This is a genomic window from Streptacidiphilus carbonis, from assembly GCF_000787775.1.
Lineage (GTDB): Bacteria > Actinomycetota > Actinomycetes > Streptomycetales > Streptomycetaceae > Streptacidiphilus > Streptacidiphilus carbonis.
Genome location: NZ_BBPM01000012.1, coordinates 8277 through 62969 on the forward strand (window position 1 = coordinate 8277; position 54693 = coordinate 62969).

Sequence of the window (54693 nt, forward strand, 5' to 3'; positions counted from 1 at the left end):
CCGACGCCGGGATGCTCGCCGCCTCCGGCGGCACCGCGACGGCCGTGCTGGCGGGCACCCTCGGCGGGTTCTTCCTGCTGGTGCTGATCCTGCAGATCTTTCGGCCGAGCAACCCGGACGAGCGGTTCTACGCCCTGACCGTGAGCGCCTCGGCGACCGTGATGACGGTCCTCGCGGGCTGCCTGCTGGCGGCCGGCGGCATCAGCCACCACGGCTGGTCCGCCGGCGCGGTGGTCGTCGTCGGCGCGCTGTCCGCCGCCGTCGCCACCGTGGTCTCCGCGCTGCCGATGCTGCCCGTCAGAACGGCCTTCGGCTCCGGCGCGTTCGCCGGGCTGCTGGTCGGCGCGCTGCTGGGCGCCACCACCGGCCTCGGCGCGGTCGGGGGAGTGCTGCTCGGCCTGGCCGGGGGCGCGTGTGCCCTGGTCGGTCGCAGGGTCGCGGCGTACGACTTCCCGTCCCGCTTCGTGCACCTGACGGCGGGAGTCGCCGTGCCGTTGGCCTGCGCGGCCCCGGCGGTCTTCCTGGTGGGCCACCTGCTCGCGGGGTAGGCGCCGGTCGGGCGGCCCGCGCGGAACCGCGGGCCGCCCGACCGCTGTCTCCGTCAGCATCCGTCCGAGGGAGAAATTCATGCGCGCCGCGCGCCGACTGCTGATCGTCCTGATCGTCCTCGCCGCCCTGTTCGTCGCGGCCGACAGGATCACCCTGCACATAGCCGAGAGCCAGGCCGCGAGCAAGATCCAGACCGAACGGAAACTGCCCCAGAAGCCGAAGGTCAGCATCGAGGGCTTCCCCTTCCTGACCCAGCTCGCTTCCAAGAAGTTCGACGAGATCAAGCTGAGCGCCCCCGAGCTGACCGTGAACGACGGCAAGGGCGGCCCGGACATCCAGCTGCAGAACTTCCGCATCGACGCCAAGAACGTCAAGGTCACCGGCGACTACAGCGGGATCGTCGCAGGCAGTGGCACCGGCACCGCCCGGATCTCCTACGCGGACCTCTCCGCCGCCCTGCCCAACAAGGTCACCGTCGGCTACGGCGGCGCCCCGGGGAAGGTCAAGGTCTCCGGCACGTTCGACGTCCCGGTCCTGGGGGCGCAGCAGGTCTCCGGCACCGCCGACATCAGCGTGGTGGACGGCAACGGCATCAGCCTGAACAACATCAGCGGGATCAGCGGTGTGGACCCCACCGTCGCGTCCCTGGTCTCGTCCTTCCTCCAGCCCAAGCTGCAGCTGGCCGGCCTGCCCAGCGGACTCCGACTGGACACGGTGCAGCCGGGTCCCGACGGAATCGACGTCACGGTCTCCGGCACCGACGTCTCGCTCGGCAACTGAGCCCCGAGGGCATCCCGACCGCACCCCGCCCGCCACCCGGACCCCACCCCGGCGGCAGCCGCCGTCCCGATCCGCGAGACGCGCCGTCCATCACCGTCTCGCGGATCGGTAGGACACCCCTCCCGGCGCCCCCTCGGCCCCCGCCCGGAACCGGCCCACCGGGCCCCCGCAATCCCCAGTATCGCCATCCGGACCATTTCATCCCACTATTCAAGACACCGATGACAGGGCGCTCTCCGTTCCCTAGCATCGAACCCATGAAGCGACAGGCGGATCTCACGAAGCGGCGGGCGGTAGACCTGTGCCGCGTGGCCGCCTGCCTCTGTCGAATGCGCTGACAGGGCGCCACTCGTCCGTCCAGGACGGTTCCGCCCGCAGGCTGCGGGGCTCGCTGAGCCCCCATCGCGTACATCTCGCAGACCACTGCCGCGCCGTCCCACGATCCGGACTCCCCTTCGGACGCATGTTCGCGCGGCCTCGCTCTTCCGCAACTGCCCCGGATGGAGAATCCCCATGAGCCGCAGTGACGTCCTGGTAAGCGCCGACTGGGTCCAGGACCACCTGGACGACCCGAAGGTCGTCGTCGTCGAGGTCGACGAGGACACCGCCGCGTACGACAAGAACCACATCCGCAACGCCGTCCGGATCGACTGGAAGAAGGACCTCCAGGACCCGGTCCGCCGCGACTTCGTGGACCAGGCCGGCTTCGAGGCGCTGCTGTCCGCCAAGGGCATCGCCAACGACGACACCGTCGTCCTCTACGGCGGCAACAACAACTGGTTCGCCTCCTACGCCTTCTGGTACTTCAAGCTGTACGGCCACGGCGACGTCCGCCTGCTGGACGGCGGCCGCAAGAAGTGGGAGCTCGACTCCCGCGACCTGGTCGACGGCTCCGCGGTCCCCGAGCGCGCCGCCACCGAGTACAAGGCCCAGGCCCAGGACTCGTCGATCCGCGCCTTCCGTGACGACGTCGTCGCCGCGATCGGCGTCCAGAACCTGGTCGACGTCCGCTCGCCCGACGAGTTCTCCGGCCGCCTGCTCGCCCCCGCGCACCTTCCGCAGGAGCAGTCGCAGCGCCCCGGCCACGTCCCGAGCGCCCGCAACATCCCGTGGTCCAAGAACGCCAACGACGACGGCACCTTCAAGTCGGACGAGGAGCTGAAGGCCCTCTACGAGGCCGAGAACGTCGACCTCTCGAAGGACACCATCGCCTACTGCCGCATCGGCGAGCGCTCCGCGCTCACCTGGTTCGTGCTGCACCAGCTGCTCGGCCAGACCAACGTCAAGAACTACGACGGTTCCTGGACCGAGTACGGCAGCCTCGTCGGCGTGCCGATCGAGCTCGGCAACTGAGCAACAGCCCGGCAACCGAGCAGAAGGAGTAGAGACATGTGTGGAGCGAAGGCCGGCGGCCCCGATCTGGCAGGAGTTGACGTGGCGAGCGAGACCATCATCCAGGGTTCGGTGACCCGCGACGGCGAGCCCGTCAACGGCTACGTCCGCCTGCTCGACGAGGGCGGCGAGTTCACCGCGGAGGTCCCGACCTCCGCGACCGGGCAGTTCCGCTTCTTCGCCGCCCCCGGCACCTGGACGCTCCGCGCCCTCGTGCCCGGCGCGACCGTGGACCGCGTGGTCGCCGCCCAGCAGGGCGCGGTCGCCGAGGTGGCCATCGCCGTCTGACGGCACCCGTACGAACCCGAGGCCCCGCGCCCAGCGCGGGGCCTCGGCCTTGTTCTGTCCTCAGGGGCGCGGGGAACTGCCCGAAACGGACGCAGAGCCCTCGCTCAATACACCAGCGCCTGCACCTCGTCCCCCATCACCTCGCTCACGAACACCTGCGCGCCGGCGATCCGGACCCCCTCCAGCACGTCGGCGGAGCCGATCCCCCGCCGGGCCGCGCACTGCGTGCACAGGGTGACAGCCCCCCCGCCCAGCACCGCGTCCAGCAGCTCCGGCAGCGGCGCCGCATGGGGAAGCTCGAACTCCGCCGCCCGCCCCGGCAGCGCGAACCACGCGGACTCCCCGGTGAGCCACAGCGACACCTCCACCCCGCTCGCCACGGCGACCGCCGCAACCGTGAACGCCTGCGAGCACCGCTCCGGCGCGTCCGCTCCCGCGGTGACCTTGATGACCAGCTTCTTCGACATGACGCCACCCTATGAGGCGGGGCTCACCACGAGCCTCCGACGCCCGGCGACTAGAATCGGCGGGAGACCCTTCCCCTCCCCCGAGGAGCACGCGCGTGTCCAGCCTTGAGTACTTCTTCGACGGCCTGCTGATCGTCATCGCCCTCGCCGTCGTCTGGTTCACCGTGTTCTCGGTGAAGAAGCTCTACCAGGGCCAGCGCTGACATGGTCGCCAAGATCGAGGTCCCGTCCGGCCTGCACCAGGACGTCGTCTCCCTGGCCTTCCTGCTCGGCACCTGGGAGGGGGCCGGGGTGCACGACTTCCCCGGGGCGGAGAAGTGCAACTTCGGCCAGGAGGTCGTGTTCCGCCACGACGGCAGGGCGTTCCTGGAGTACCGCTCCCGCAGCTGGGTGCTGGACGCCGAGGGCAACAAGGTGCGTCCGCTGGAGAGCGAGACCGGTTTCTGGCGGGTCACCAGCAACCAGCACGGCACCAGCGGCGCCCGCGAGGTCCAGTTCTCCTCGGTCCGCGACGACGGCACCGTGGAGATCTGGTACGGCGAGCTGGCCGACGGCAAGCCGCAGATCGAGCTGGCCACCGACGCGGTCGCCCGGATCGAGGGCGCGGCCCCGTACAGCGGCGGCAAGCGGCTGTACGGCCTGGTCAACGGCGAGCTGATGTGGGTGGGCGAGAAGTCCGCCCCCGAGGTGCCGCTGCGTCCCTACATGTCGGGCCAGCTCAAGAAGGTGCTGAACCCGGCGCAGCTGGTCCAGGACGTCTCCGACCTCCCCGACGACGGGATCGCCTTCTTCCGCTGACCTGTCGGTTCCGACCGGACGGATCCGTCCGCCCTGCTCCCGCACCCCCATAGACTCGGGGGTGCGCGGGTTTACGGGTGTGCAGGTTCGGCGTGCAGAGGGGCGACGTGGTGAGCGGCATCGACTGGCAGGCGGATCTGAGAGCGCGCGGGTACCGGCTCACCCCGCAGCGCCAGCTGGTGCTGCAGGCCGTCGACAGCCTGGGCCACGCCACGCCCGACGACGTCCTCACCGAGGTCCGCCGCACCGCGACCGGCGTCAACATCTCCACGGTCTACCGCACGCTGGACCTGCTGGAGGAGCTCGGACTGGTCTCGCACGCCCACCTCGGCCACGGCGCGCCCACCTACCACCTCGCCGACCGGCACCAGCACATGCACCTGGTCTGCCGGGACTGCGAGAAGGTCACCGAGACCGAGGTGGCGATCGCGGCGCCGTTCGTGGAATCCCTGAGGGCCACGCACGGTTTTGAAACCGATATGAAGCACTTCGCCATCTTCGGCCGCTGCGCCGACTGCTGCCGCAAGACCGGCCCGACCGAGGACGCTGACCAGTGACGACCACGCAGACCACACCCGCCAGTCCGCTGCTGACCACCGTCCGTGGCGCCGTCGCCGGGGACGGCGTGGACGCGCCGGTCGCCGCACACTACGGGGAGCTGTCCCGGGAGCAGCGCGAACTGGTCGCGGGCCGGGGCTTCGTCGACCTCTCGCACCGGGGCGTGGTGACCGTCAGCGGTCCGGACCGGCTGAGCTGGCTGCACCTGCTGCTGACCCAGCACGTCAGCGAGCTGCCGCCGCAGCAGGCGACCGAGGCGCTGATCCTCTCCCCGCACGGGCACATCGAGCACGCGCTCTACCTGGTCGACGACGGCGCCACCACCTGGATGCACGTCGAGCCGGGGACCCAGGGCGAGCTGGTGGCCTACCTGGAGAAGATGAAGTTCTTCAACCAGGTCGAGATCACCGATGCCACCGCCGACTACGCCGTGGTCTTCCTCCCGGCCGGCTCCGCCCGCCCGTCGCCCACCACCACCCCTGACGGCGGCGCTTCGCGCCACACCTCTCTTGCCGCAGAGGGCGCCGCGGCCGTCCGTGAACTCCCGTACGGCCGCGACCTGTTCCTGCCGCGTGCCCAACTCCTGGCCCTGGCCGCGGGCTTCGGCTCGCCGTCCGGGCTGTGGGCCTACGAGGCGCTGCGGATCGAGGCGCACCGGCCGCGGCTGGGCTTCGAGACCGACCACCGCACCATCCCGCACGAGCTGGGCTGGCTGGAGACCGCCGTCCACCTGCAGAAGGGCTGCTACCGGGGCCAGGAGACGGTGGCGCGGGTGCACAACCTGGGCCGTCCGCCGCGCCGCCTGGTCTTCCTGCACCTGGACGGCAGCATGGAGGCGCTGCCGCCGCACGGCACCGAGGTCCGGTCGGCCGCGGACGGCGCCGAAGGCCGTCCGGTCGGCTTCGTCACCTCCTCGGCGCGGCACCACGAGCTCGGCCCGGTGGCGCTGGCGCTGGTGAAGCGCAACACCCCGGTGGACGCCCCGCTGCTGGCCGGCACCGTGCCGGCGACCCAGGAGGTCGTCGTCCCGCAGTAGCGGCGGTGGCTCAGAACTCCAGCAGCATCGTGAACGGGCCGTCGTTCACCAGCGAGACCTTCATGTCCGCCCCGAACCGGCCGGTCGCCACGGTCGCGCCCAGCGCCCGCAGCTGCGCCACCACCTCGTCCACCAGCGGCTCGGCGACCGGCCCGGGCGCGGCGGCGTTCCAGGTGGGGCGGCGGCCCTTGCGGGCGTCCCCGTAGAGGGTGAACTGACTGATCACCAGCAGCGGTGCGTCCAGGTCGGAGCAGGACTTCTCGCCCTCCAGCACCCGGATCGACCACAGCTTCCGGGCCAGCAGCGCCGCCTGCTCGGCGGTGTCCTCGTGGGTCACGCCGACCAGGACGCACAGCCCCGGGCCGAGGATGGAGCCCACCACCTCCCCGTCGACGGTCACCTTCGCTTCGGTCACGACCTGAGCCACAGCACGCATGGCCCCATTCTGGTGCAGTCGCCGGCTGCTCCGACCAGGGGGCTTGTGCGGGCAGTCCGCGCGCCCCCACCGAGCCGTCGGCAGGGGCGTTGCGCAGGGAATATGCACCGGTCGTATGAGCCACCTGAATTCGCCAGGGGGTCCGTTGCGGCCGATTGGGTGCAGCTCGCCTGCACTGGGCAGGTAGGGAGTGGGAGCATGCGGGCTGGACGTGCGGGCTGTGTGCGCGGGACGGACGATTTCGGGATGGCGAGTGTGGTGGGCGACAGGTACGACCAGGGGACGGATCGCATCCCGACGCGGGAGCGGGGGTTCGACTCGTTCGGGGGCCTCGGGTTGGAGGAGCTGCGGACACTGCGCCGGCAGGCCCAGGAGGACGAGGCCGACCTCTCCTACCTCCGCCGGCTGCTGCACGGCCGGGTGGACATCCTGCGCGCCGAACTGACCCGCCGCAGCGGGCGGACGGTGGCCGCGGACACCCTCCTGGAGCAACTGGCCGTGATCCTCACGGACCTGCCCTCCCAGGTCCGCAACTCGGCCCGGCACCTCACCCTGAACACCCCGCGCAGCGAGGAGTTCCAGGCGCTGGCCGACGAACTCATGGACGACGTGGCCCTCGCCGACCTGGAGTCGCAGTCGGACGCGGCGCTCCAGGCCGCCTGCATCAGGCTGACCGCCCATGAGCGGATGCTCTCCGGCCGCCGCCAGGGGCTGCAGCGCACGGTGGACGGTTGCAGTGCGGAGATCACCCGCAGGTACCGTGAGGGGGAAGCGCGCGTCGACGATCTGCTCTCCGGAGGCTGAACCACCATGACCACCCAGGCCACCCCGGTCGTACCGCAGTCCGCCGTCCCCGAACCGGCCGTGCTGGCCGAGGTGGTCCGCTCCGGCTTCACCGAGGGCCGGCACCGCGGCTCGCTGGTGGTGCTGGCCGCCGACGGCTCGGTCGACTTCGCCCTGGGCGTCCCGGAGCTGCCGGTCTTCCCGCGCTCCAGCAACAAGCCGATGCAGGCGGCGGCGATCCTGCGCACCGGTCTCCGGCTGGACGGCGAGCTGTTGGCGCTGACGGCCGCCAGCCACTCCGCGGAATCGTTTCACCTGGACGGTGTCCGCAAGATCCTGGCCGGTGCCGGGCTGACCGAGCAGGCGCTGCGGACCCCGCCCTCGCTGCCGCTGGACCCGGTCGAGTCGGAGGACTGGATCCGCTCCGGCGGCCACCCTGAGCCGATCCTGATGGACTGCTCCGGCAAGCACGCCGCGATGCTGGCCACCTGCGTGGCCAACGGCTGGGACACCGACTCCTACCTCGCCCTGGAGCACCCGGTCCAGCAGGAGGCGCTGGCCACCGTGCAGCAGCTCAGCGGCGAGCAGGTGACCGCGATAGGCACCGACGGCTGCGGCGCGCCGCTGATGGCGGTCAGCCTCACCGGCCTGGCCCGCGCCTTCCGCGCCATCGTCCTGGCCGACCCCGGCACACCCGAGCGCCGGGTAGCCGACGCGATGCGGGCCCACCCCGAGTACGTGGCGGGAACCCGCCGCATCGACACCTGGCTGATGCGCGGCATACCCGGGGCGATGGCCAAGATGGGCGCCGAGGCGGTCCAGGCGGTGGCCCTCGCCGACGGCCGGGCCCTGGCCTTCAAGATCGAGGACGGCGGGTACCGGGCGGTGGGCCCGGTCCTGGCCGCGGCGCTGCGGCGGATGGGCGTCACCGCCGCGGGGGACGCCCTCGGCCGCATCGCCTCAGCCCCGCTCTACGGTGGCGGCCACCCGGTCGGCGAGGTCCGTGCCGCGTTCTGACGGCCGTCGGCGGTCGGCGGTCGGCTGCGGACCGTAGGGGGCTGGGCGCGCAGTTCCCCGCGCCCCCTATGTAGGTGCAACCGGCTCAGTTGCAGACCCTCAGGGGGCGCGCGACAAAGCCGAGGATCAGGACTCGCCAGGACGGTCCGCCCCGGTCAGCCGACTGAAGGCGGCCAGGTTGCGGGTGGACTCCCCGCGGCTGGTGCGCCACTCCCACTCGCGCCGGATCGCGGAGGCGAACCCCAGCTCCAGCAGGGTGTTGAAGGGCTCGTCCGCGTGGGTCAGCACCGCGCCCAGCAGCCGGTCCACCTCCTCCCCGGTCACCGCGGCCAGCGGCAGCCGGCCGGCCAGGTAGACGTCGCCGAGCTTGTCGATCGCGTACGCGACCCCGTACAGCCGGGTGTTGCGCTCCAGCAGCCAGCGGTAGAAGGCCTCGTGGTTCTCGTCGGGGTGGCGGACCACGAAGGCGTTGACGCTCAGGGTGTGCTCGCCGATCCGCAGTGAGCAGGTGGTGGACAGCTTCCGGGTGCCCGGCAGCGTGGCCACGCAGGTGTAGGGGTCGCCGGAGGGCTGCTCCCAGGCCACTCCGGCGTCGTCCAGTGCCGTCCGCAGTACGTCCAGTGCCCGCGCGCGGGCACTGTCCTTGTCCGTGCCGTCGATGCCCTCGATGCCGCTCATGCCCCGACGTTACCGCGCGGTACCCATCGCCTCGCGGTAGACCTCGATCGTCTCGGCCGCGGCGCCGGTCCAGCCGAAGTTGGCGGCGTGGCAGGCGGCGGCCGCGCCCATCCGCAGGCCCAGCGCGGGGGCGTCGACCAGGTGCTGCAGCTTGTGGGCCCACTCGCGCGGGTCGTGGCCCTGGACCAGGAAGCCGGTCTCGCCGTCCCGCACGGCCACCGGCAGTCCGCCGACCGAGGCGGCGACCACCGGCGTGCCGCAGGCCTGGGCCTCCAGGGCGACCAGTCCGAAGGACTCGCTGTAGGAGGGCATCACCAGGGCGCTGGCGGCGCGGTACCAGTCGGCGAGCTCGGCCTGGCCGACCGGCGGCCGGAACCGGACCACGTCGGAGATGCCGAGCTGGGCGGCGAGCTTGTGCAGGCTCTCCGGGCGGGCCAGGCCGCTGCCGCTGGGGCCGCCGACCACCGGGACCACCAGCCGCTCGCGCAGCGAGGGGTCCCGCTCCAGCAGTTCGGCCACCGCCTTCAGCAGCACGTCGGGGGCCTTCAGCGGCTGGATCCGCCCGGCGAACAGCAGCACCGTGGCGTCCACCGGCAGACCCAGCCTGGCCCGGATCTCCGCCCGCGCGGCCGCTGTCGTACGGGGGTCGGCGTGGGCGTGCGATCCGGGGGCGGTGGCCGTGCAGGTATGGTCCAACGCGTCGCCGACCGTGCCCACGGGCGTCGCCGTGGCGGGCCGGAAGACCTCCAGGTTCACCCCGGGGTGCACCACCGAGAGCTGGTCCGAGCGGGCGCCGTAGTGCACGGCCAGCTCGTTGGCCTCCTCGGTGGTGTTGGCGATGAGGCGGTCGGCCGCTTCCACCACCTGGCTCTCGCCGATGATCCGGGCGGGCGGCTCGGGGGTGTCGCCGAGGGCGAGCGCGGCGTTCTTGACCTTGGCCATGGTGTGCATGGTGTGCACCAGCGGCACGCCCCAGCGCTCCGCGGCCAGCCAGCCCACCTGTCCGGAGAGCCAGTAGTGCGAGTGGACCAGGTCGTAGTAGCCGGGCCGGTAACCGGCCTCGGCACGGAGCACCCCGTGGGTGAAGGCGCAGAGCTGCGCCGGCAGGTCCTCCTTCACCAGCCCCTCGAACGGGCCGGCCGTGACATGCCGGACCAGCACGCCGGGTGCCAGTTCCACGGTGGGCGGCAGGTCGGAAGCGGTGGCCCGGGTGAATATCTCCACCTCGACGCCCAGATCGGCGAGCCGTTTGGAGAGCTCGACGATATAGACGTTCATCCCCCCTGCGTCGCCCGTTCCCGGCTGGTGCAGCGGGGAGGTGTGCACGCTCAGCATTGCCACGCGGGCAGGGCGCAGGGTCACCGCTCGTCCTTTCGCTCCGGCTCCGGCCGCAGCGCGACCCGTCAACAGTGGGGGAACAGAATCCGGGGCCCGCTGATTCCCAGCACCGGGCATCCGTGCAGAACAGGGCCGCGTACGCTGCCTGACATGCGTGTACGTACAGCGGGCGGCCGGACCGCACGTCCGGTGGGGGCGGTGACCCGGGGGACCACCAATCCCAACCGCCTACGCCGTATGGACCGCTGGATCGCGGCCGAGCTGGCCCCCGCCCTGCGCGGCGCGGACGCGCCCCCGGTCGCGGTCGACCTCGGCTACGGCGCCGCCCCCTGGACCGCGGTGGAGCTGCGCAGCAGGCTGGCGGCGGTACGGGCGGACGTCCGGGTGGTCGGCATCGAGATCGAACCGGACCGGGTCGCCGTTGCCCAGCGTTACGCGGACCCGCCGAAGCTCACCTTCCGGCGCGGCGGTTTCGAGGTCCCGCTGGACGGTCCAGCGGGATCGGGAGCCGGGGGAGCGCTGCTGATCCGGGCCGCGAACGTGCTGCGCCAGTACGACGAGGCCCAGGTGGCGGACGCCTGGGCGCTGCTGCGGGGCCGGCTGGCGCCGGGCGGGCTGCTGGTCGAGGGCACCTGCGACGAGATCGGCCGCCGCCACGTCTGGGTGGCCCTGGACCGCGAGGGCCCGCGCACGGTGACCTTCGCGGCCCGCCTCGGCGGCCTGGACCGGCCGTCCGACCTGGCCGAACGGCTGCCCAAGGCGCTGATCCACCGCAATGTTCCGGGCGAGCCGGTGCACGCCTTCCTCCGCGACCTCGACCGCGCGTGGGCCGCGGCCGCGCCCTACGCGGACTTCGGCGCGAGACAGCGCTGGATCGCCGCCGCCCGTGCGGTTTCGGCCGACTGGCCGGTGGTGGGGGGCGCTCGGCGCTGGCGGCTCGGGGAGTTGACGCTCCGCTGGGACGCGGTGGCGCCGAGGGAGCGGTAGGTCGTCCGGCTGCGGCGTGTGCCTGGTTTGTCGCGCACGCAGTAGATCAAGCAGAGCCCCGAGCCCCGGGCAGGTGCAACTGGCCCAGTTGCAGACCCCTGGGGGCGCGGGGAACTGCGCGCCAAACCCGCTACGGCCCGCACCCGAAAACTCAAGAGGACCCGATTGCCCCTACCGCTTTCCCGCGTCCCATGTCACGATCCAACAGTTCCTGACGAACCGTCAGATCCGGAGGCGCGCCATGCCGCGCAAGCGTCCCCTGCTGGTCCTCGCCGTCTGCGCCCTCACCGCCGCCTCCCCCGTGGCCCCGGCCGCCTTCGCCGCGCCCACGCGTCCCGCTCCCGTCACGGCAACCAAGGTCGCGGAGGTACAGCAGCAACTCTCGGCGCTCTACCGGAGGGCCGAATCCGCCACCGCCGCCTACGACACCGCCACCCAGGCGGTGCACACCGAGGCCCTGCAGGTCGCCGCCGTCGCCAGGGGCATCGAGACCACGCAGGGCCAGGTCACCGCCCTGACCTCGATGATCGACCAGGTCGCGGCCGCCTCCTACCGCGACGGCGGCCTCCCGCCGAGCGTGCGGCTGCTGCTGTCCGCGGACCCGGAGGGCTACCTCGCCTCGATCCCGCTCGCCGACCGGGCCGACGCGTCCGCCGCCGACCTGGTCGCCGCCCTGCGCACCTCCCAGTCGCAACTCACCGCCTACGGCAACGAAGCCGACACGTATCTGCGGCGCCTGGCCGCCGACCAGGCCGCGGCGGCAGCCGCCGTGCGGACCATCCGGTCCGAGCTGGCAGCCGCCACGACCCTGCTGGCCTCCCTCAGGGCCGCCCAACTCGCCCAGCTCCAGCAGGCGCAGGCCGCCACCGCCTTCGCCGCCCAGCGGAGCTGGCGCGCCACGCTGACCACGGCCGACCTGTCCCGCCCCGGCACCGCCCACAGCTATACGGCGATCGACTACGCCGCCGCGCAGATCGGCCACCCCTACGTCTGGGGCGGCACCGGGCCGGTCGGGTACGACTGCTCCGGGCTCACCATGAGGGCCTGGCAGGCGGCCGGCCGTTCGATTCCGCGGACCTCGCAGCAGCAGTGGGCCCAACTGCCCCATGTCCCGGTGGCCCAACTGCGCCCCGGTGATCTGATCATCTACTTCCCCGACGCCAGCCATGTGGCGCTCTATGTGGGCGACGGCGAGATCATCCAGGCCCCGCACCCGGGCGCGGACGTCGAGTTGTCGGCGGCCGGCTCGATGCCGATCCTGGGAGTGGTCAGGCCGGACTAGCGGCCCGGGCGTGACCTGCGTAGCAGGCTGCACGAACCACTTTCACTCGAACGAGTTATCGAATATTTATGGCGTGTTGACGTCCCCTCAGGCCACCATGGAGCCATGCCCCAAGCCCGGTCCCGTGCGTCACTGGCTCAACTCCCGGCGCACGGACTCGAACACCTCGAACGCCTCAGCCCCGAACAGCACGAACCGCACCTCGACCAGCCGGCTGGCCGGCTCCCCGGACTCCCGGGCCCGCGCGCCTTCCAGCACCGTCCGCAGCGCGATCCGCGCGGCGTCCCGGGTCGGCCAGCCGTACACCCCGGTGGAGACGGCGGGGAACGCCACCGTCCGTGCGCCCAACTCGTCCGCGACGCGCAGCGATTCGCGATAGCAGGAGGCCAGCAGGTCGGCCCGGCCCGGATCCTGCGCCGCATACACCGGGCCGACGGTGTGGATCACCCACTGCGCCGGCAGCCGTCCGGCCGTGGTCGCGACGGCCTGGCCGGTCGGCAGCCCCTTGCCGTAGTGCGACGCCCGCAGCTCCCGGCAGGCCGCCAGGATCTGCGGCCCGCCCTTCCGATGGATCGCCCCGTCGACTCCTCCGCCACCCAACAGCGACGAGTTGGCGGCGTTCACCACCGCGTCCACCGACTGCTCGGTGATATCACCCTGAACCGACGTGATCTCCATCACGCACCCCTCTCGATCGTCCGCACGCTATCGCCCCAAGCCCGGTGCGGGCTCCGGGATTTCCATCGTCCCAACAGCCCCGCCGCAGGCCACAGGCACCGTGCGGCACTCCGCCGACAGGCCGGTCCGGTGTGCGAAGGGCCTGTGGAGATCACGTTAGGGTCACGGGAACACAGCAGGTTCGTGGTGTCTTATGGGCACTGGATCCACCGTCCAACCGTTGCACAGCCAGGGAGAGGGAGGTATCGCTGATGCCCGCGATCGAACGCGCGCACGACCCGCAGTCGAGCACGGCCAGTCCGCGGCCGATACCGCGCCCGCGCCCTGCCACCGTGCCCGTCGCGACGCCGCCCGCGCCCGCCGCGACCCCCGCCGGCGGCGTCCTCTCCGTGCTGCTCATCGACGACAGTCCGGAGGACGCCGAGGCGTTCCACAACCTGCTCGCCGAAGTCGGCCCCGAGGTGGAGCTCCGCTGGGCCCGCACCCTGGACACCGGCACGGCCATGCTCAACGCCGACACCGCCTGCGTGCTGCTCGACCTCGAACTCCCGGACAGCGGCGGTCTGGACGGCCTGCGCCGGCTGCTCCGCCGAGCGCCGCGCACCGCGGTGCTCGCCGTCACCAGCACCGCCGATGTGCACCTGGGCGCCGCCGCAGTCGCGGCCGGCGCCCAGGACTTCCTGGTCAAGCAGGAGATCGACGGCCGGCTGCTGACCCGCGCGGTCCGCTACGCCGTCGAGCGCAAGCGGGCGGACGAGTCCCAGCGCCGACTGGTCGAGGCGGAGCTGCGCGGCCAGGAGAACGCCCGGCTGCAGCGGCATCTGCTGCCCACCCCGCTGCTGGAGGGCTCGGGCCTGGCCTTCCACGCCCGCTACCGCCCCGGTCGGCGCCGCGCGCTGCTCGGCGGCGACTTCTACGACGCGGTCCGCACCGCCGACGGCACGGTCCATGTGGTCATCGGCGACGTCTGCGGCCACGGCCCCGACGAGGCCGCGCTCGGAGTCGCGCTCAGGATCGCCTGGCGCACCCTGGTCTTCGCCGGGCTCCAGGGCGAGGCCCTGCTCGGCACGCTCCAGCGGGTGCTGGAGCACGAGCGCCGCAGCGAGGAGATCTTCGCGACGCTGTGCATGCTCGCCATCGAACCCGAGAGCGAGTACGCCGAGCTGCACCTCGCCGGGCACCCGGCGCCGCTGCTGCTGCGCGACGACCGCGACCCCGAGCTGCTCCCGTACGACTTCGGCGGCCCGGCCCTGGGCCTGCTGCCGATGCTCGGCGACACCGGCGAGGAGCAGTGGCCGCCGCGCAAGGTCAGGCTGGGCGCGGAGTGGGGGCTGATGCTCTACACCGACGGCCTGATCGAGGGCCGGATAGGTGCGGGGACGCGCCGACTCGGCCAGGAGGGGCTGATCGCGATGATCGGCGACCACCAGGAGAGCGGTCTGCGGGACGAACTGCTGATCGACACGGCCATGTCCGAGGTCGAGGACCTCAACGGCGGCGCGCTCGCCGACGACGTCGCCGTCCTGCTGCTCACCCGCGGCGGCAGCGCGCCCGTCACGTACGTGTAGCCGGAAACGTAACGGGATCCGGTGGCCGGCCCGGGGCGAAAGCCGCCGGGCCGGCCACCGGCCGTTCCCAGGCCGTTCTCACCAGGGCCCGTAAGGCCCCATGTTGCTCCGGTCGTCCTTGCGGCCGCCCAGACGCTTGCCGCCGCGCCGCTGCGGCGCGATCGCCTTGATCCGCGGGCGGACGTCCACCATGTAGACGATGGCCGCGACCAGGCCGATCAGGCTGAGCATCTGGCCCAGGCCGGGCACCGAGAAGATGCTCACCGCCACCGCCAGGCCCAGCACGATCAGCCAGAACGGCTTGGTCTGCTTGTCCACGGCCCGGTAGGCGTCCTCGCGCCGGAAGGCGGCGTCGATGAAGACGAACACCTTGAACGCGAGCAGGGCGAGCATCAGCCAGCCCAGCACATTGCTGAACCAGTCAACCAGGATGCCGCCAGCCAGTTCGACCATCACATCTCCTTAGCCCCCGCACAGTCCTGCCATCGTCCCACGGGGCTGCCCCCACTGGACTGAACGAGAGGGACACGCCGGGGGTGCCCGGCGCGTCCCTCTCGTTCACCACTGTCCTGACTGTCCTGCCCCGCCGTCCGGCTGTCCCGCGGTTGAGGCGGGGGGTCAGGCCTTGGGCGTGTTCTTCCGGGGCGTGGTCCGCTTGGCGGCCGGCTTGGCCGGGGCCTCGGGCTCCGGCTCCACCGCGGCGGCGACGTCCGTGGCCTTGTCGGCCGCGGTCCCGGCGACCTGGTCCACCTCGGCCGCGAAGGCGTCGGCCTTGGACTCCGCCTTGCCGGCGATGCCCACGAGCTCGTCCGCGGTCTCCTTGCGCTGGCGGTCCACGACGACCTTGCCGCGCTCGGCCAGCTCGTCGTACACCTCCCGCGCCTTGACGGCCAGCTCGGCGGCCCGGCCGACCGACTGCAGGGCCAGGTCCTGCGCCCGCTCCTGCAGCGACTTGAAGTCGCTGGGCAGGCCGGACACGGTCTCGCTGACCTTGGCCTGGGCCTCGGTCAGCCGCGTCTGGGCCTCCTTCAGCCGGGTCGCGGCCTGCTCCTGCACCACCTTGCGGTCGGTGGCGGCAAGGGTCGCCGCCTTCTCCGGAACCTCGCGCAGCTTCTCCACCGCGAGGTCGCCGGCGCCCGCGAGGGCGTAGAGCGGGGTCGGGTCCGAAAGCGTCTTGCGCAGATCGTCAGTGATGGGCATGGGAGTTCCTCCCCTGGTCGGGATCTTCCTGGGTCCTGCCGGCACGTGTCGCCGGCTCCGCCTCAGCGGCCTCGTCGGCACCGTCGGCCGATTCGGCCTCGCCCGCGTGGGCGTTCTCCTTGAGGAAGGAGTCGTAGACGGCGAGCAGCACCTGCTTCTGCCGCTCGTTGATCAGTGAGTCCGCGAAGATCGCGGCCCTGAGCTCCAGGCCGGCCTCCTCGCGCTCGTCGAGGATCCCCGCCTGCACGTACAGCGTCTCCGCCGAGATCCGCAGCGCCTTGGCGATCTGCTGCAGAATCTCGGCACTCGGCTTCCGCAACCCGCGCTCGATCTGACTGAGGTACGGGTTGGACACCCCGGCAGCGTCGGCCAGCTGACGCAGCGAATACTGCGCATGCCGCCGCTGCTCCCGGATGTACTCGCCGAGCGAGCCAACGTTCAGTGAGGCCATGTCTCCACCTTGCACCCCGCTGCTAACTATTGCAAGCACATCGCTTGCAACTGTGACCCGTGTCGCCCGGGGGCACCTGCGGCTGACTGTCGCCGACGTCGTTGATCGGAATCTCAGGACCCGCTTCGGCGCGCCGGAGCTCCGCCCGGACGTCGACGCGTCCGCCCGACAAATTCGCTACCCGGCGGTCGGAACGCCGTGATACACAACCGACGTGCAAAACATCTTGGAGTTCCCCGAGGTCCTGCGGCTGATCGAAGACCGCTCGGCCGCGTTCCGCGCCGCGATCGCGTCCGCCCCCGACCTTGACGTCCAGGTCCCGACCTGCTCGGACTGGACGCTGCGCGACCTGGCCCAGCACCTCGGCGACGGCCGCCGCCGCCAGGCCGCCATCGTCGCGGCGGGCCCGGGCGCCGAGCCCCCGGCGAGGACGGACCCGAAGGGCGCCCCGACCGCGCCCCGCGGCCGCGAAGCCCTGGACGCCTGGCTCGCCGAGTCGACCGAGCTCATGCTCGACGCGCTGCGCGAGGCCGGCCCGGACCGTGGCTGCTGGACCTGGTGGGGCCGCTCGCAGGCTCCGGAGACCAGCGGCGCCGTGGCCCGGCACCAGATCCAGGAGATCGCCGTCCACACCTACGACGCCCAGCTCACCCAGGGAGCCGCACAGCCGCTGCCGACGGACGTCGCGGTCGAGGGCGTCGACGAGTTCCTGACGACCGTCGCGGCGACGGCCGTCCCCTGGCCGTTCAAGCCGGCGACCATCGACCTGCACGCGGCCGAGGGCCGCTCCTGGCGCCTGACCCTCAACGCCGACGGCGTCCGCTCCGACGACCTCGCCGCCGAAGCGGAGCCGGGCGACATGGTGATGCGAGGCGCAGCGAGCGAACTGGTCCTCTACTTCTACGACCGCCTCCCGCTCGACGCCCTGGAGACCACCGGCGACACCGAGCCGATGGAGCAGCTCGCAGACTGGGACCCGAACGCGTAAAACGCGCACCTGTGACGCATCTGACGGTGGTGCGCGGGCTCCTGCGAGCGCCGCCGGGCCCCGGGGCTGCGGACATCGCGCGGCGGGTGCGGTTCTCGGCGTCCCGGCGTCACCCGCCCCCGAGACGTCCCGGCAAGCGCTCGCAGGTCCCGGTCCGGCGGAGACGGAGAAAGAAGTTGTCCTCCACGTCGTTTTCCATGGACGATCCGGGTGTGACCACGTTGTTTCTGACAGTCGGCCTGCCCGGGGCCGGAAAGACCACAAGAGCCCGACAACTGGCCACGGAGCACAGCGCACTCCGGCTGACGCCCGACGAGTGGATGATTCCGCTGTTCGGCGAGCCGATGGCAGACGGGAAGCGCGATGTCCTGGAAGGACGGCTGCTCTCGCTTGCCCTGGAGGCGCTGAGGCTCGGAACCAACGTGGTCCTGGATTTCGGCTGCTGGTCTCGTGACGAGAGGTCCTCGATCCGCTGGTTGGCGAAGTCTGTGGGCGCGTCCTGTCTCCTCGTCTACCTGCCGGTGGATCATGAGACCCAACGCGCCCGGATCGCCCATCGCCAAACGACCACTCCGGATCAGACCTTCCCGATGAGCGAGGCGGACCTCTTGCTCTGGAGGACGCTGTTCGAGGTGCCCGACGCTGCAGAACTCGAAGGCCGTCAGATTGACGGTCCGCCTCCTGGATGGTCGGGGTGGCTGCAATGGGCCACCGAGCGATGGCCATCGTTCGCGTGACGGTCCGGCTCGACCCCGGTGCGGTCACACCGCTCCAACTCGAATACTTGGACTCGGTGGTGTGACGAGTGGAGGCGGACCGTTGGGCCAGGCATTGTTCGTGAGGTTCCAGGGCACATCCGCGAATGCACGCGGTCACTTCCCCGGTGTCTTCGCGCTGGCCAACGGTCTTGGTCGAGCCGGCGTGCTGAGCGAGGAGGAACACCGGTTCTGGCGGTCCGGCAACGATTGGTACAACGCCAACTTCACCAACCCATCGACGGTGGATCCCACTGTCTTTGACCGTGACGTTCATCCCGGGGCGGCGTCCTGGTTCAAGAGCACGGCTGGGGAGGTCCTTGACCGGGTGGACGGTTATCTCGACATCCTGGCCGCGCACGGGGTGCCATGTGAGCGGGTGGAGTCCTCGGCCCCGGGACGGGTCATCTATGAGGACAGCGAACAGGTCGTCGTAGTGCCCTGGGAGACCGGCCGCAACGGAGCCTGAGCCGGAAAAGCGGCTTGGTTGCCCAGGGGCGGCCATGCCACAGTGCCGGACTGTGGACTTCCGTCGTCGACCGCGCGTCAGCCGAGTTGGTCGCGGCGGCGGGTCAGGTAGGCGGTCTCGGCCGTGTTGCCCGCCAGTTCGATGGCCTTGTCGTAGGCCGCGCGCGACTCCTGACTGCGGCCCGACCGGCACAGCAGGTCGGCGCGGGTCGCCTGGTAGGCGTGGTAGGCGGACAGGCTGTCGTCGAGACGGTCGACGGCCGCCAGCGCCACTTCGGGGCCGTCGATCTCGGCGACCGCGATGGCCCGGTTGAGGGCGACGATCGGCGAGGGGTCGAGACGGACCAGCTGGTCGTAGAGGGCGACCACCTGCGACCAGTCGGTGTCGCGCACGTCGCGGGCGGAGGTGTGCACGGCGTTGATCGCCGCCAGGATCTGGTACCGGCCCGGGGCCGCCCCGGCGGCCAACCGCTCGCGCACCAGCCGATGGCCTTCGGCGATCAGCGCCGTGTCCCAGGCCCCGCGGTCCTGTTCGGCCAGGGAGACCAGTTCGCCGCTGACCGAGACCCGGGCCGTACGGCGGGCCTCGGTCAGGAGCATCAGCGCCAGCAACCCGGCCGCCTCGCCGTCCTGCGGCAGCAGGGCGCGGATCAGCCGGGTGAGCCGGATCGCCTCGGCGGTCAGGTCGTGGCGTACGGGATCGGTGTCGGGGCCGGTCGCCAGGTAGCCCTCGTTGAAGACGAGGAACAGGACGGCGAGCACACCGGAGACCCGGGCCGGGAGATCCTGCTCCGACGGCACCCGGTAGGGGATGCGAGCCGCCTTGATCTTGGCCTTCGCCCGGGTGATCCGCTGCCCCATGGCGCTCTCGGCCACCAGGAAGGCGCGGGCGATCTCGGGCATGGTCAGACCGGCGACCATGCGCAGCGTCAGAGCCACGCGGGCTTCCATGGCCAGGGCCGGGTGACAGCAGGTGAAGACCAGCCGGAGCCGGTCGTCGTCGACGGCGCCCACAGGCTCGGGCGGGTCGTCGTGGTACGCCATCCGAGCCTCCTTGTGCTTGTCGTCGCGCTTGCTCTCGCGCCGGATCCGGTCGATGGCCTTGCGGGTGGCTGTGGTGGTCAGCCAGCCGCCCGGGTTGGGCGGGACACCGCCGGCCGGCCAGTGCTCGACGGCGGTCGCGAACGCCTCGGCCGTCGCCTCCTCGGCGATGTCGAGGTCGCCGAAGCGCCTGGCCAGGGCGGCGACCACGCGCGCCCACTCCTGGTGGTGGGCCCGCGTGACCGCCTCCCGGACGTCGACCGTGCTCACAGGAACGGCCGCACCTCGGTCTTCCGGTTGCAGGCCTTCGACCCCTCGGCGGCCAGCTTGAGCGCTACGTCGAGGTCGGCGGCCTCGATGATCCAGAATCCGGCGAGGAACTCCTTCGACTCCACGTACGGACCGTCGGTGAACATCGGCTCACCACCCCGGTTGTCGATCACGGTGGCGGTGTCGGGCGCTCCGAGGCCGCCGGCGAAGACCCAGTGGCCCTCGGCGACGAGCCGGGCGTTGAACACATCGATCGCGGCGTCCTCCTCCGGGGTGGCCAGGCCGGGCTGGTCGAAGATCACGGAAACCAGGTACTGCATCTCGGGTCATCTCCTGTGCTTCGGGGCACCCGTCGTGGGCGCCCGCTCACCCCTCCTACGAACGCTTCCGCCCCGATCCGACACCGCCTCCCGGATCTGGTCCGAGGAGTTTCCGGTACGCCCGATTGTCGGCGGTCCGACTCGCCGGAGCCATAGGTCACAGGGTGTCAGTTGCCGACCAGGGCTGGGGCCAGACCGTCGGCGGGACGCCCGTCCCAACAAGCGGCTCTTCCAGGTCACCACTGCCGGGTCGGCCGAGCTGGAACGGTTCGCGGCGGCTGCCGCCAAGCCCTCGTTCATCCGCGACGACCTGTCGGTCAAGGTGCAGACGGCGGACCATGTCGACACCGGGACGCTGATCGCCCAGCTCACCGAGCGGGCCGAGTTCGCCGAGGCCAAGATCGGGCTGTTCGAGGAGCTGTTGGCGAAGATGCGCGGCGACCGGGGCGAGGAGGAGTCCCTACGCCACAGTGAACGGATCGGCCCCTACCTCACCTGTCACCGCGGCCTCGCCTTCGAACAGGGCAACCGCGACTGGTGCCGCCGCGCCGTCACCGTCCTGCGCGAACGCCAGGAGGACCGTACCCGGCCCTGACCACCGCCGACTACTCGGGCGCGGCCCCGGGCGGGGCCCCGGGCGCGGCCCCGCCGTGCGAGAGCAGCCGGCGCCGGCGCGGCCGCTCGGTGACCAGAGTGGCGGCAGCGAGCAGACTGGTCAGCACCGCCGCCCAGACGGGCCAGGCCACCCACGACGACACCACGGCCGCCGCCAGCTGCAGCAGCACCAGCAGCACGGTGCCCCAACCCGGGACGGCGACGATCACCTTGGCCTTGTCGCCCGGTGTGGCGAGCACCGTGGGCAGCCCGATCAGCACCACCACCGAGAGTGCGGCAAGCAGCCAGGAGCGATCGGCCAGCGCCCAGGGGGTCGCCACCCAGGCGATCAGCTCCGTCGCGAAGCGCAGCACGGACGGAACCCGGTCGTCAGGCGCCGCCGAGGCGGAGTCTGCTGAAAGCGCGTCAGTCACGAGGCGACAGTCTCACGGCCGCCGCCGACCTCGCCAGGGGTCATTGCTGCGATGTATCGGCGCCGCTTGTCCTGGCTGCCATGCGTTGCTCCAGGCGTTTCTCCAGTCGCACCCGGCACTGCGGCCATTCCGGCGCGATGATCGAGAAGATGGCGGCGTCGCGGAGCAGGCCGTCCTCGCCGGGTGCCCAGGAGCGGCTCCAGCTCCGCAGCACTCCCTCGAACTGCGCGCCCACGGCGGCGATCGCGGCGCGGGAACGGCTGTTGCGGGCGTCGGTCTTCAGGTCGACCCGGGACACCTCCCAGACCTCGAAGGCATGGCGGAACAGCAGCAGCTTGGACTCCGTGTTCAGGCCGCCGCCCTGGGCCGAGTGCGCGAGCCAGGTGAAGCCGACCTCGACCGCGTACAGCTCGTCGGTGTCCGGTCGGCACCGCGGCTCCCAGTACGCCGTCGCCCCGACGGCCCGGCCCGAGGCGCGGTCCACCTGGGCGTACGGGGCGAGCCGGCCCGTCCCGGCGCGGGCGAGCTGGGCGTCGATGTACGGTCCGACCTCGGCCGCCGTCGGCACCCAGGTGAACCCGTAGGACGCCCGGTCCTCCTCGGCGGCTTCGGCCAGGTCCGGCGCATGGTGGTGCCCCAGCGGCTCCAGGCGTACCAGTGCGCCTTCGAGAACCGGTCCGTCGAGAATGAAACCCATCTGCCCGCGCCCCTCCGCCATCCGTCCGAGGTGCTGATCCTTTCGTTCCCCGAGCCCCGGGTACAACGGTTTTCCGGTGACCGCACCTCAGGTAACTGTTGACCGACGAAGCGCGCGAATGCCCGTACGGATCGCATACGGGCGATCTACCCTTGCGGCTGACAGGGGAGACGGGGAAGCACGGAGGGGGCGGGGGACCGTGGCGGAGGAGACGGAAAGAGAAGACAGAGCGCGGACGGACGGCGGACGGGAGCCGGAGCACGCGCAGGGCCATGCGCAGGGGCCCGCGCCGGACCACGTGCCGTCGGTCGATCTGAATATGGACATACCGCATCCTTCGCGGATGTACGACTACTACCTCGGTGGAAAGGACAACTTCCCGGCCGACCGGGAGGCCGCCGAGCAGGTGCTGAGCATCGTCCCGGAGATGCGGATGGCCGCCAGGATGAACCGGGCCTTCCTGGGCCGGGCGGTCCGCCATGCCGCGGCCGCCGGCATCGTCCAGTTCCTGGACATCGGCACCGGGATCCCGACGGCCGGCAACACCCACGAGGTCGCCCAGGAGGTCAACCCCCGGGTCCGGGTCGCCTATGTCGACAACGACCCGATCGTGCTCACCCACGCCCGCGCGCTGATGGCGGGACCCGGCCACGGCGAGACCCATGTGGTCCAGGCCGACCTGCGGGAACCGGGGCGGATCCTCTCCGACCCCACCGTGCGCCGGACCATCGACTTCGGCGAACCGGTCGCCCTCGTCCTCGCCGCGATCCTGCACTTCATCCCGGACGAGGACGGCCCGTACGGCATCGTCGAGCAGCTGCTGAAGCCGCTCCCGGCCGGCAGCATGCTGATCCTCAGCCACGGCTCCTGGGAGGCGGAGGGCGAGGACTTCTCCGACCGCGCCGAGCTGATCAAAGCCCCCTACCGCCGGGCCAGCGCCCAGTTGCACCTGCGCTCCCGCGCCGAGGTCGACCGGTTCTTCACCGGTGTGGACGTGGTCGAGCCCGGCGTGGTGCCGGTCTCCAACTGGCGGGCCAGGGCCACCCACGAGGAGTGGCTCGGCGCCCGCGGATTCTTCGGCGGCGTCGGCGTCAAGCCCTGACCGGGGTGAACCGGTCCCGTTGCCTTGTCACAACGGCTGCGTTTCAACGGTCAGAGCCACGACGAGACGTGACGGAGGAATGCGACCGATGGACGACAAGCCGATGGACGACAAGCCGACGGACGGCAAGCCGATGGACGAGAAGCACGCGAAGAGCGAGCGGAGCGAGAAGCACGAGAAGGAATTCCTGGCCCAGCGCTTCGAGGAGCACCGCGGCCATCTGCGCTCGGTGGCCTATCGGATGCTGGGCTCGCTCACCGAGGCCGACGACGCCGTCCAGGAGGCCTGGCTGCGGCTCAGCCGGACCGACGAGCGGGCGGACGCCGAGGAGATCGAGAACCTGGGCGGCTGGCTGACCACCGTCGTCGCCCGGGTCTCGCTGTCCATGCTGCGCTCGCGCCGGACCCGCAGGGAGGAGTCGCTGGACGCCCAGGTCTTCGTCCCCGACCCGATCATCGACCGTATCGAAGGACCGAACCCGGGCGGCAGCGCCGCGGTCGACCCGGAGCAGCAGGCGCTGCTCGCCGACTCGGTCGGCCTGGCCCTGCTGGTGGTCCTGCAGCAGCTGGCCCCCGCCGAACGGCTCGCCTTCGTGCTGCACGACATGTTCGCGGTGCCCTTCGAGGAGATCGCCCCGATCGTCGAGCGCACTCCGGCCGCCGCCCGCCAGCTCGCCAGTCGGGCCCGTCGCCGGGTGCAGGGCACGGCCCCGGTCCCCGACCCGGACATCGCCCGGCAGCGCGAGGTCGTGGACGCCTTCCTCGCCGCCGCCCGGGGCGGCGACTTCGAGGCGCTGGTCAGCGTTCTGGACCCGGACGTCGTGCTGCGCGCCGACGCCGGCGCCCTGACCGGTGCCGGGGTCGGACCGGGGCCCGGGGCCACCTCCCGGCTGGTGCGCGGTGCGCACGCAGTGGCCGCACAGGCGCTCTCGTTCCGCTCGCTGGCCCAGTTCGCCCGGCCGGTGCTGGTCAACGGCGGGTACGGGCTCGTTGCCGCCCCCGGCGGTGTGCCGGTCTCGGTGCTGGGCTTCACCGTGGCCAACGGCAGGATCGTGGAGATGAACCTGCTCGCCGACCCCGAGCGACTCAGCCGGCTGGACCTCACCGTCCTCGGCGCGTTCCCGGCGGCAGCGGAGGACGACGGCACCGGGACCGGCACCGGCACCGACTGACCGCCGTGCAGCACGGCGTCACGAGATGGCCCCGGCGGCGCCGTTCGACTCCTCGGGCGCCGGGGTCCGATAGGCGCGGTCCACCGTCGCACGGTCGAAGACCCGCCAGGTCGCGGCCGAGACCAGGATCGCGAGCACAAACCCCGCCCAGTAGGGCGCGGTGATCCCGAACCGCGCCGCGACCACCCCGCCGAGCAGCGCGCCGACGCAGTTCCCACCCGCCGCGATGAACAGGTTGGTGCTGCCGACGCGCCCCTGCATCCGAGGGGGCGTCAGCCGCTGCCGCAGCGAACTCGCCGCGATGCCCCACAGCGAACCGTGGACGCCGAAGGCGAACAGCGCGAAACCGATGAACCAGGCGCTGCGTGAGGTCGCCAGCGCCAGGTGCATCCCGGCCTCGATCAGCAGCCCGATCCTGATCGTCCAGGTAGCGGTGACCCAGCCGATGAGGCGGTCGCCGATCACCGACCCGAGCACCCCGCCGACCGCCATGCAGGTGAACAGCGCGCCGTAGCCGACGGAGCCGAGGTGCAGCCGCTCGCGGGCCAGCAGCACCAGCACCGCGGTCGCGGCGGTGAGGGTCAGGTTCAGCAGCCCGATCAGCACCGCCATGGTGCGCAGCAGCCGCTGCCGCATCAGCCAGCGGAAGCCCTCGCCGATGTCCTGCCGGACCGAACGGCGCTCCTCCCCGGCGGTGCCCTCGCGCCCGGCCGTGTTCGCGTCTTCGGCCGTGCCGCCGTCCCGGGGCGCGGCCCGGTACCTTCCGGCGACCGTGCCGATCAGCACGGCGCTCGCCGCGTACGTCCCCGCGTTGACGAAGAACGGGATGCTCGCCGCCAGCAGGAACAGGAAGCCGCCGAGCGGTCCCGCGACCATCTGCTGCATCAGCGTCACCCCGCCGATCAGCCAGCCGTTGGCCCGTTCCAACCGCTCCCGCGGCACCAGCGCGGGGACCAGCGCCTGGCTGGCCGAACGGAACACCACCTCACCGGTGTTGACCACGAACAGCACCGTGTAGAGCAGGCTGATGCTGGGGTGACCGGTCACGATCGCGGCGGCCAGCACGGCCATCGCGGCCACCCGCACCCAGTCGACCAGGATCATCAACCGCCGCCGGTCCACCCGGTCCACCAGCACCCCGCCGGGCAGGGCGAACAGCAGCCACGGCAGCCAGGCGACACCCGCCGCGGCGGACACGGTCAGCGGGTCGCTGGTACGGGAGGCGACCAGCAGCGGCGCCGCGATGGTGGACAGCCCGCTGCCCAGCGCGGACGTCGTGGCCGCCGCCCACATCCTGGCGAACCGCGGCCCGAGCGGCACCGGAACCGGACGCCGACCTGAACTTTCGGACGGCGTGGCCGGAGCGAACGGACCGGACGGGTCGGATGGACCGGACAGGTCGGACGGGTCGGACGAACCGGACGGATCGTCAGGCCCGGGCCGGCCGTTCGACTGTCCCGAGGTTATTCGATCGCGTCCCATGGCCAGCGAACCTACCAACGGCCCCGAGGGCCGCCCAACGCTTTTCGGGGCGCCCCCGCCCACCCCGCGCCCCCGCCGCCGTCGCCCGGGCCCCTCCCTCGCCCAGAGCCAGTTGAACATGTTCAAAAATCGGTCTACAGTCCTGATCGACGCAGAAACTGAACGCGTTCAAAAACCCCGGAAGGGGTCTTTCCAGCGAGGTGCAGCATGGACCGTACGGTCATCACCTATCTCATCTACCTGGTGCTCAGCATCGGGCTCACCGTCTGGGTGGCCCGCACGCTCAGCCACAGCGGCAAGGTCTTCCTCGCCGACGTCTTCCACGGGAGCGAGAAGCTCGCCGACGCGGTGAACCACCTGCTGGTGGTCGGCTTCTACCTGGTCAACCTGGGCTTCGTCGCGCTGTGGCTGCGTGGCGGCGACGGTGACGTCAAGGACGTCAAGGGCATCTTCACCGCGCTGTCCTACAAGGTCGGCACGGTGCTCCTGGTCCTCGGCGTGCTGCACCTGCTGAACGTCTACGTGCTCAACCGGATCCGCCGCCGCGGCCTGATCGACAGCGAGCAGCGCCCGCCGGTCCCGCCGCAGGGCTGGACCCCCGCCGCTCCGCTGCCGCAGGCCTGAGCCCGTGCCCGCGACGACGGCCGCGCCCGGGGACCGGGGCACCAGCGACGCCCCGGTCCTCCGGCTGACGGTCCTCTTCGACCCCGGCTGCATGCTCTGCCGACACGTCAAGGGCTGGCTGGAGAAGCAGCGCAAGCTCGTCCCGATGGAGTTCGTCCCGGCCGGATCCCGGCAGGCGCGGGACCGCTATCCGGCCCTGGACCACGACCGCACCCTGCGCGAGATCACCGTGATCGGCGATTCCGGGCAGGTGTACGAAGGGCCGGCGGCCTGGGTGGTCTGCCTCTGGGCGCTGCACGCCTACCGGGTCATGTCCCACCGCTTCAGCACCCCGGCCGGGGCGCCGCTCGCCAAGGGCATGGTCCTCGCCGCCGCCAAGTGGCGGGAACGGGCCGGATCCCAGTTCCGCTCCCCGTCCCCGGTTCCCGACCGACCGACTGCACAGGGGAGAGCCGGCCGGTCGGGAGCAGCAGCGGTCCCGATGGGGGAATGGGTCTGGACCGGCCGCTCCTGGCAGTCCGCCGCAGCGGTCCAGGCGGCCGAAGCGGACCGGGAAGCCGCGCCCGAGTGCGGCGACACCTGTGCCCCGCCGGGCGGCTAGCCTCAGGAGCGTGAAAGACGCCGTGCCGACCGACCCCCCCGCGCCCGAGCTCCCAGCACCCGAGCCGCCGACGGCGGAGAGCCCCGCCCCGGTCTCCGCCAAGGGCGAGCAGGCCCGGACGCTGATCAGTGTCGGGGAGCGTGGACGACGTGATGTCTGAGGCCGAGAACCCCTCCGTGGCAACTGGCCCGGAGGCGGTGGACGGTGAGGTGGGGCCTGCCAAGCCGAAGACGGCCAAGGGTGAGCAGACGCGGGCGTTGATCCTGGAGACTGCGATGCGGCTGTTCCGGGAGCGGGGCTACGACAAAACGACCATGCGGGCCATTGCGGCTGAAGCGGGTGTATCCGTCGGAAATGCCTATCATTACTACGAAGGTAAGGAATTCCTCATTCAGGGATTCTACGACCGGATGACCTACGAGCACGCGGCCGAGGCCCGGGCCCGAATGGCGGGGAAGACGGACTTCGCGGAGCGGTTGCAGGTCGCGCTGGACTCCTGGGTGGATTGCGCGGCGGACTACCACGAGTTCGCCGCGCAGTTCTTCCGTACGGCGGCCGATCCGAACAGTGCGCTGAGCCCGTTCTCCAACGAGTCCCACCCAGCCCGCGAGACCGCGGTGCAGATCTTCCGCGAGGTCATCGACGGTTCCGACCTCGGCCCCAAGCTCGACCCCGAGCTGGAGGAACTGCTGCCGGACCTGCTCTGGCTGCACCTGATGGTGATCGTCTTGTACTGGGTCTTCGACCGTACCGAGGACACGGAGCGGACGCGGGCGTTCGTGAAGCGCTGCGCTCCGTTCGTTGCCAAGATCGTCGCCCTGTCGCGGTACCGGGTCTTCCGCCCACTGGTCCGCGATGCCGTGGACATGATCCAGGAGTTCGTCCTGCCGACCATCGGCAGCAGCACCACGCTGGCGAAGCCCGCCGACACCACGGCCAAACGCAAACGGCGCAAGGACGGCTGACACGTCGTAGACCCTGCGCCGACAACGGCTCACGGGGACCCATGGAGCCGCCACACACCGTCAATTCACCTCGACAGCAGGTGAAGCCGGGCGACGTCACTGTCCGCGAGCTGCTACGGCTGGCACCGTGGGCGCTGCTTGTGATCGTTCTGGGCGCTGTGCTGTGCTCGCCCGCGCTGTACGCGCTGGTCCTGTACCTCCGGTTCCTGGACGCCTGGCTGCAGGCCCGGCCGGGCTTCTTGGTCCTGTCGTGGTGGCGTCCGCGTTGTTTGGGCTCTTGGTGATCGGCGTGTGTGACGATTGCCGCCTCCATCGGCCGCGGCCGCAACGCCAACACCGAACATCGCGTCAGCATCGAGTGGGCCTCACCGAAGAGAGCAGCATAGGAGCGCCTCGAAGATCGTTAGGGTGGGTGGCATATGGTGGGGGACGCAGCCGCGCTGGGCGCGGTGGGTGACGCCGGTGTACACGGTCGGATTCCTTGAGGGGTCCGGCTCGCACGCCTACGACGTGGTCACGGGCGGACTGCACGTACATCGTCACTGGCCCTTGCCGAGCCAAGTACTCTTCTACGCGCTGCTCGTGCTCGACCTGCTTGCGGCGGTGTGGGTTGCCCTCGCACGCCCGGCCGGACCGGTCCTCGCTGCCGCGATCATGGCGGCGGGACGAGATCGGCTACGTCATCCGCGAGACCGTCCGGATGGAGAAGCTACCTTGGCGGGAGCCATCAGGTAGCGGGCCGTCCGGAGCAGCAGCGCGAGTTCGCGGAGCAGCGACGGGGCCGCCAGGAATTCGGCGTCGAGCGCCACCCGGCGCGGCACCAGCACGTCGAGGTAGTACGCCTCCGGGTCGCGTTCTCCGTCGGGCGGCGCCGCGAGCTCCCGCGGGCCCAGCTGGACCGGTCCGGTGAGTCCCGGCCGGTAGGCCAGCACCCACCGGCACTCGGCGGGGTAGCGGCGGGCCAGCCCCACCGTCTCGGGGCGCGGCCCCACCAGCGTCATGTCACCGCGCACCAGGTTGAGCAGTTGCGGCAGCTCGTCCACCTTCGTCCGGCGGATCAGGCCGCCCAGCGGGGTCACCCGCGGGTCGGCCTCCGAGGTCACCTCGGGACCCTCCGACCTCCAGCGCATGGAACGGAACTTGTAGAGCGTGAACACGGTTCCGCCCTCGCCGACCCGCTGCTGCCGATACAGCGCGGGGCCCCGGCTGGTGACCCGGACCAGAAGCGCGACCGCGACGAGCAGGGGGGAGAGCGCGGCGAGGGCGAGGAGTCCGCAGCCGACGTCCATGGCGCGGCGGGCGGGGGAGGTTGGGGTCATACCGCCGAGGACGTCCATGGCTCTCCTTGCGGGCGCGGCAGCCGGCGCGGCAGCCAGCGCAGGTAGTCGCGGTATCCGGATGCGATGTCGGCGACTACTGCGACCACGCCGAAGAGCAGCGCAAGTGGGACGGTCAGAACGGCGTTGACCAGTGTCGCGAGCAGGAGTACCGGGTTTCGAGACCTGGACGGCCGATCGCCCAGTGACCCGCCACGGCCGATGAACAGCACCACGCCCGCCACGTAGACGGCGCAGGAGAGGACGAGGACCAGCGACCAGACACCGAAGCGGTCCAGCCCCAGGTGGCGGATCAGGTAGGGCGTAAGCGCGACGTTGACCACCAGGGGCGCGGCTTGTGCGACCGCGCTCCAGCCCACTCCCGCGAAGAGCTCCCCTCCCGAGGCGCCGGCCAACCGTCCGAATGCGGCCGGTCGGGTACGGGGGCGGTCGAGGTCTCTCAATATTCGGCCCTCCAACCTGTGTTGGCAACGTACCCCGCAGCTGCGCGGCCGGGCCGGGGCGATCAACAGATGACGTACCAGAAGTCGTCCTGGCGGCAGATCCCGTGGTCCCGGAGCCTGCCTACGTTGGCCAAAGGAGCAGGACAGGAACGAGGAGGCCTCCGATGCGCGGGACGGCATTCCACCAGCCGGCGTCACCGGTGGCCGACGAGGCCCCCGTTCCGTTCGCGCGCACGGAGATCTGCCCGGAGGCCCGTGCGGCGGCGCTGCAGGTGATGGAGTCGGGCTGGGTCAGCGCCGGTCCGCAGACCGGGCTGTTCGAGCGCGAGTTCGCCGACCGGGTCGGGGCCCGGCACGCGGTGGCGGTGAGTTCCTGCACAGCCGCGATCGAACTCGCGCTACGGGCACTGCGGCTGCCGCCGGGCAGCGTCGTCATGGTCCCGACGCTGACGTTCTGCGGAGCCGCCCAGGCAGTGGTGCACGCGGGGCTGCGCCCGCTGCTGGTCGACGTCGAGCCGGCCACCGGGATGCCCTCGGCGGCCACGGTCGGCCGCGCGGTCCATGACTGCGGGCGGCCGCGGGCGATGATGGTGATGCACTACGGCGGGGCGCCCGCGCCGCTCGCCGAGCTGGCCGACGCCGCGGGACTGCCGCTGACCCGGGTCGTCGAGGACGCCGCCCATGCTCTCGGCACCTACCTGGGCAGCCGCCCGGTGGGGGCGCTGTCAATGGCCTCCTGCTTCAGCTTCTACGCCACCAAGAACCTGCCGATCGGCGAGGGCGGCATGGTGACCACGGACGACGACGACCTCGCCGAGTGGGTCCGCCGGGCCCGGCTGCACGGGATGTCGGCGGACGCGTGGCGGCGCCACCTCCCCGGCGGAAGCTGGCAGTACACGGTCGACGACGCCGGTCTCAAGGCCAACATGACCGACCTTCAGGCGACGATCGGGCGCGCGCAACTGCAGCACCTCAGCGACTGGCAGCGCCGGCGAGAGGTCCTGGCCGCCCGGTACACGGCCGGGCTGCGGGCCGTCCCGGGTCTGCTGCGGCCGTCGGCTCCGGCGGAGGGCGAAGGCCGCCATGCCTGGCACCTCTACGCGATCCGGGTCCTGGACGGCTACGGGATGCACCGGGACGAGCTGGTGGAGCGGCTGTCCCAGCTGGGCATCGGTGCGTCCGTGCACTTCATCCCGCTGCACCGGCTCTGGTACTTCCGGCGCACCGCGCTGCGCCCGCCGAGCGGGCTGCCCGGGGCCGACGAACTCTTCCCGCAGCTGCTCTCGCTCCCGCTGCATCCCGGCCTCACCGAGGGCCAGGTCGACCGGGTCTGCGACGCGCTCGCGGGTCTCTCCCGAGGCGCGCCTGCCGGTGCGGCAGCGGCACCGCGAACGGAGGCGGATCCCTGATGACCACGTACCCGGCAACGCCCGCGCAGCCTGCACGGCCGCTGCCGAAGGCCATGCCGAAGGCCGAGCCGAAGGCACGACTGCGGCCGCTGCCCCAACCCCAGCCGCGACCTCAGCCGCAGCCGCAGCAGTCCGACGGTCTGCGCACGCTCATCGTCGGAGCCGGCGAGGCCGGCTGGGCCCTGGCCCGCGACCTGCTGCGGGTACCGGAGTTCGGACTGGTCCCGATCGGCTTCCTGGACGACGACCCGTCCAAGTCCGGCAACAGCATGCTGCCGCTGCTGGGCGGACTGGACCGGACCGAATCGGTGGTCTCCGCACGGCGGGTCGAGGCGGTGGTCGTGGCGATCCCCGGCCTGCCCGCCGAGCGCTTCCGGCAGGTCGCGGCGGCCGGCGCGGCGGCGGGGGCCAGCGTCCGTTACCTGCCGTCGTTCATCGCGGCGTTGCGACGTGACGTGGTCGGCGGCGACCTGCGGGCGCTGGACGTCAACCGGCTGATCGGGCGCCAGGAGGTGCACGTGGTCAGCGCGGAGGCCCGGCGCACCATCGCCGGACGGCGGGTCCTGGTGACCGGTGCCGGCGGGTCGATCGGCAGCGAGCTGTGCCGTCAGGTCTACGGCTTCGGTCCGAGCCGGCTGTTCCTGCTCGACCACGACGAGTCCAACCTGCACCGGCTGCAACTGGAGCTGTACGGCTCCGCCGTGGACGACGACGACGTGGTGATCTCCGACATCCGCGACCGGGCCCGCCTTGAGCAGGTGTTCCGGGACCTGCGGCCCGACGTGGTCTTCCACGCCGCGGCCCACAAGCACCTCCCCATGCTGGAGCACCACCCCTGCGAGGGAGTGAAGTCCAATGTCCTCGGTACCGACCAGTTGGCCCAGGTCGCCATGAAGACCGGCGTCAAGAGGTTCATCCTCATCTCCACGGACAAGGCGGCCGATCCCATCTCGATCCTCGGGGCCACCAAGCGGCTGGCCGAGGTGATCATGCAGGCACGGCACTCGGCGCCGACGGTCTTCGCCGCCGTCCGCTTCGGGAATGTGCTGGGCAGCCGGGGCTCACTGCTCGACGTGCTGGCGCAGCAGTTGAGGTCCGGGGAGCCGGTGACCGTCACCCACCCCGACATGACCCGGTTCTTCATGACCATCGAGGAGGCCGCCGGGCTGGTGCTGGAAGCCTCCCGGATGGCCGCCGGCGGAGAGGTGTTCGTCCTGGACATGGGCAAGCCCGTGCGGATCCTGGACCTGGTCCGCGCCTTCGCCGAGCAGATGAACGCGGAGCAGCCGGCGATCCGGTTCACCGGCCTCCGGCCCGGCGAGAAGCTGAGCGAGTCGCTCTTCTCCGGGCAGGAGCAGCGCCGGCCCACGGCCCACCCCAGGATCCACGCCGCCACCTCCGCCGACCGGTACGGCACCTCCTACGTGCCGCTCGGCCTCCCCGGCCTGTACGCCGCTGCGGAGCGCAACGACGCACGCGAGGTGCGCAGCAGGCTCGCCCGGCTGCTGCCGGGCTTCCCCGCCCCGGTCCCGGCCCCGCCCCCGACGGCGGCCGCAGTGGCGACCCCGGGCCCGAGCACCTCAGGCCCGAGCACCCCTGGCCCGAGCACCCCTGGCCCGAGCCCGAAATCCACCACGGCCGCCCGCCCCCTGGTGGCGGCGGCCCCGTACCCGGACGATTTCTGATGTTCCGTCACCGCAACCGGGGCAGCAGCGGGAAACGCAGCCCGTACCGCCGCCGCAACATCGTCCTGTCCCTGCTCGCAGCCCTGGTCGTCCTGCTCATGCTGGGCGCGGGCGGCGTGTGGTGGGGCACCAACCACTACGCGGGCCAGGTGCCGCGCATCGCGGGCGCCCTGCCGTCCCTCCCCGCCTCACAGCGCCCCGCGAAGCCTCCCGGTGAGACGAAGTCCATGACCTTCCTCCTGGTCGGACTCGACTCCCGGTCGGATCTGCCGACCACCGGCAACGCGGCCAAGGCGCCGCTCTGGGTGTACGGGGCGCAGCGCACCGACACCATCATGCTGCTGCACCTGACCGCCGACATGAAGAGCGCCTATGTGGTCTCGATACCGCGCGACACCTGGGTGGCGATCCCCGGCCACGGTTCAGCGAAGATCAACGCGGCGTTCTCCTGGGGCGGTCCGCCGCTGCTCATCGAGACCGTCGAGCAGTTCACCGGCGTCAGGGTCGACCACTTCGGCGCGATCGACTGGAGCGGCTTCCAGTCGCTCACCGACGCCGTCGGCGGGGTCACCATCACCGTCCCCAACAACTCCTACGACCCGCAGCAGAACCGCCACTGGACCACGGGCACCTACACGATGAACGGCACCACGGCCCTCGCCTACGTACGGCAGCGCTACGGCCTGCCCAACGGCGACCTGGACCGGATCGCGCGGCAGCAGAACTTCCTGCGGGCACTCATGTCCAAGACTTCGGACCAGGTCTCCCTGACCAACCTGCTCGGGGTCAGCAGGGTGCTGGACGCGGTGAGCAAGGCGGTCAGCGTCGACGACCAGCTGTCCAACACCGCACTGCGCGATCTCGTCCTGGGCCTGCACGGCCTGGGCTCCGGCAATGTGACCTACCTGAGCGCGCCGCTCGGGCGGTTCGTGACCATCGACGGGCAGGACGCGCTGACGCTGGACCCGAACAGCACGCCCGCGCTCTGGCAGGCCGTCAGCACCGGCCACCTGCCGGCCTGGACCGAGAAGTACGGCACCAGCGCACTGCTGCCCGCCACCGTCCGCTGACTGCTCGTCCGCTGACCCGCCCCCGCTGATCCGCCCCTCCGTTGCCCCGCCCGTCCGCTGGCCCGTCCCTCATCCTGCCCGCAGTTCCACGCGCAGGCGGTTGGCCAGGGCGACGGCCTCCAGCCGGGAGTGGACGCCGAGCTTGTCCAGGACGCTCTGCACATGGGTCCGCGCGGTGTTCGTGGTCATCCCCAGCGCGTGGGCGATCTCGACCGTGCCGTCGCCCTCGGTGAGCCGGCGCAGTACCTCCAGCTCCCGGGGCGTGAGCCAGCGGAAGGGCTCGCTCGGGCCGTCGCGCCGACTGCGGGTATGACGAATGGTCTCCAGGGCCAGGGCCGGCTCGATGAACAACTCGCCCGCCAACACCCGTCCGAGCGCCTGGTCCAGTGCGTCGATCCCCTTGTCCTTGCTCAGGTAGCCGGCCGATCCGGCCTCCATCGCGGCCGTCACCAGCATCGGGTCCGGGTCCCGGGACAGGGCGAGGACTCTGACCTCGGGCGCGTACCTGTGGATCAGCGTGATGACGTCCACGGCTCGCCCGTCCAGCAGGTGCAGGTCGAGGACGCACACGTGCGGGCGGTGCGCGAGGACACCCCGGAGCAGCTCGCCGCGGGTGGTGGCGGTGGCTCTGACCCGGTAGCCGCAGTCGACCAGGGCGAGCGCCAGCGCGTCCACGAACAGACGATTGGCTTCAGCGACGATCAGCTCCGGCGCGCCGGGTCGGATGGTCATGACTGAGCCTCCCGCCGTCGCTGTGGTCACGCGGTCGCCGTGGTCACCGCGGCCACTACGGCCACCGCGGTCACCGTGGTCCATCCAGCGAAGCAGAGCAGTGCCCGTCCGTCCACCGGTGGCGGCGCCACGGGCCCCGTGGCAGTCTCGGAGCCATGTCGGGAACAGTCCGGATCCTCGTGGTCGACCGGCGCCGCACGGTGGCCGAGGTACTCGCGAGAGGACTGCAGCAGAGCGGGATGGCAGGTAGCGCGGTCTCCAGCCTCGCGGAGGCGCGCAGACTCGTCGCGGCCGACCGGGGGCACGCGGTCGTCACCGACATCGGTCTGCTCACCGCCGAAAGCAGCCCCCCGGTGGGGCTCCCCTGGGTACGGGAGCTCGGGGTCCCGGTCATCGTGCTGAGCGAGGGCAGCCGGAGCGAGGACCTCGCCTGCGTCGCCGTGCGGGCCGGCGTCAGGGGATGGGTGCCCAAGAACAGCCCCCTCCAGCACCTGCTCACCGTGATCGGGGGCGTGCTGCGGGGTGAGACCTGGATCCCGCCCCCTCTTCTCACCCGGGTGCTCGACGAGTTGATGACCCTGCGCGAGGACCAGGAGCAGGGTGCGGAACTGCTGGCGACCCTGACCGGACGCGAGCGCGAGGTCCTGGGCCTCCTCTGCGCCGGGCTCAGCCGTCCGGAGATCGGACGGAGACTGTTCCTGTCCACCAACACGGTGCGCACGCACGTCCAGAACCTGATGATCAAACTCGACGTGCACTCGTCGGTGGCCGCGGTGGCCCTGGCGAACCACGTGGCCGGCGCCTTCGCCGACAAGGCCGACAACGCCGCCAACGCCGCCAACGCCGACAAGGAGGTACGAGCCGGTCAGGAGGCACCCGGCACGGACAGCCCGAGCCGGGCCCGCACGCGACGGTAGCCGCGCCAGCCCCGGGTCGCCAGGCTCTCCCGGAGGGGCGCCGTCGGCGCCCCGCGGCCCTCCAGCCAGGACTGGAGCACGGCGGACGGAGTGTCCGCGCGGACGGTCAGCCGGGCGATCCGCAGGGTGTCGTCCGAGGTCGAGCTGAACGCGTCGGCCGCGGCGCAGGCGGAGTCCCACCCGGCCTGCCGCACCTTCCGCCGCACGGCGGCGCTGTGGTAGCCGTGCGGGTACGCGTAGGAGGCGACACTGTGCCCGAGCGCGTCCTCCAACTCGTGCTTGCAGCGGTCGACCTCCTCGCACAGCCGCTTCCCCGGCAGCGTGTCGAGCTGGGCGTGGGTGCGTGAGTGGCCGCCGATCTCGACGCCCAGCGCGTCCAGGCCCACGACCTGACGCCAGTTCAGCATGTCGGCCGGGGGCAGCAGGCTGCCGCTCGACCGGCTGCCGGGCGGATGCACGGCCCCGGTGGTGACGAAGAGCGTCGCCGGCAGCTCGCGGGCGGCGAGCAGCGGCGCGACGGTCCAGTAGAAGTCCGCGAAGCCGTCGTCGAAGGTCAGCACCGCGGGCCGGGGCGGCAGCGCGGGGCCGCCGCGGATGGCGGCGACCAGCCGCTGCAGCGGCACCACGGAGATCCCCGCGTCGGCGAGCCGGTCCAACTGCTCGGCGAAGGCACGGGGGGCCACCGTGACCGGCGCCGTCCACGCCGGTGGGCTGTCGGTGACGGAGTGGTAGAGCAGCACTGGGACGGTACTCATGGCCCGCAGCCGTGGACGTCCGGCCCGTAGCCGTAGCCGTAGCCGTAGCCGTGGACGTCGACCGGTCCGAGCGGGTGTCCGTGCGGTCGCACCAGCGCCGGCACGCCCCGGGCGGGGGTGCAGCGCATGCGGTGTGCGGCGGGCAAGGGGCAGGCTGCTGCGGTGCGGTGGTGAGGTTCAGGGCTCGCCGCCCGGTCGGGTGGGCGTCGGACGGTGGTGGGCAAGGTGATGCTCATCGGAGCATTCCTCTCCGCTGGACGGCTTGGCACGCGACTGCTCCGCCGCGCGTACGCTCCCGCGCGAGAGTTGACTGATCGCTTCGGCGGCTCGCCCCAGCCCTGGCTCCCGGGCCCGCCCCTGAGCCTTGCCCCCGTACCGCCGGTTGATCCGGACGCCTGCGCGTCGACCACCACGGTGACAGTCGGTTGCAACAACTGTCCTTTGTCTCCCATCTTCGGAAGGCAGGCGTTCCGAAGTCAAGACTGTTTGACCAACTTTTAACTAATTGACCGATTTGTCGGCACGGGCCAGGATCAGCGCCTCAAGCGCCTCCGGCGCGGCCGGCCGGCCGAAGAGCCAGCCCTGGCCCCAGTCGCAGCCCAGGCTGCGCAGCCGCTCCGCGGTGTCCGGTGTCTCGACCCCCTCCGCGGTCAGCGTGAGGCCGAGGCTGTCCGCCAGCGAGACGAGACCGCTGACGATCCGCCAGCTGACGCCGGACGCGGCGTCCTGGCTCGCGGGGTCGCCGATGAACGCGCTGGACAGTTTGAGCCCGGTCAGCGGCAGGTCGCGCAGGTGGGCGAGGTTCGACCAGCCCGTGCCGAAGTCGTCGACGCACAGGGTGACCCCCTTGTCGACCACCCCCTGCAGCACCCGCAGCGACTCGTCGCGCGGTTCGAGCGCGCTGCTCTCGGTGAGTTCCAGCTGGAGCAGCGAGGGCTCCAGGCCGGTCTCGGCCAGGATCCGGCCGACGTCGGCCAGCAGCCCCTTGCTGCGGGCCTGACGCGCCGTGATGTTGACGTTGAGCTGCGGCGCCAGCGGGCCGAAGCGGCGCTGCCAGTCGGCCGCCTGGGCGCAGGCCTGCTCCAGGACCCAGCGGCCCAGCGGCAGGATGATGCCGGTCTCCTCCGCCGCGGGGACGAACTCGTCGGGGCCGAGCACGCCGAGCAGCGGATGGCGCCAGCGCACCAGTGCCTCCACGGCGGCCAGTGAGCCGTCCGAGAGCGCGCACAGCGGCTGGTACTCCAGGAAGAACTCGCCCCGTTCGAGGGCGAGCGGCATCCGTACCGAGATCGTGTACCGGCCCACCGACTCGGCGTTGGTCCGGGCGTCGTAGAGGGTCCAGCGGGCGCCGCCGGCCTCCTTGGCGCGGTAGAGGGTCAGGTCCGCGGCGCGGACCGCGGCGCCCGGGGTGATCGTGCCGACCGGGCGCTCCAGCACGCCGACGCTGGCCCCTACCGCCAGCTGGTGCCCGTCGATCCGGATCGGTTCCTGGAGGGCCGAGAGGACGGTGCGGGCGGCGGCGACGGCGTCGTGTTCGCCGCGGCAGCGCTCCAGCAGCACCACGAACTCGTCCCCGCCGAGCCTGGCGACCAGATGGCCCTGCGGCACGAGCGCGCCGGAGAGCCGGCCGGCCACCTCGATCAGCAGCTGGTCGCCGGCGGCGTGGCCGAGGCTGTCATTGACGATCTTGAACCGGTCCAGGTCCACGTAGCACAGGCCGAAGCGGGATCCGGGCGGTGCGGTGGCCAGAAGGTCTTCCAGGCGCTCGAAGAAGGCGGCCCGGTTGGGCAGGCCGGTCAGCGGGTCGTGCGTGGCCTGGTGGTGCAGCCGCTCCTGGAGCCGGTAGCGGTCGGTGATGTCCTCCATCATGGCGACCTGGTAGCGCGGCCGGCCGTCCTCGTCCCTGATCAGCGATACGGTCAGGTGGGTCCAGACCACCTCGCCGTCCTGGCGGTAGTAGGGCTTGTCGCACTGGAAGTTATCCCGTTCGCCGGCGACCAGCTGCTCGTACGAGTCCCAGACCTCGGGGGTGTCCTCCGGGTGCACCAGGTCCGTCACCCGCCGGCCGCGCAGGTCGTCGAGCCGGGCGCCGAACATCTCCAGCAGTGAGCGGTTGGCCGCCAGGATCTCGCCGTCGAGGCTGCCGACGCCGATGCCGATCGCCGCGTGCTCGAACACCGCCTGGAACCGCGCCTCGGAGGCGTGCAGCGCCCGCTCGACCTCGTGCCGGGCCGTGTCCGCGGCGGTGCGGATCGACTCCTGCTGGACCAGCGTGCGCTCACGCAGGGAGGTCGCCCAGCCGGCGGCGAAGGCGCCGACCGGGTCGGGATCCTGGAATCCGGTGAAACGGAGCAGTTCCACCGCCTGGACCAGCATCTCCGGATCGGTGAAATGCGCGTTGACCAGGTCCGCGGCGGCCTGGTCCGCCCTGCCCGAGAGCACCAGGTCGGCGGTCCGGCTGCCGAGCGCGTCGATCTTCCGCGGATGCAGCGCGCTCCCGTGGGCGCGGAGCAGCCGGGTCCAGCGTTCCGGGAAGGAGGGCCGGGGAGCGTCGGCGGCTGGGGGCCCGTTCACGGCGGGGCCTGTTCCGACTCCAGCCGTCCGACGCCGACGAGCCCCGCCAGCCGCTCCGGGGCCGGCCCCACCGCGTCCGGGCTGTCCGGCCGCCACTGGGTCAGGTAGACGACGCCGGGGTCCACCAGCCGGAAGCCGTCGAAGAACGCGGCGATCTCCTCGCATCCGCGCATCGTGAGCGGCGTCCTGGTGCGTGCGTAGATGTCCTGGTGCGGGCCGACCTGGTCGGGGCGGCCCTCGCGGCAGGCGTGGCAGAGCACCAGCGCGCTGCCCGGCGGCAGGGCGTCCCGCAGCCGGGCCACCAGCCGGTGCGGCTGGGCCTCGTCGGGGACGAAGTGGAGCACGGCCACCAGCAGCAGGGCCACCGGGGCCCCGCCGTCCAGCAGGGCGGCGACGTCCGGCTGGGCCAGCAGCTCCTCAGGATCGGTCAGGTCGGCGTGGACGACGCGGCTGAGCGGGTCGTCTGACAGCATCGCCAGGCTGTGGGCGACGGCCACCGGATCGCGGTCGACGTAGACCACCCGGGCCTCGGGCTGCACCTCGCGCGCGATCTCATGGACCGGGCCGACGGTGGGGATCCCGGAGCCGATGTCCAGGAAGCGGGTGAAGCCCTCGCCGGCCAGGTACTGGACCGAGCGGCGCAGGAAGGCACGGTTGGCCTGCATGATCTTCGGCAGGTCGGGCCAGATCTCCACGGCCCGGCGGGCCATCTGCCGGTCGGCCTCGAAGTTGTGGCTGCCGCCGAGGTAGTAGTCGTAGACCCGGGCGGCGTTCGGCGTCTCGAAGTCGATCCAGCTCGGCGACCATCTCTGTCCGTGCACGGTGTGCGCTCCTTCCGTGCCGTTGGGCACCATACTATGACAAAAGCCTTGAACCGGGTTCCGGTAAGGACGGCACTGTGGCGGGACGCATCGAGGACTACGCGCTGATCGGTGACCTGGGTACGGCCGCCCTGGTCGGCGCCGACGGATCGGTCGACTGGCTGTGCCTGCCGCGCTTCGACTCCCCCTCCTGCTTCGCCGCGCTGCTCGGCGAGGAGCGCCACGGCCACTGGCGGCTCGCACCCGAGGACGAGCGGGCCGCGGTCGTCGAGCGCCGCTATGCCGGGGACACGCTAGTGCTGGAGACCCGGTGGCGCACGCCCGGCGGCGAGGTGCGGGTGGTGGACTTCATGCCGCACCGGGACCGCCGACCGCGGCTGGTCCGGCTGGTGGAGGGGCTCGCGGGCAGCGTGGAGATGCGCGGGGAGCTGCGGCTCCGCTTCAACTACGGGCGGGTGGTGCCCTGGGTGCGGCGCACCGGGCACCACCGGGTGGCGGTCGCGGGCCCGGACGCGGGCTGGCTCAGCGTGCCCTCCGGCGTGCACACCTACGGCGACGGCGACGGCGCCGACGGCAGCACCCGCTCGGACTTCACCGTCAGCGCCGGACAGTCCGTCGCCTTCACGCTCACCTGGCAGCCCTCGCACCTGACCACGTCGGGCCGCTTCGACCCCGGGCAGAGCCTGCGGGACACCCGGGCCGACTGGCAGCGCTGGTCGGACGGCTGCCGCTACCGGGGTCCCTGGCGGGCTCCGGTGCTGCGCTCGCTGCTGACGCTGAAGGCGCTCAGCTACGAGCCGACCGGCGGCATCGTCGCCGCGCCCACCACCTCGCTGCCCGAGTGGATCGGCGGCGGGCGCAACTGGGACTACCGCTTCTGCTGGCTGCGGGACTCCAGCCTCACGCTGGCCGCCCTGCTGCGCGGCGGCTACCGCGAGGAGGCCGCCTCCTGGCGGCGCTGGCTGCTGCGCGCCATCGCGGGGGACCGGACCGGGCTGCAGGCGCTGTACGGGGTGGCCGGCGAGCGGGCGCTGGGGGAGGCCGTCGCCGACTGGCTGCCCGGCTACCGGGGTTCGGGGCCGGTGCGGGTGGGCAACGCGGCGGTCGGCCAGATGCAGCTGGACGTCTACGGCGAGGTGGCGGACACGCTCCACCGGGCGCTGTGCGCCGGTATCCCGATGGAGCGTCAGGTCTGGAGCCTGTTCCGGTCCTTGATGGAGGCGATGGCCGGCCGCTGGCGCGAGCCGGACGAGGGCCTGTGGGAGGTGCGCTCAGGCCGTCGGCAGTTCGTGCACTCCAAGGTGATGTGCTGGGTCGCCGCCGACCGTGCGGTTCGGATGGCCGAGCGGACCGGCCTGCCGGCGCCGCTCGCCGAGTGGCGCCGGCTGCGGGACGCGGTCCACGCGGACGTCTGCGCCCACGGCTACGATCCCGCCCGCGGCGTCTTCGTGCAGTACTACGGCGGCCGCGGGCTGGACGCCTCCGCGCTGCTGCTGGCCCAGTCCGGCTTCCTGCCGGCCGACGATCCGCGGGTGACCGGGACGGTGGCCGCGGTCCGTGCGGAGCTGGACCTGGACGGCTTCGTGCGGCGCTACGACGCCGACCGGGCGGGCGACGGCCTGGACGGCGCCGAGGGAGCGTTCCTCGCCTGCAACTTCTGGCTGGCGGAGGCCCTCGCCCTCGGCGGCAGCCCGGAGCAGGCCACCGAGGTCTTCGCCCGGACGGTGGCGGTCGGCGGCGAGCTCGGGCTGCTGAGCGAGCAGTGGGACCCGGTGGCCGGCCGTCAGCTGGGGAACGCGCCACAGGCGTTCACCCATGTCGCCCTGGTCAACGCGGCCTTCGCACTGGCCGACGCCACCGCCCCCTCGGACGCCGCCCCGTCGGACGCCTCCTCCTCGGGCGCCGCCCCCGTCAGAACCCGTCCGGGCACCACGGCCTGAAGGCCACCCGCAGCAGCGCGTCGGCGCGAGCCGCCCCGCCGGGGCGGAGTTCGTCGACCAGGCCGGCCGCGTGCAGCCGGGCGGTGGAGTCGTTGCCGGTGTAGAGGGTGCCCAACTCGCGTACGTCCAGGGCGATGTCGGGGTCGGCACCGGCGCCGGCGCGGGTGAGCTGCCCGGTTCCGTCCGCCGCCGCCTCCAGCGCCCACCGGCCGTCCACATAGCCGAGGCGGTCGCGGACCTGGAGGACCACCCGTCCCGGCGCGGCATAGCTGCGGGCGGCGAACGCGGTGGGGGCGTCCAGGATGCGCAGCCACATGAAGTCGGAGCTGCTGTCGCCGCCGTCCACGCAGGCGCGGGGGTCGTCCAGGAGCAGCGGCAGCGGGTCGTCCGGGGCGATGTTGGGGATCTCGATCCGCTCGATCCAGTCGACCTGCAGGGCGTAGCGCCACAGCGCGGCGGCCGCGGCCCGGTCCACCGCGAAGTGGTCGCGGACCTTGAGCGCCGAGCGCGTGATCATGTTCGGCCACTCGTCGGTGACGGTGTAGGCGAGCAGCCCGGCCGGACGGCCCGCCGGGTCGCGGTAGATCACGACCAGCGGTTCCTTCCAGGACTTGTCCGGGTTCTGCAGATCTCCGGTGCGCAGCCGCCAGTTGATCGCCTTGCGGTCGATCGCTCCGGGCTGGGTGCGGCGGAAGCGCTCGTGCAGCTCGGGGCCGTTCTTGCGGTACTCCTCCATCGTCTGCAGCTCGAAGCTGCCGCCGTCCGCCTCGGCGGGGACGCGGACGCCGCCGGCCCGGTGCTTGTGGATGGTCCAGCCCTTGTGCTGACTGGCGGGGCCGAAGCCGAAACGGCCGTAGATGCGGTACTCGGCGGCGATCAGGATGGCGAGGCTGTCGCCCCGCTCGGCGGCGGTGGCCAGGTCCTGGGTCATCATCCGGGACAGCAGCCCGCGCCTGCGGTGGGTCTGCGAGACGGTGACGTTGGTGATGGCGTCGGTGGTCAGCGAGGCTCCGCCGGGCACGGTCAGCTCCCGCGCGGTGCTGCGGAACGTCCCGACGCAGCGCGCTCCGTCGAAGGCGCCCAGCGAGCGTCCGGGAACGAACTGCTCGCGCACGAAGTCCGGCGCCCCGTCCGCCTTCGCCTCCATGAACCCGCTGCTCAGGGCCCTGCCCCACTCGGCCAGGTCCGCTTCCTCCACCACCCGGATCCCGGTTCCGCCGCCGTCCGCCTGCCCACGCGCCGTCAGTGTCGTTGCCATACCGGGCACCCTACGAGCCTGCCTCCGCGATGGCATCCGGGTTTTCACCCAGGTTCGCCGGGGAGTGCCCGGCCACTGCGCGCTCGCCACCATGGGTCCACGTGGGGGTGCGGGGGCGCTCCCCGGAAGGCTGGCGTCACGGCGTCACGGCGTCACGGCGTCACGGCGTCACGGCGTCGCGGCGGACGCGACCGGACCGGCCACCTCCATGACCACCGTCGACGGCGAGGTGTTCCGGCCGCGCAGCAGCCAGACGTAGCCCGCCGCGGCGGCCGCGCCCAGCAGGGTGCAGCTGAGCCAGACCGCGCCGGCCCCGGAGGAGGCCAGCAGGAAGCCGGCCGTCAGCGGTGCCAGGAACGAGGCGCCGGACCAGGCGAGCGAGTAGACGCCCTGGTAGCGGCCCCGGGCGTGGACCGGGGACAGTTCGGCCACGAGGGCCATGCCGGGCGGGACGCGCAGCATCTCCCCGGCGGTCCACACGGTCACCGTCAGTGCGTAGAACCAGGCGCCGCCGGCGAACGCGGTGAGCCCGAAGCCGCAGCCGGTGAGCAGCGCGGCCGTGCTCAGCATCAGCGCCCGGCTGCGGTCCTGGATCAGGCGGGTGATCGGGATCTGCAGCAGCACGATCAGCACCCCGTTCAGGCTGACCACCAGCCCGTAGTCGGCGGGGGAGAAGCCCTGACGGCCCATCACGATGGGCAGCGCGATGCTGCCCTGGCCGTCGACGAAAGCGGCCAGGAACGTCAGCCCGACGAAGGCCATGAAGACCGGGTCACGCAGCACCGCCCCCAGTCCGACCGGGACGGGGGAGCCGGACGGCGCAGCCGCGGCCTGCGGCGCGACCGCCTCCGGGCGGGTCTCCGGCACCCGGTTGAACACCACCACCGCGCACAGCAGCGTGGTCGCCGAGTCACCGACGAACAGCAGCAGATAACCGTGTGCGGCAATGAGTCCGGCCGCTGCCGCGGACACCGCGAAGCCGATGTTGATGGCCCAGTAGTTGAGCGAGAAGGCGCGCACCCGGTCCTCGGGCCGCACCACGTCCGCCATGATCGCGGAGACCGCCGGGCGGCCGGCGTTACTGGTGAAGCCCAGGACGGCGGCGGCTACCGCGATGGCCCAGGCCGGATGCGCCAGCCCGAGCAGCATGGTCGTTACCGCGGTGCTCGACTGTGCGGCGAGAAGTGTCGGCCGCCGTCCGATCCGGTCGGCGAGCACGCCCCCGGCGACCGAGGCGACGCTCCCGCCGAGCCCGTACAGCGAGGCGACCAGTCCGGCGAAGGCCGGGCTGAAGCCCCGGTCGGTGGTGAGGTAGAGCGCGAGGAAGGGGACGACGAAGCCGCCGAGCCGGTTCACCAGCGTGCTGGTCCAGAGCCACCAGAACGCCGTGGGCAGTCCGCCGACCGTGTCCCTGGTCGCCGCCGCGAGTCGCCCGGCCGGTCCCGGTCGGCGCAGGGGGGACGAGGGCGTTCCGGGCATGGCAGTGCTCCTGAGCGGCGGCGGTAAGTGGCACGTAAGCGATTCGGAGATTACACACAGGCCTGCCGGGGACGCCACCCGTTAAGTGAAGGACGAAGCGGCTCGACTAGGCTCAGACCATGGCTGAAGCTCCTTACCGTCTTGTCCTGCTCCGCCACGGCGAGAGCCAGTGGAACGAGAAGAACCTCTTCACCGGCTGGGTCGACGTCGACCTGAACGAGAAGGGCGAGAAGGAGGCCGTGCGCGGCGGCGAGCTCCTCGCCGCCGAGGGCCTCCTCCCCGACGTTCTGCACACCTCACTGCTGCGCCGCGCGATCCGCACGGCCCAGATCGCCCTCGACCGGGCCGACCGGCACTGGATCCCGGTGCGTCGCTCCTGGCGCCTGAACGAGCGCCACTACGGTGCGCTCCAGGGCAAGGACAAGGCCCAGACCCTGGCCGAGTTCGGCGAGGAGCAGTTCATGCTCTGGCGCCGCTCGTACGACACCCCGCCGCCCGTACTCGCCGCCGACGCCGAGTACTCGCAGGCGGACGACCCCCGCTACGCCCTGATCCCCGCCGACGTCCGGCCGCAGACCGAGTGCCTCAAGGACGTCGTCCAGCGGATGCTGCCGTACTGGTACGACTCGATCGTCCCGGACCTCGCCGCCGGCCGCACCGTCCTGGTCACCGCGCACGGCAACTCGCTGCGCGCGCTGGTGAAGCACCTCGACGGCATCTCCGACGAGGACATCGCCGCCCTCAACATCCCCACCGGCATCCCGCTCCTCTACGAGCTGGACGCCGACTACCGGCCGCTCACCCGCGGCGGCCGCTACCTGGACCCGGAGGCGGCCGCGGTCGCGGCCCAGGCCGTGGCCAACCAGGGCAAGAGGTAGCCGAAACGGAGCGGGGTCCTGGCCGACGGCGACGCCGTCGGCCAGGACCCCTTCTCGTTTCCGGTCAGCGGCAGCAGCCGCCGCCGCACTGGCAGGTGCCGCCGGACTGGCAGCCGCAGCCGCAGCCCGAACCGCAGCCGCAGGCGGCCACCAGCGGCAGCGGGATACGGAGTGTGCTCTCGGGGGTGGGTTCGGTGGGATCAGCCCTGAACGGGACGGGCGGGGTCGGGGACTGAGTCATCGGTGGTGGACCCTCCTTCAGGCGGTCATGCCTACCACTCAGTGAAGCCCTCTGCCTACGCAGCGTCAACGGGCGTACGGGATCACCCCGTACGCCCGCCCGCGCGCCCCCACCACTGCTGCTCGGCTCTGACTGCTTCTCCTGGCCCGCCTACTTCTCCGCGTCCGGGACGAACTCGTCCGCGTGCTCGCCGGTCACCAGGAACACCACGCGCTTGGCGACCGACACCGCGTGGTCCGCGAAACGCTCGTAGTAGCGCCCGCACAGGGTGACGTCCACGGCCGTCTCGATGCCGTGCCGCCAGCGGTCGTCCAGCAGGTGCGAGAACAGCTGGCGGTGCAGCTCGTCCATCGCGTCGTCGTCCCGCTCCAGCTCCAGCGCCGCGTCCACGTCCTTGGACGCGATCACCAGGCCGGCCTTGGCGACCAGCCGCTGTGCCAGCTGGCCCATCTCCAGGACGATGGGGTGCAGGTCCGCGGGCACGGCCGAATCGGGGTAGCGCAGCCGGGCCAGCTTGGCCACGTGCCGGGCCAGGTCCCCGGACCGCTCCAGGTCCGCGCTCATCCGCAGCGAGGTGACCACGATGCGCAGGTCGGTCGCGACCGGCTGCTGCCGGGCCAGTAGCGCGATGGCCCGGTTCTCCAGCTCGTGGTGCAGGGCGTCGACCTTCTCGTCGGCCTCGATGACGCTCTCCGCGAGCGCGAGGTCGGCGTCGAGCAGCGCCGTGGTCGCCCGCGCCATGGCGGACCCCACCAGCCGGGCCATCTCGACCAGGCCGTCGCCGATCGAATCGAGTTCCTCGTGGTAAGCGTCGCGCATCGGTCCCGTCCTCCTGCTTGCTGCCTGCTGGGTTGATCCAGGGTGTTCCAGATCCAGGGTGTCCCAAGGGTGCGAGTCAACCATGAGCCGTTCGGGCGTACCCCTTGCTCAGCTGGAGTGAACCGGCTGCGACGCCAAGGTGAATTCTCGGCGACCTGGGGCTGATGCCCTTATTCAGGGGTTACAGCAGGTCACCACCATGCGCTTACGCTGAACGCATGGACGTGAACGTGGCTGAAGCCGCAGCGAGCGCGCTTGCCGGGCTCGGAGTCGGCCTCACCGCCGCGCTGTCCTTCCGCTGGAGCGAGAAGGATCGGAAGAAGAGCCTGAAACGGGTCGAGAAGCAGCAGCCGGAGCCCGAGCTGCCCCCCGGTGTCGACACCGTGCTCTCGGTGCTGCGCTCCTGCGCCGTGGTGCTGGACGACAGCGACCAGGTGATCAAGGCGAGCTCGGCCGCCTACGCCCTCGGCCTGGTCCGGGGCGGTGCCATCGCGGTGAACGAGATGCTCGCGATGGCCCGGCTGACCCGGCGCGACGGCGAGATACGGCAGGCCGACCTGGACATCCCCCGGGGCGGCGGCAAGCAGGGCGGCGACGTCCTGGCCGTCTCGGTCCGGGTCGCCCCGCTCGGCTCCCGGCTGGTCCTGGTCCTGGTCGAGGACCTGACCGAGGCGCGCCGGATCGAGGCGGTCCGCCGCGACTTCGTCGCCAATGTCTCGCACGAGCTGAAGACCCCGGTGGGCGCCCTGTCCCTCCTCTCCGAGGCGGTCCAGGACGCCAGCGACGACCCCGAGGCGGTCCGCCGGTTCGCCGGCCGGATGCTCATCGAGGCCACCCGGCTCACCAGCCTGGTCCAGGAGATCATCGAGCTCTCCCGGGTCCAGGACGACGACCGGCTGGTCGACCCGGAACCGGTCGCCGTGGACGAACTGGTGGCCGAGGCCATGGACCGCTGCCGGCACCAGGCCGCGGCCAAGCAGATCACCATGGCGGCCGGCGGTGTCGCCGGCCTCTACCTGCACGGCAACCGCGGCCAGCTCGCGGCGGCGCTCGGCAACCTGGTCGAGAACGCCGTCAACTACAGTCCGGTCAGGACCCGGGTCGCCATCGCGGCCCGCAGCGTGCCCGGATCCAGGACCGACACCGTCGAGATATCGGTGACCGACCAGGGCACCGGGATCTCCGAGAAGGACCGGGAACGGATCTTCGAACGCTTCTACCGGGTCGACCCGGCCCGCTCCCGGGCCACCGGCGGCACCGGCCTGGGCCTGTCCATCGTCAAGCACGTGGCCGCATCCCACGGCGGCACGGTCTCGGTCTGGAGCGTCGAGGGGCAGGGCTCCACCTTCACCCTGCGCCTGCCCACCACCACCCCCGGCCGTGACGACGCCGGTTCCGCCACCGAGCCCGCGGCCGACGCCGACCCGGTCGGCGCCCGTGCGGCTGACATCCGTCCAGCCGACATCCCCACGGCCGACAGCGACGTCGACGCCGAGACCCACCCCCTGCCTGTCCACCACCCTGCCCCGGAGGTCCAGTCGTGACCCGTGTGCTTGTCGTAGAGGACGAGGAGTCCTTCAGCGATGCCCTGTCCTACATGCTCCGCAAAGAGGGCTTCGAGGTGGCCATAGCCGCCACCGGTCCCGACGCACTGGACCAGTTCGAACGCAACGGCGCCGACCTGGTCCTGCTGGACCTGATGCTGCCCGGTCTGCCCGGTACCGAGGTCTGCCGCCAGCTGCGGGCCAAGTCCAGCGTCCCCGTGATCATGGTGACGGCCAAGGACAGCGAGATCGACAAGGTGGTCGGGCTGGAGATAGGGGCCGACGACTACGTCACCAAGCCCTACTCCACCCGCGAGCTGGTCGCCCGGATCCGCGCGGTGCTGCGCCGCCGCGGCGAGCCGGAGACCACCGTCGGCGGCCCCGGCGCGCTGGAGGCCGGACCGGTCCGGATGGACGTGGACCGGCATGTGGTGACCGTCGACGGCGCCAAGGTCGACCTCCCGCTCAAGGAGTTCGACCTGCTGGAGATGCTGCTGCGCAACGCCGGACGTGTGCTCACCCGGATGCAGCTGATAGACCGCGTCTGGGGCGCGGACTATGTCGGTGACACCAAGACCCTCGACGTCCATGTGAAGCGTCTGCGCGCCAAGATCGAGCCGGACCCGGGGGCCCCGCGCTACCTGGTGACGGTCCGCGGCCTCGGCTACAAGTTCGAGCCGTAGACCGAGCACCCGCTGCGCCGCACCGCTGTGCCCCGGACGGTCGCCGTCCGGGGCACAGCCATGCGCTGACGGGTCAGGTGGATCAGGGGGTCTTGGAAGCCGAGGCCGAGGCGCCGACCGACGCCTTCGAGGACGCCTTCGAGGACGCCTTCGCCGACGCACCGGCGGCGGCGCTCGGGGACACGGTGACAGCCGGGGCCGTGGTGGGCGCCACCGGGGCGTACGAGGCGTACTGGCCGGTGCCGGCGTTCACCAGGGCCTGGACCGTGACCGATCCGGCGTTGGCGAAGGTGAAGGTGATGACGGCGTTCTGGCCGGGCTTCTCGTTGAGCGTGGGCACGGTCGCCGACACCTGGTCCGGGCCGCTCAGCAGCAGAGAGCCGCCGGCCGGGATCGTCGCGGCGCCGCTCAGCGTCGCCTGGCTGCCGCCGTCGACGGTGACCGCGGTGAGCGTGTCGTCGGCGGATCCGTTGTTGGCGATGTTCACGCTGACATTGGCCGGCGCGTTGCCTGCGGCGTCGGTGACCACGACGATGCCGTTGAGCTTCAGGGCCGAGTCGCCCTTGACGATCGAGGTGGCGGCGCTGTCGGGCTTCACCTGGAGGGTCGCCGCGCTGGACCCCGCGGAGCAGGCGGCGAGGATGGGAGCGGTCGCGAGGATGACGGCGGCGACTGCGCCGCGACGAAGACTGCGGCTCACGGCGGTGACTTCTCCTTGGACGTGCTGGGTCCGGGCAGGACGGCTGTCTGTGGGAGACCGCCGCGATCAGGTTACCGAGCCTCTTTATCCGCTTCACACGGGGTGGCCCCGTGTCGCGTCCCAGTCCCGAACGCCACACCCGTCCCGGACGGAGCGTCAGTGTGCCCCGGACGTCCGCAGAAAGCGTTCGGCCGAAGATCAGATAACGTTTCGATTACGTCTTCCGTGTAAGATCAATAACGGATCCGCGAGGTGCGGCCGGTTCGTGCGCAGGCGCTCCGACCTGCGGGAAACCCTCCTCGAACTGGGGTCGCAGCACGTGGCAGGGGTGGTTGTCAAGCCCTGAGACTGGCTCTGACCTGCGAAAACACCCTTCGGATATGGCTGCAACCGTGTTATTCTGGAAAGCCACGGAAGGGGTACCTGTCACATGACGTTCAAGGTTGGCGACACCGTGGTCTACCCCCATCACGGGGCCGCGCTGATCGAGGCAATTGAAATTCGCCAGATCAAGGGTGTGGACAAGACCTACCTGGTGCTGAAGGTGCAGCAGGGTGACCTGACGCTGCGCGTTCCTGCGGAGAACGCAGAGTTCGTAGGCGTCCGCGACGTGGTCGGCCAGGATGGGTTGGACCGGGTCTTCGAGGTGCTGCGTGCACCGTACACCGAGGAGCCCACCAACTGGTCCCGCCGCTACAAGGCGAACCTGGAGAAGCTTGCTTCGGGTGACGTTATCAAGGTCGCGGAGGTTGTGCGCGACCTTTGGCGACGTGAGCGCGAGCGCGGGCTGTCCGCTGGTGAGAAGCGGATGCTGGCCAAGGCCAGGCAGATTCTGGTCAGTGAGCTGGCACTCGCTGAGAACACCAACGAGGACAAGGCCGAAACGCTGCTCGACGAGGTTCTCGCCTCCTGAGTCAGCGGTTCTGCCGAACAGTCCCTCGTGCACAGCTGTAGTGGTGCATGCAGTGTGATCCAGCGCCCGTCGTTGCATCGGCGGGCGCTGAGTCATGTCTGCCGTCGATCGGTGGAGCCCCGTGCGCGGGCGGCCGGTCCGCGCCGGTACTGTGCCGTTCCGGGGGTGGTCGCCACCCCCGGTGCCAGGACGAGCAGGACTAGCTCCACGGAAGGCGCTCGGCCCGGCACGCCTTGGCCATACCCACTTCGCCGAAGGAACAAAACCTGAACGCCGCAGCAGTGGTCCCCGCCGCAGGTCGGGGCGAACGACTGGGCCCCGGTGCCCCCAAGGCCCTGCGAGAACTGGGCGGTGTGCCGCTCCTGGTGCACGCCGTCCGCGCGCTGGCGCGCTCCCGCGCGGTGACGCTGGTCGTCGTGGTCGCCCCCGCCGACGGGGTGACCCGGGTGCGCGGACTGCTCGACGACTACGGCGTGGACGGGCACGACGGCGCCCGGATCGCCGTGGTGCCGGGCGGGTCGACCCGGCAGGAGTCGGTCCGGCTGGGCCTGGGCGTCATCCCCGGGGACGTCGACGTGGTGCTGGTGCACGACGCCGCCCGGCCGCTGGTGCCGGTGGACGTGGTCGACGCGGTCGTCCGCGCCGTCGCGGACGGTGCCGAGGCGGTCGTCCCCGCGGTGCCGTTGGCCGACACGGTCAAGCAGGTCGAGCCGGGCGCCGCGCCGGGCCGCCCGGAACCGGTGGTCGCCACCCCGGACCGGTCCACCCTGCGCGCGGTGCAGACCCCGCAGGGGTTCCGCCGCGAGGTGCTGCTCCGGGTGCACGAGAAGGCGCTCAACGACGGGGTCGAGGCCACCGACGACGCCGGCCTGGTGGAGCGCTACGGCGGCAGCGTGGTGGTGGTGCCCGGGCACGAGGAGGCGTTCAAGGTGACCAGGCCGCTGGACCTGGTGCTGGCCGAAGCGGTACTGGCGAGGCGGAGGTCCCGCGATGAGTTCTGACGCGATGAGTTCTGATGCGATGGGTTCCGACGGGATGGGTTCCGACGGGATGGGTTCCGAACGGCCGCTGCTGCCCCGTACCGGCATCGGCACAGATGTGCACGCCTTCGAGGCGGGCCGTGAGCTGTGGGTCGCCGGGCTGCGCTGGGAGGGCTACGAGCACGGGCTGGCCGGGCACTCGGACGGCGACGTCGCCGCCCACGCCGCCTGCGACGCGCTCTTCTCCGCCGCCGGGATCGGCGACCTGGGCGCGCACTTCGGCACCGATCGGCCGGAGTGGTCCGGCGCCTCCGGGGTGCGGCTGCTGGCCGAGGCCGGACGGATCGTCAGGGCGGCCGGCTATGAGATCGGCAATGTCGCGGTCCAGGTCGTCGGCGTGCGGCCGAAGGTCGGCAAGCGGCGCGAGGAGGCGCAGCAGGCGCTCTCCGCCGCGCTGGGCGCCCCCGTCTCGGTCTCCGGCACCACCACCGACGGGCTCGGGCTGACCGGTCGCGCCGAGGGGCTGGCCGCTTTGGCCACCGCGCTGGTGTACCCGGTCTCCTGAGGGGCCTCCGCCGACCCGGGCGGCGGGCTGATGCGCCGTCACCCGAACGCGACGACCGCGCCGGTGTGAACCGATGCGCGCACTGTGTCCGGTTGGGCCGGGGCACCCCGCTCTTCCCACTACGCTTGACGGTGTGAGTATTCGCCTGTACGACACCAGCGCCAGCCAGGTCCGCGACTTCGTCCCGCTCGTGCCGGGTTGTGTCTCGATCTACCTGTGCGGTCCGACCGTGCAGGCCGCTCCGCATATCGGGCACATCCGCTCCGTCCTCAACTTCGACGTGATGCGCCGCTGGTTCGCCTACCGGGGCTACGACGTCGCCTTCGTGTGGAACATCACCGACATCGACGACAAGATCCTGGAGAAGTCGCGGCTCTCCGGCCTGCCCTGGTGGCAGATCGGATACGCCAATGAGCGCGCCTTCAACTTCGCCAACGACGTGCTGGGCTGCCTGCCGCCGACGGTGGAGCCCCGGGCGACCGGGCACGTCCCGGAGATGATCGAGATGATGCGCGCCCTGATCGAGCGCGGTCACGCCTACGCCTCCGACGGCAACGTCTACTTCAGCGTCACCTCGTTCCCCGAGTACCTCTCGCTGTCCAACCAGGAGCTGGACAACCTGCGCCAGCCCTCGGGCGAGGGCGAGACCGGCAAGCGGGACCAGCGGGACTTCGCGCTGTGGAAGGCAGCGAAGCCGGGCGAGCCCAGCTGGGAGACCCCCTGGGGCCGCGGCCGTCCGGGCTGGCACCTGGAGTGCTCGGCGATGGCGCACAAGTACCTGGGCGCGGCCTTCGACATCCACGGCGGCGGCCGCGACCTGATCTTCCCGCACCATGAGAACGAGCTGGCGCAGTCCAAGGCCTTCGGCGACGACTTCGCGACCTACTGGGTGCACAACGCCTGGGTGACGCTCAGCGGCGAGAAGATGAGCAAGTCGCTGGGGAACTCGGTGCTGGTCTCCGAGATGGTGCAGAAGTGGCGGCCGATCGTGCTGCGCTACTACCTGGGAACCCCGCACTACCGGTCCATGATCGAGTACAGCGAGGAGGCCCTGCGCGAGGCCGAGACCGCGTTCGCCAGGATCGAGAGCTTCGCCCAGCGGGTGGTCGAGCAGCACGGCGAGGTCACCGCGGCGGTGCACGTGCCGCCGGCCTTCGGCGAGGCGATGGACGACGACTTCGGCGTTCCGCAGGCGCTGGCCATCGTCCACACCGCCGTCCGGCAGGGCAACGCGGCGCTGGCGGCGGACGACAAGGAGAGCGCGGTAGCGCGTCTGGCCGAGGTCCGTGCGATGCTCGGTGTGCTGGGTCTCGATCCGCTGGACGCCATGTGGGCCGGTCCGGCGCAGGGCGAGGACCTGCACGGTGTGGTGGACGCCCTGGTCAAGCTGGTGCTGGAGCAGCGCCAGGCGGCGCGCGAGCGCAAGGACTACGCGACCTCCGACGCCATCAGGGACCGGCTCACCCAGGCCGGGCTCGCCATCGAGGACCGTGCCGACGGCTCGCGCTGGACGCTCAACTAACCGACGTACGTATTTATTGCAGATGGAAGCAGGACTGAACTGATGGCCGGCAACAGCCAGCGCAGGAACCGCCGAAACCCCGGCTCGAAGAAGGGCCCGTCGGTCGGAACCGGTGGCCACAGCCGGAAGGCACTCGAGGGCAAGGGCCCGACGCCGCCGGCGTCGGAGCGCAAGGGGCACAAGAAGAACCGGATGGCCAACGCCGCCACCAAGCGCGCCGCAGCGGGCAACAAGTCCCGCGGCTCGGCGCGGCGCGGCGGCAAGGCGGGCTCCGAGCTGGTCTACGGCCGCAACTCGGTGGTCGAGGCGCTGCAGGGCGGGGTGCCGGCCTCGGCGCTCTACGTCCAGCAGTTCATCGACAACGACGAGCGGGTGCGCGAGGCGCTGACGCTGGCCAACGAGCGGGGCGTCCCGCTGATGGAGGCCCCGCGGGTGCAGCTGGACAACCTCGCCGAGGGCCACAACCACCAGGGCCTGATCCTGCAGGTGCCGCCGTACGACTACGCGCACCCGGACGACCTGCTGGCGCGGGCCGCCGACAACCACGAGGACCCGCTGATCGTGGCCCTGGACGGGATCACCGACTCGCGGAACCTGGGCGCCATCGTCCGCTCGGTCGCGGCGTTCGACGGGCACGGCGTGGTCATCCCCGAGCGGCGGGCCGCCGGGATGACGGCGGGGGCTTGGAAGACCTCCTCCGGCGCGGCCGCGCGGGTCCCGGTGGCCCGGATGACCAATATGACCAGGACCCTGGAGGCCTACCAGAAGGCCGGCTGCTTCGTGGTGGGCCTGGCGGCCGACGGCGAGGCCGAGCTGAGCGATCTGGAGGCGCTGACCGGACCGGTGGTCGTCGTGATCGGCTCGGAGGGCAAGGGCCTGTCCCGGCTGGTCTCGGAGACCTGCGACCTGACGGTGCGGATCCCGATGCCCGGCGTCGCCGAGTCGCTGAACGCGGGCGTCGCGGCCGGCATCGTGCTCTACGAGGCCGCCCGGCTGCGCGGCAGGCGCTGACCCGACTCGACCGGAACCCTCGCCGCGCCGCCCCGTTCGGGCGTATGAGCGAGGGTTTCGGTGTGTGGCGGGAGATCCCCGGATCGGGTGACCCCCGGGGGTGTCCAAATGGCCTCTCGCTCGGTTAGTGAGGTGTGGACACCAGAACAGCTAACCGCCCTCAGGGGGGACGTGCCGAGGGGAGCGACGGTGACCCGGGGCTGTATGCGGTCAAGGTACCGACCGACCCGGCCCGGCTGAGCAGTACGACGGCGAGTTTCCGGGTGCGCCTCGGCGCCTCGGTGACCCCGCTGATCGACGCCCAGGTGGCCGCGCCGGCCTTCACCGCGCCCCCCGTCGACGCCTCCTACCCCGGACTGGCCCAGGATTTCTCCCCCGACCAGACGCAGCCGATGCTGGTGCTGACCCCGCTGATGGAGGCCGGCGCGCTGGCCGGCGCCGCCAGCCTCGCCGGATCCGGCGCCGGTGCCGGGTCCACGGGCTACGGCGGCGAGGCACGCCCCCGGCGTCCGCGCCGGGTCACCCCGATCACCCTGGCAGGCGGCGCGGCCCCGCTGCTCGACGCCGCCCGGATGGGCGGCGCGGGACCGGACGCCTCCACCACGGTGCTGCCGGTGCA

At 71.8% G+C, this 54693-nt stretch carries 60 protein-coding genes and 2 pseudogenes (1 of these 62 cut by a window edge); 37 read left to right on the forward strand and 25 right to left on the reverse strand.

The genetic code is table 11. From position 1 onward, the window contains the following. The 5 genes and pseudogenes from TR46_RS11620 to TR46_RS11635 all read left to right on the forward strand — a co-directional run. Positions 1–548, forward strand: a pseudogene (locus TR46_RS11620) (hypothetical protein); the annotation flags it as partial. 79 nt (positions 549–627) lie between these two features. After that, positions 628–1329, forward strand: coding sequence for an LmeA family phospholipid-binding protein (locus TR46_RS11625; protein WP_042398152.1), 702 nt, complete (start codon positions 628–630; stop codon positions 1327–1329). A 257-nt stretch (positions 1330–1586) separates the two neighbouring features. Continuing rightward, positions 1587–1667 carry an Ms5788A family Cys-rich leader peptide gene (locus TR46_RS45310; protein WP_369405619.1) on the forward strand — a complete coding sequence of 27 codons (81 nt, stop codon included), beginning with the start codon at positions 1587–1589 and terminating at the stop codon, positions 1665–1667. 175 nt (positions 1668–1842) lie between these two features. Beyond that, entirely contained in the window at positions 1843–2682 is an 840-nt protein-coding gene (locus tag TR46_RS11630) for a sulfurtransferase (RefSeq protein WP_042398155.1), read from the forward strand. 36 nt (positions 2683–2718) lie between these two features. Beyond that, positions 2719–3009, forward strand: coding sequence for a DUF1416 domain-containing protein (locus TR46_RS11635; RefSeq protein WP_030255809.1), 291 nt, complete (start codon positions 2719–2721; stop codon positions 3007–3009). Between the two features lie 104 nt (positions 3010–3113). On the opposite strand, the gene TR46_RS11640 is transcribed toward TR46_RS11635, so the two are convergent. Beyond that, positions 3114–3476: a DsrE family protein gene (locus TR46_RS11640; RefSeq protein WP_042398160.1), complete on the reverse strand. Its 363-nt coding sequence runs from the start codon at positions 3474–3476 to the stop codon at positions 3114–3116. Positions 3477–3680: 204 nt separating this feature from the next. On the opposite strand from TR46_RS11640, the gene TR46_RS11645 reads away from it, so the two are divergent. The 3 genes from TR46_RS11645 (at position 3681) to ygfZ (ending at position 5868) form a co-directional block, all read left to right on the forward strand. Next, positions 3681–4274, forward strand: coding sequence for a heme-binding beta-barrel domain-containing protein (locus tag TR46_RS11645; RefSeq protein ID WP_042398163.1), 594 nt, complete (start codon positions 3681–3683; stop codon positions 4272–4274). Positions 4275–4384: 110 nt separating this feature from the next. Then, the gene (locus tag TR46_RS11650; RefSeq protein ID WP_042398502.1) at positions 4385–4831 is read left to right on the forward strand and encodes a Fur family transcriptional regulator; all 447 of its coding nucleotides are present in this window, start codon (positions 4385–4387) and stop codon (positions 4829–4831) included. Further along, positions 4828–5868 (forward strand): CAF17-like 4Fe-4S cluster assembly/insertion protein YgfZ, encoded by a 1041-nt coding sequence (gene ygfZ / locus TR46_RS11655; RefSeq protein ID WP_042398166.1) that lies wholly within the window; start codon positions 4828–4830, stop codon positions 5866–5868. Before TR46_RS11650 ends, ygfZ begins: the two co-directional genes overlap by 4 nt. A gap of 10 nt (positions 5869–5878) precedes the next feature. Here ygfZ and dtd read toward each other — a convergent pair whose 3' ends face one another. Next, a complete protein-coding gene (dtd, locus tag TR46_RS11660; protein ID WP_042398169.1) occupies positions 5879–6304 on the reverse strand; it encodes a D-aminoacyl-tRNA deacylase in 426 nt (141 codons plus the stop codon). Positions 6305–6550: 246 nt separating this feature from the next. On the opposite strand from dtd, the gene TR46_RS11665 reads away from it, so the two are divergent. Continuing rightward, positions 6551–7108, forward strand: coding sequence for an RsiG family protein (locus TR46_RS11665; RefSeq protein ID WP_236655301.1), 558 nt, complete (start codon positions 6551–6553; stop codon positions 7106–7108). Between the two features lie 6 nt (positions 7109–7114). Next, positions 7115–8104 (forward strand): asparaginase, encoded by a 990-nt coding sequence (locus tag TR46_RS11670; protein ID WP_042398171.1) that lies wholly within the window; start codon positions 7115–7117, stop codon positions 8102–8104. A gap of 126 nt (positions 8105–8230) precedes the next feature. Here the strand turns inward: TR46_RS11670 and TR46_RS11675 are convergent, their stop codons facing one another. Both TR46_RS11675 and TR46_RS11680 read right to left on the reverse strand, forming a co-directional pair. Then, on the reverse strand, positions 8231–8782 hold the full coding sequence (locus tag TR46_RS11675) for a type III secretion system chaperone family protein (RefSeq protein WP_084718319.1): 552 nt from the start codon (positions 8780–8782) through the stop codon (positions 8231–8233). Positions 8783–8791: 9 nt separating this feature from the next. Continuing rightward, positions 8792–10237 (reverse strand): glycosyltransferase, encoded by a 1446-nt coding sequence (locus TR46_RS11680; protein WP_042398174.1) that lies wholly within the window; start codon positions 10235–10237, stop codon positions 8792–8794. Positions 10238–10270: 33 nt separating this feature from the next. Between TR46_RS11680 and TR46_RS11685 the strand changes: the two genes are divergently transcribed. Then, positions 10271–11107, forward strand: a complete 837-nt coding sequence (locus TR46_RS11685) for a class I SAM-dependent methyltransferase (RefSeq protein WP_042398178.1) — start codon at positions 10271–10273, stop codon at positions 11105–11107. A gap of 241 nt (positions 11108–11348) precedes the next feature. Then, positions 11349–12389 (forward strand): C40 family peptidase, encoded by a 1041-nt coding sequence (locus TR46_RS11690; protein WP_042398180.1) that lies wholly within the window; start codon positions 11349–11351, stop codon positions 12387–12389. Between the two features lie 129 nt (positions 12390–12518). Here the strand turns inward: TR46_RS11690 and TR46_RS11695 are convergent, their stop codons facing one another. Then, positions 12519–13067 carry an O-acetyl-ADP-ribose deacetylase gene (locus TR46_RS11695; RefSeq protein ID WP_084718323.1) on the reverse strand — a complete coding sequence of 183 codons (549 nt, stop codon included), beginning with the start codon at positions 13065–13067 and terminating at the stop codon, positions 12519–12521. 251 nt (positions 13068–13318) lie between these two features. On the opposite strand from TR46_RS11695, the gene TR46_RS11700 reads away from it, so the two are divergent. Next, entirely contained in the window at positions 13319–14635 is a 1317-nt protein-coding gene (locus tag TR46_RS11700) for a PP2C family protein-serine/threonine phosphatase (RefSeq protein WP_042398185.1), read from the forward strand. A 78-nt stretch (positions 14636–14713) separates the two neighbouring features. On the opposite strand, the gene TR46_RS11705 is transcribed toward TR46_RS11700, so the two are convergent. The 3 genes from TR46_RS11705 to TR46_RS11715 form a co-directional block, all read right to left on the reverse strand. After that, the gene (locus tag TR46_RS11705; protein ID WP_042398510.1) at positions 14714–15067 is read right to left on the reverse strand and encodes a DUF2516 family protein; all 354 of its coding nucleotides are present in this window, start codon (positions 15065–15067) and stop codon (positions 14714–14716) included. A 186-nt stretch (positions 15068–15253) separates the two neighbouring features. Beyond that, positions 15254–15835: a hypothetical protein gene (locus tag TR46_RS11710; protein WP_042398188.1), complete on the reverse strand. Its 582-nt coding sequence runs from the start codon at positions 15833–15835 to the stop codon at positions 15254–15256. Then, positions 15822–16286 (reverse strand): helix-turn-helix domain-containing protein, encoded by a 465-nt coding sequence (locus TR46_RS11715; RefSeq protein ID WP_042398190.1) that lies wholly within the window; start codon positions 16284–16286, stop codon positions 15822–15824. The genes TR46_RS11710 and TR46_RS11715 overlap by 14 nt, the downstream gene beginning before the upstream one ends. Positions 16287–16500: 214 nt before the next feature. Here TR46_RS11715 and TR46_RS11720 point away from each other — a divergent pair, with 214 nt between their 5' ends. The 3 genes from TR46_RS11720 (at position 16501) to TR46_RS11730 (ending at position 18498) form a co-directional block, all read left to right on the forward strand. Next, complete coding sequence (locus TR46_RS11720) at positions 16501–17274, forward strand: maleylpyruvate isomerase family mycothiol-dependent enzyme (protein WP_042398192.1); 774 nt, start codon at positions 16501–16503, stop codon at positions 17272–17274. A gap of 212 nt (positions 17275–17486) precedes the next feature. Further along, positions 17487–18011: a P-loop nucleotide/nucleoside kinase family protein gene (locus tag TR46_RS11725; protein ID WP_042398513.1), complete on the forward strand. Its 525-nt coding sequence runs from the start codon at positions 17487–17489 to the stop codon at positions 18009–18011. An 82-nt stretch (positions 18012–18093) separates the two neighbouring features. Next, a complete protein-coding gene (locus tag TR46_RS11730; RefSeq protein WP_042398195.1) occupies positions 18094–18498 on the forward strand; it encodes a hypothetical protein in 405 nt (134 codons plus the stop codon). A gap of 77 nt (positions 18499–18575) precedes the next feature. Here TR46_RS11730 and TR46_RS11735 read toward each other — a convergent pair whose 3' ends face one another. Continuing rightward, complete coding sequence (locus tag TR46_RS11735; RefSeq protein ID WP_042398199.1) at positions 18576–19808, reverse strand: RNA polymerase sigma factor; 1233 nt, start codon at positions 19806–19808, stop codon at positions 18576–18578. After that, positions 19805–20128 (reverse strand): YciI family protein, encoded by a 324-nt coding sequence (locus TR46_RS11740; RefSeq protein WP_042398202.1) that lies wholly within the window; start codon positions 20126–20128, stop codon positions 19805–19807. Before TR46_RS11740 ends, TR46_RS11735 begins: the two co-directional genes overlap by 4 nt. 202 nt (positions 20129–20330) lie before the next feature. Here TR46_RS11740 and TR46_RS11745 point away from each other — a divergent pair. Further along, positions 20331–20723 (forward strand): annotated as a pseudogene (locus tag TR46_RS11745) (virulence activator alpha C-terminal domain-containing protein); the annotation flags it as partial. A gap of 10 nt (positions 20724–20733) precedes the next feature. On the opposite strand, the gene TR46_RS11750 reads toward TR46_RS11745, so the two are convergent. Both TR46_RS11750 and TR46_RS11755 read right to left on the reverse strand, forming a co-directional pair. Further along, complete coding sequence (locus TR46_RS11750; RefSeq protein WP_042398205.1) at positions 20734–21156, reverse strand: hypothetical protein; 423 nt, start codon at positions 21154–21156, stop codon at positions 20734–20736. A gap of 40 nt (positions 21157–21196) precedes the next feature. Next, positions 21197–21853, reverse strand: a complete 657-nt coding sequence (locus TR46_RS11755; protein WP_042398519.1) for a GNAT family N-acetyltransferase — start codon at positions 21851–21853, stop codon at positions 21197–21199. Between the two features lie 298 nt (positions 21854–22151). Here TR46_RS11755 and TR46_RS11760 point away from each other — a divergent pair, with 298 nt between their 5' ends. Together TR46_RS11760 and TR46_RS11765 are read left to right on the forward strand one after the other, a co-directional pair. Then, entirely contained in the window at positions 22152–22955 is an 804-nt protein-coding gene (locus TR46_RS11760; RefSeq protein WP_052432722.1) for an SAM-dependent methyltransferase, read from the forward strand. A 133-nt stretch (positions 22956–23088) separates the two neighbouring features. Then, the gene (locus TR46_RS11765; RefSeq protein ID WP_042398526.1) at positions 23089–24126 is read left to right on the forward strand and encodes a sigma-70 family RNA polymerase sigma factor; all 1038 of its coding nucleotides are present in this window, start codon (positions 23089–23091) and stop codon (positions 24124–24126) included. Positions 24127–24144: 18 nt separating this feature from the next. Here the strand turns inward: TR46_RS11765 and TR46_RS11770 are convergent, their stop codons facing one another. Further along, complete coding sequence (locus TR46_RS11770; RefSeq protein WP_201776394.1) at positions 24145–25446, reverse strand: MFS transporter; 1302 nt, start codon at positions 25444–25446, stop codon at positions 24145–24147. A gap of 369 nt (positions 25447–25815) precedes the next feature. On the opposite strand from TR46_RS11770, the gene TR46_RS11775 reads away from it, so the two are divergent. Genes TR46_RS11775 through TR46_RS11785 form a run of 4 tightly spaced genes read left to right on the forward strand, consistent with a single transcriptional unit; the run spans position 25816 to position 27798 of the window. Next, positions 25816–26232 (forward strand): hypothetical protein, encoded by a 417-nt coding sequence (locus TR46_RS11775; protein WP_042398214.1) that lies wholly within the window; start codon positions 25816–25818, stop codon positions 26230–26232. 4 nt (positions 26233–26236) lie between these two features. After that, positions 26237–26833 carry a thiol-disulfide oxidoreductase DCC family protein gene (locus TR46_RS38830; protein ID WP_063770574.1) on the forward strand — a complete coding sequence of 199 codons (597 nt, stop codon included), beginning with the start codon at positions 26237–26239 and terminating at the stop codon, positions 26831–26833. A 10-nt stretch (positions 26834–26843) separates the two neighbouring features. Next, entirely contained in the window at positions 26844–26993 is a 150-nt protein-coding gene (locus TR46_RS42235; RefSeq protein ID WP_161790116.1) for a hypothetical protein, read from the forward strand. Beyond that, on the forward strand, positions 26986–27798 hold the full coding sequence (locus TR46_RS11785; RefSeq protein WP_052432723.1) for a TetR/AcrR family transcriptional regulator: 813 nt from the start codon (positions 26986–26988) through the stop codon (positions 27796–27798). The genes TR46_RS42235 and TR46_RS11785 overlap by 8 nt, the downstream gene beginning before the upstream one ends. A 680-nt stretch (positions 27799–28478) precedes the next feature. Here TR46_RS11785 and TR46_RS11795 read toward each other — a convergent pair. Together TR46_RS11795 and TR46_RS11800 are read right to left on the reverse strand one after the other, a co-directional pair. Beyond that, entirely contained in the window at positions 28479–29117 is a 639-nt protein-coding gene (locus tag TR46_RS11795) for a sugar transferase (protein ID WP_042398535.1), read from the reverse strand. Next, a complete protein-coding gene (locus tag TR46_RS11800) occupies positions 29114–29578 on the reverse strand; it encodes a polysaccharide biosynthesis protein (RefSeq protein ID WP_152626421.1) in 465 nt (154 codons plus the stop codon). The genes TR46_RS11795 and TR46_RS11800 overlap by 4 nt, the downstream gene beginning before the upstream one ends. Positions 29579–29742: 164 nt before the next feature. On the opposite strand from TR46_RS11800, the gene TR46_RS11805 reads away from it, so the two are divergent. The 3 genes from TR46_RS11805 to TR46_RS11815 are packed head-to-tail and all read left to right on the forward strand — an operon-like array spanning position 29743 to position 33742. After that, positions 29743–30987, forward strand: coding sequence for a DegT/DnrJ/EryC1/StrS family aminotransferase (locus tag TR46_RS11805; protein ID WP_052432725.1), 1245 nt, complete (start codon positions 29743–29745; stop codon positions 30985–30987). After that, positions 30987–32672, forward strand: coding sequence for a polysaccharide biosynthesis protein (locus TR46_RS11810; protein ID WP_063770575.1), 1686 nt, complete (start codon positions 30987–30989; stop codon positions 32670–32672). The genes TR46_RS11805 and TR46_RS11810 overlap by 1 nt, the downstream gene beginning before the upstream one ends. Next, a complete protein-coding gene (locus TR46_RS11815; protein WP_042398233.1) occupies positions 32672–33742 on the forward strand; it encodes an LCP family protein in 1071 nt (356 codons plus the stop codon). Before TR46_RS11810 ends, TR46_RS11815 begins: the two co-directional genes overlap by 1 nt. A 69-nt stretch (positions 33743–33811) precedes the next feature. Here the strand turns inward: TR46_RS11815 and TR46_RS11820 are convergent, their stop codons facing one another. Next, complete coding sequence (locus TR46_RS11820; protein ID WP_042398236.1) at positions 33812–34474, reverse strand: LuxR C-terminal-related transcriptional regulator; 663 nt, start codon at positions 34472–34474, stop codon at positions 33812–33814. Positions 34475–34629: 155 nt separating this feature from the next. Here TR46_RS11820 and TR46_RS45240 point away from each other — a divergent pair, with 155 nt between their 5' ends. Next, a complete protein-coding gene (locus TR46_RS45240; RefSeq protein ID WP_052432726.1) occupies positions 34630–35391 on the forward strand; it encodes a response regulator transcription factor in 762 nt (253 codons plus the stop codon). Here the strand turns inward: TR46_RS45240 and TR46_RS11830 are convergent. From TR46_RS11830 to TR46_RS11840, 4 genes are all read right to left on the reverse strand, one after another. Then, positions 35340–36146: a polysaccharide deacetylase family protein gene (locus tag TR46_RS11830; RefSeq protein WP_236655304.1), complete on the reverse strand. Its 807-nt coding sequence runs from the start codon at positions 36144–36146 to the stop codon at positions 35340–35342. The genes TR46_RS45240 and TR46_RS11830 overlap by 52 nt on opposite strands. After that, positions 36143–36382, reverse strand: a complete 240-nt coding sequence (locus tag TR46_RS40950) for a hypothetical protein (RefSeq protein ID WP_152626422.1) — start codon at positions 36380–36382, stop codon at positions 36143–36145. Before TR46_RS40950 ends, TR46_RS11830 begins: the two co-directional genes overlap by 4 nt. Positions 36383–36647: 265 nt before the next feature. Continuing rightward, positions 36648–38720, reverse strand: coding sequence for a putative bifunctional diguanylate cyclase/phosphodiesterase (locus TR46_RS11835; RefSeq protein WP_042398242.1), 2073 nt, complete (start codon positions 38718–38720; stop codon positions 36648–36650). Then, the gene (locus TR46_RS11840; protein ID WP_236655305.1) at positions 38717–39541 is read right to left on the reverse strand and encodes an SAM-dependent methyltransferase; all 825 of its coding nucleotides are present in this window, start codon (positions 39539–39541) and stop codon (positions 38717–38719) included. The genes TR46_RS11835 and TR46_RS11840 overlap by 4 nt, the downstream gene beginning before the upstream one ends. 77 nt (positions 39542–39618) lie before the next feature. Here TR46_RS11840 and TR46_RS11845 point away from each other — a divergent pair, with 77 nt between their 5' ends. After that, positions 39619–41481 (forward strand): glycoside hydrolase family 15 protein, encoded by a 1863-nt coding sequence (locus TR46_RS11845; RefSeq protein WP_042398247.1) that lies wholly within the window; start codon positions 39619–39621, stop codon positions 41479–41481. Here TR46_RS11845 and TR46_RS11850 read toward each other — a convergent pair. Both TR46_RS11850 and TR46_RS11855 read right to left on the reverse strand, forming a co-directional pair. Next, the gene (locus tag TR46_RS11850; RefSeq protein ID WP_042398250.1) at positions 41453–42739 is read right to left on the reverse strand and encodes a GNAT family N-acetyltransferase; all 1287 of its coding nucleotides are present in this window, start codon (positions 42737–42739) and stop codon (positions 41453–41455) included. The two genes, TR46_RS11845 and TR46_RS11850, sit on opposite strands and share 29 nt — an antisense overlap. Positions 42740–42907: 168 nt before the next feature. After that, positions 42908–44218, reverse strand: coding sequence for an MDR family MFS transporter (locus TR46_RS11855; RefSeq protein ID WP_052432727.1), 1311 nt, complete (start codon positions 44216–44218; stop codon positions 42908–42910). Positions 44219–44337: 119 nt separating this feature from the next. Between TR46_RS11855 and TR46_RS11860 the strand changes: the two genes are divergently transcribed. After that, entirely contained in the window at positions 44338–45096 is a 759-nt protein-coding gene (locus TR46_RS11860; protein ID WP_042398253.1) for a phosphoglyceromutase, read from the forward strand. A 64-nt stretch (positions 45097–45160) separates the two neighbouring features. Here the strand turns inward: TR46_RS11860 and TR46_RS43070 are convergent, their stop codons facing one another. Then, on the reverse strand, positions 45161–45337 hold the full coding sequence (locus TR46_RS43070; protein ID WP_169790642.1) for a hypothetical protein: 177 nt from the start codon (positions 45335–45337) through the stop codon (positions 45161–45163). 150 nt (positions 45338–45487) lie between these two features. Continuing rightward, the gene (gene phoU, locus TR46_RS11865; RefSeq protein WP_042398255.1) at positions 45488–46156 is read right to left on the reverse strand and encodes a phosphate signaling complex protein PhoU; all 669 of its coding nucleotides are present in this window, start codon (positions 46154–46156) and stop codon (positions 45488–45490) included. A 218-nt stretch (positions 46157–46374) separates the two neighbouring features. Here phoU and TR46_RS11870 point away from each other — a divergent pair, with 218 nt between their 5' ends. Then, positions 46375–47700, forward strand: coding sequence for a sensor histidine kinase (locus TR46_RS11870; protein ID WP_084718337.1), 1326 nt, complete (start codon positions 46375–46377; stop codon positions 47698–47700). A gap of 5 nt (positions 47701–47705) precedes the next feature. Continuing rightward, a complete protein-coding gene (gene phoP, locus TR46_RS11875) occupies positions 47706–48383 on the forward strand; it encodes a two-component system response regulator PhoP (protein ID WP_475630829.1) in 678 nt (225 codons plus the stop codon). Between the two features lie 82 nt (positions 48384–48465). On the opposite strand, the gene TR46_RS11880 is transcribed toward phoP, so the two are convergent. Further along, on the reverse strand, positions 48466–49083 hold the full coding sequence (locus tag TR46_RS11880) for a copper chaperone PCu(A)C domain-containing protein (protein WP_042398258.1): 618 nt from the start codon (positions 49081–49083) through the stop codon (positions 48466–48468). Between the two features lie 430 nt (positions 49084–49513). Between TR46_RS11880 and TR46_RS11885 the strand changes: the two genes are divergently transcribed. The 6 genes from TR46_RS11885 to TR46_RS11910 form a co-directional block, all read left to right on the forward strand. Further along, entirely contained in the window at positions 49514–49996 is a 483-nt protein-coding gene (locus tag TR46_RS11885; protein WP_030255707.1) for a CarD family transcriptional regulator, read from the forward strand. 233 nt (positions 49997–50229) lie between these two features. Continuing rightward, complete coding sequence (ispD, locus tag TR46_RS11890; protein WP_236655306.1) at positions 50230–50997, forward strand: 2-C-methyl-D-erythritol 4-phosphate cytidylyltransferase; 768 nt, start codon at positions 50230–50232, stop codon at positions 50995–50997. A gap of 49 nt (positions 50998–51046) precedes the next feature. After that, entirely contained in the window at positions 51047–51541 is a 495-nt protein-coding gene (gene ispF, locus TR46_RS11895; protein WP_042398552.1) for a 2-C-methyl-D-erythritol 2,4-cyclodiphosphate synthase, read from the forward strand. A 133-nt stretch (positions 51542–51674) separates the two neighbouring features. Continuing rightward, entirely contained in the window at positions 51675–53063 is a 1389-nt protein-coding gene (cysS, locus tag TR46_RS11900; protein WP_042398264.1) for a cysteine--tRNA ligase, read from the forward strand. Positions 53064–53105: 42 nt separating this feature from the next. Next, positions 53106–54074, forward strand: a complete 969-nt coding sequence (rlmB, locus tag TR46_RS11905; RefSeq protein ID WP_042398266.1) for a 23S rRNA (guanosine(2251)-2'-O)-methyltransferase RlmB — start codon at positions 53106–53108, stop codon at positions 54072–54074. 134 nt (positions 54075–54208) lie between these two features. Continuing rightward, positions 54209–54693 carry the 5' end (the start) of a DoxX family protein gene (locus tag TR46_RS11910; RefSeq protein ID WP_052432728.1) on the forward strand. It continues 1294 nt past the right edge of the window, so the window shows 485 of its 1779 coding nt (coding positions 1–485); the start codon lies at positions 54209–54211; the stop codon falls past the right edge of the window.

Excerpts from the sequence above, each read along its gene's own strand:
- TR46_RS11625 (WP_042398152.1), top strand. The coding sequence starts at position 628 with ATGCGCGCCGCGCGCCGACTGCTGATCGTCCTGATCGTCCTCGCCGCC.
- TR46_RS45310 (WP_369405619.1), top strand. The coding sequence starts at position 1,587 with ATGAAGCGACAGGCGGATCTCACGAAGCGGCGGGCGGTAGACCTGTGC.
- TR46_RS11630 (WP_042398155.1), top strand. The coding sequence starts at position 1,843 with ATGAGCCGCAGTGACGTCCTGGTAAGCGCCGACTGGGTCCAGGACCAC.
- TR46_RS11635 (WP_030255809.1), top strand. The coding sequence starts at position 2,719 with ATGTGTGGAGCGAAGGCCGGCGGCCCCGATCTGGCAGGAGTTGACGTG.
- TR46_RS11640 (WP_042398160.1), bottom strand. The coding sequence starts at position 3,476 with ATGTCGAAGAAGCTGGTCATCAAGGTCACCGCGGGAGCGGACGCGCCG.
- TR46_RS11645 (WP_042398163.1), top strand. The coding sequence starts at position 3,681 with ATGGTCGCCAAGATCGAGGTCCCGTCCGGCCTGCACCAGGACGTCGTC.
- dtd (WP_042398169.1), bottom strand. The coding sequence starts at position 6,304 with ATGCGTGCTGTGGCTCAGGTCGTGACCGAAGCGAAGGTGACCGTCGAC.
- TR46_RS11665 (WP_236655301.1), top strand. The coding sequence starts at position 6,551 with ATGGCGAGTGTGGTGGGCGACAGGTACGACCAGGGGACGGATCGCATC.
- TR46_RS11670 (WP_042398171.1), top strand. The coding sequence starts at position 7,115 with ATGACCACCCAGGCCACCCCGGTCGTACCGCAGTCCGCCGTCCCCGAA.
- TR46_RS11675 (WP_084718319.1), bottom strand. The coding sequence starts at position 8,782 with ATGAGCGGCATCGAGGGCATCGACGGCACGGACAAGGACAGTGCCCGC.
- TR46_RS11680 (WP_042398174.1), bottom strand. The coding sequence starts at position 10,237 with ATGCCCGGTGCTGGGAATCAGCGGGCCCCGGATTCTGTTCCCCCACTG.
- TR46_RS11685 (WP_042398178.1), top strand. The coding sequence starts at position 10,271 with ATGCGTGTACGTACAGCGGGCGGCCGGACCGCACGTCCGGTGGGGGCG.
- TR46_RS11690 (WP_042398180.1), top strand. The coding sequence starts at position 11,349 with ATGCCGCGCAAGCGTCCCCTGCTGGTCCTCGCCGTCTGCGCCCTCACC.
- TR46_RS11695 (WP_084718323.1), bottom strand. The coding sequence starts at position 13,067 with ATGGAGATCACGTCGGTTCAGGGTGATATCACCGAGCAGTCGGTGGAC.
- TR46_RS11700 (WP_042398185.1), top strand. The coding sequence starts at position 13,319 with ATGCCCGCGATCGAACGCGCGCACGACCCGCAGTCGAGCACGGCCAGT.
- TR46_RS11710 (WP_042398188.1), bottom strand. The coding sequence starts at position 15,835 with ATGCCCATCACTGACGATCTGCGCAAGACGCTTTCGGACCCGACCCCG.
- TR46_RS11715 (WP_042398190.1), bottom strand. The coding sequence starts at position 16,286 with ATGGCCTCACTGAACGTTGGCTCGCTCGGCGAGTACATCCGGGAGCAG.
- TR46_RS11740 (WP_042398202.1), bottom strand. The coding sequence starts at position 20,128 with ATGCAGTACCTGGTTTCCGTGATCTTCGACCAGCCCGGCCTGGCCACC.
- TR46_RS11755 (WP_042398519.1), bottom strand. The coding sequence starts at position 21,853 with ATGGGTTTCATTCTCGACGGACCGGTTCTCGAAGGCGCACTGGTACGC.
- TR46_RS11765 (WP_042398526.1), top strand. The coding sequence starts at position 23,089 with ATGGACGAGAAGCACGCGAAGAGCGAGCGGAGCGAGAAGCACGAGAAG.
- TR46_RS11775 (WP_042398214.1), top strand. The coding sequence starts at position 25,816 with ATGGACCGTACGGTCATCACCTATCTCATCTACCTGGTGCTCAGCATC.
- TR46_RS11785 (WP_052432723.1), top strand. The coding sequence starts at position 26,986 with ATGTCTGAGGCCGAGAACCCCTCCGTGGCAACTGGCCCGGAGGCGGTG.
- TR46_RS11795 (WP_042398535.1), bottom strand. The coding sequence starts at position 29,117 with ATGACCCCAACCTCCCCCGCCCGCCGCGCCATGGACGTCGGCTGCGGA.
- TR46_RS11805 (WP_052432725.1), top strand. The coding sequence starts at position 29,743 with ATGCGCGGGACGGCATTCCACCAGCCGGCGTCACCGGTGGCCGACGAG.
- TR46_RS11810 (WP_063770575.1), top strand. The coding sequence starts at position 30,987 with ATGACCACGTACCCGGCAACGCCCGCGCAGCCTGCACGGCCGCTGCCG.
- TR46_RS11815 (WP_042398233.1), top strand. The coding sequence starts at position 32,672 with ATGTTCCGTCACCGCAACCGGGGCAGCAGCGGGAAACGCAGCCCGTAC.
- TR46_RS11820 (WP_042398236.1), bottom strand. The coding sequence starts at position 34,474 with ATGACCATCCGACCCGGCGCGCCGGAGCTGATCGTCGCTGAAGCCAAT.
- TR46_RS45240 (WP_052432726.1), top strand. The coding sequence starts at position 34,630 with ATGTCGGGAACAGTCCGGATCCTCGTGGTCGACCGGCGCCGCACGGTG.
- TR46_RS11830 (WP_236655304.1), bottom strand. The coding sequence starts at position 36,146 with ATGAGTACCGTCCCAGTGCTGCTCTACCACTCCGTCACCGACAGCCCA.
- TR46_RS40950 (WP_152626422.1), bottom strand. The coding sequence starts at position 36,382 with ATGAGCATCACCTTGCCCACCACCGTCCGACGCCCACCCGACCGGGCG.
- TR46_RS11850 (WP_042398250.1), bottom strand. The coding sequence starts at position 42,739 with ATGGCAACGACACTGACGGCGCGTGGGCAGGCGGACGGCGGCGGAACC.
- TR46_RS11855 (WP_052432727.1), bottom strand. The coding sequence starts at position 44,218 with ATGCCCGGAACGCCCTCGTCCCCCCTGCGCCGACCGGGACCGGCCGGG.
- TR46_RS11860 (WP_042398253.1), top strand. The coding sequence starts at position 44,338 with ATGGCTGAAGCTCCTTACCGTCTTGTCCTGCTCCGCCACGGCGAGAGC.
- TR46_RS43070 (WP_169790642.1), bottom strand. The coding sequence starts at position 45,337 with ATGACTCAGTCCCCGACCCCGCCCGTCCCGTTCAGGGCTGATCCCACC.
- phoU (WP_042398255.1), bottom strand. The coding sequence starts at position 46,156 with ATGCGCGACGCTTACCACGAGGAACTCGATTCGATCGGCGACGGCCTG.
- TR46_RS11870 (WP_084718337.1), top strand. The coding sequence starts at position 46,375 with ATGGACGTGAACGTGGCTGAAGCCGCAGCGAGCGCGCTTGCCGGGCTC.
- TR46_RS11885 (WP_030255707.1), top strand. The coding sequence starts at position 49,514 with ATGACGTTCAAGGTTGGCGACACCGTGGTCTACCCCCATCACGGGGCC.
- ispF (WP_042398552.1), top strand. The coding sequence starts at position 51,047 with ATGGGTTCCGAACGGCCGCTGCTGCCCCGTACCGGCATCGGCACAGAT.
- rlmB (WP_042398266.1), top strand. The coding sequence starts at position 53,106 with ATGGCCGGCAACAGCCAGCGCAGGAACCGCCGAAACCCCGGCTCGAAG.